This is a genomic window from Pseudomonas sp. 29 (genome assembly GCF_002754355.1).
Taxonomy (GTDB): Bacteria; Pseudomonadota; Gammaproteobacteria; order Pseudomonadales; family Pseudomonadaceae; genus Aquipseudomonas; species Aquipseudomonas neuropathica.
This window is the reverse complement of the sequence record NZ_PEEY01000001.1, coordinates 1-53501: the sequence shown is the minus strand read 5'-3', so window position 1 is coordinate 53501 and position 53501 is coordinate 1. Positions and strand designations below refer to the sequence as shown.

At 57.5% G+C, this 53501-nt stretch carries 66 protein-coding genes and 3 tRNA genes (1 of these 69 running past the window's edge); 33 read left to right on the top strand and 36 right to left on the bottom strand.

What is annotated here, in order from left to right:
- Both CLU80_RS00350 and CLU80_RS00340 read left to right on the top strand, forming a co-directional pair.
- Window positions 1–1064, top strand: the 3' portion of a protein-coding gene (locus CLU80_RS00350; RefSeq protein ID WP_099756432.1) for a PilT/PilU family type 4a pilus ATPase. The gene continues 46 nt to the left of window position 1, outside the view; 1064 of the gene's 1110 nt are visible here — the last part of the coding sequence; its start codon lies off the left edge, out of view; the stop codon is at window positions 1062–1064.
- A 134-nt stretch (window positions 1065–1198) separates the two neighbouring features.
- Complete coding sequence (locus tag CLU80_RS00340) at window positions 1199–4966, top strand: hypothetical protein (protein WP_286079684.1); 3768 nt, start codon at window positions 1199–1201, stop codon at window positions 4964–4966.
- Window positions 4967–5014: 48 nt separating this feature from the next.
- On the opposite strand, the gene CLU80_RS00335 is transcribed toward CLU80_RS00340, so the two are convergent.
- The 10 genes from CLU80_RS00335 to CLU80_RS00290 all read right to left on the bottom strand — a co-directional run bounded on the left by CLU80_RS00335 (window position 5015) and on the right by CLU80_RS00290 (window position 18100).
- Window positions 5015–6970: an acetoacetate--CoA ligase gene (locus CLU80_RS00335; protein ID WP_099756429.1), complete on the bottom strand. Its 1956-nt coding sequence runs from the start codon at window positions 6968–6970 to the stop codon at window positions 5015–5017.
- Window positions 6971–7127: 157 nt separating this feature from the next.
- Window positions 7128–7901 carry a 3-hydroxybutyrate dehydrogenase gene (gene hbdH, locus CLU80_RS00330; protein WP_007912316.1) on the bottom strand — a complete coding sequence of 258 codons (774 nt, stop codon included), beginning with the start codon at window positions 7899–7901 and terminating at the stop codon, window positions 7128–7130.
- Between the two features lie 7 nt (window positions 7902–7908).
- Window positions 7909–9300 (bottom strand): GntP family permease, encoded by a 1392-nt coding sequence (locus CLU80_RS00325; RefSeq protein ID WP_093430962.1) that lies wholly within the window; start codon window positions 9298–9300, stop codon window positions 7909–7911.
- 307 nt (window positions 9301–9607) lie between these two features.
- Window positions 9608–11014: a sigma-54 interaction domain-containing protein gene (locus CLU80_RS00320; protein WP_099756428.1), complete on the bottom strand. Its 1407-nt coding sequence runs from the start codon at window positions 11012–11014 to the stop codon at window positions 9608–9610.
- A gap of 167 nt (window positions 11015–11181) precedes the next feature.
- Entirely contained in the window at window positions 11182–12756 is a 1575-nt protein-coding gene (locus tag CLU80_RS00315) for an ABC transporter ATP-binding protein (protein WP_093430968.1), read from the bottom strand.
- 9 nt (window positions 12757–12765) lie between these two features.
- A complete protein-coding gene (locus CLU80_RS00310; RefSeq protein WP_093430971.1) occupies window positions 12766–13788 on the bottom strand; it encodes an ABC transporter permease in 1023 nt (340 codons plus the stop codon).
- On the bottom strand, window positions 13788–14849 hold the full coding sequence (locus CLU80_RS00305) for a microcin C ABC transporter permease YejB (RefSeq protein WP_034154280.1): 1062 nt from the start codon (window positions 14847–14849) through the stop codon (window positions 13788–13790). The genes CLU80_RS00310 and CLU80_RS00305 overlap by 1 nt, the downstream gene beginning before the upstream one ends.
- Window positions 14849–16717 carry an extracellular solute-binding protein gene (locus CLU80_RS00300; protein ID WP_093430974.1) on the bottom strand — a complete coding sequence of 623 codons (1869 nt, stop codon included), beginning with the start codon at window positions 16715–16717 and terminating at the stop codon, window positions 14849–14851. Before CLU80_RS00300 ends, CLU80_RS00305 begins: the two co-directional genes overlap by 1 nt.
- Window positions 16718–16850: 133 nt before the next feature.
- Window positions 16851–17132, bottom strand: a complete 282-nt coding sequence (locus CLU80_RS00295) for a peptidylprolyl isomerase (RefSeq protein WP_007912303.1) — start codon at window positions 17130–17132, stop codon at window positions 16851–16853.
- A gap of 98 nt (window positions 17133–17230) precedes the next feature.
- Window positions 17231–18100 carry a lipase family alpha/beta hydrolase gene (locus tag CLU80_RS00290; protein ID WP_099759326.1) on the bottom strand — a complete coding sequence of 290 codons (870 nt, stop codon included), beginning with the start codon at window positions 18098–18100 and terminating at the stop codon, window positions 17231–17233.
- A gap of 335 nt (window positions 18101–18435) precedes the next feature.
- Here CLU80_RS00290 and CLU80_RS00285 point away from each other — a divergent pair, with 335 nt between their 5' ends.
- Entirely contained in the window at window positions 18436–19515 is a 1080-nt protein-coding gene (locus tag CLU80_RS00285) for a hypothetical protein (RefSeq protein ID WP_099756427.1), read from the top strand.
- Window positions 19516–19569: 54 nt separating this feature from the next.
- Here CLU80_RS00285 and CLU80_RS00280 read toward each other — a convergent pair whose 3' ends face one another.
- Window positions 19570–20646, bottom strand: coding sequence for a 3-deoxy-7-phosphoheptulonate synthase (locus CLU80_RS00280; protein WP_099756426.1), 1077 nt, complete (start codon window positions 20644–20646; stop codon window positions 19570–19572).
- Window positions 20647–21379: 733 nt separating this feature from the next.
- On the opposite strand from CLU80_RS00280, the gene CLU80_RS00275 reads away from it, so the two are divergent.
- From CLU80_RS00275 to CLU80_RS00245, 7 genes are all read left to right on the top strand, one after another.
- A complete protein-coding gene (locus CLU80_RS00275) occupies window positions 21380–21823 on the top strand; it encodes a GNAT family N-acetyltransferase (RefSeq protein ID WP_099756425.1) in 444 nt (147 codons plus the stop codon).
- Window positions 21824–21950: 127 nt separating this feature from the next.
- A complete protein-coding gene (gene gacA / locus CLU80_RS00270) occupies window positions 21951–22592 on the top strand; it encodes a response regulator transcription factor GacA (RefSeq protein WP_016984198.1) in 642 nt (213 codons plus the stop codon).
- A gap of 2 nt (window positions 22593–22594) precedes the next feature.
- Window positions 22595–24418 carry an excinuclease ABC subunit UvrC gene (uvrC, locus tag CLU80_RS00265; RefSeq protein ID WP_093430986.1) on the top strand — a complete coding sequence of 608 codons (1824 nt, stop codon included), beginning with the start codon at window positions 22595–22597 and terminating at the stop codon, window positions 24416–24418.
- Between the two features lie 32 nt (window positions 24419–24450).
- Window positions 24451–25011, top strand: a complete 561-nt coding sequence (gene pgsA / locus CLU80_RS00260) for a CDP-diacylglycerol--glycerol-3-phosphate 3-phosphatidyltransferase (RefSeq protein WP_007950102.1) — start codon at window positions 24451–24453, stop codon at window positions 25009–25011.
- Window positions 25012–25071: 60 nt separating this feature from the next.
- Window positions 25072–25147 (top strand) — tRNA-Gly (locus CLU80_RS00255).
- A 47-nt stretch (window positions 25148–25194) separates the two neighbouring features.
- Window positions 25195–25268: transfer RNA gene (locus CLU80_RS00250), tRNA-Cys, on the top strand.
- A 196-nt stretch (window positions 25269–25464) separates the two neighbouring features.
- Window positions 25465–25551, top strand: a tRNA-Leu gene (locus CLU80_RS00245).
- 82 nt (window positions 25552–25633) lie between these two features.
- Here the strand turns inward: CLU80_RS00245 and CLU80_RS00240 are convergent.
- The 7 genes from CLU80_RS00240 to CLU80_RS00210 form a co-directional block, all read right to left on the bottom strand.
- Entirely contained in the window at window positions 25634–26665 is a 1032-nt protein-coding gene (locus tag CLU80_RS00240) for a tyrosine-type recombinase/integrase (RefSeq protein ID WP_099756424.1), read from the bottom strand.
- Between the two features lies 1 nt (window position 26666).
- A complete protein-coding gene (locus CLU80_RS00235; protein ID WP_056785291.1) occupies window positions 26667–26873 on the bottom strand; it encodes a DUF4224 domain-containing protein in 207 nt (68 codons plus the stop codon).
- Between the two features lie 49 nt (window positions 26874–26922).
- Window positions 26923–27357 (bottom strand): hypothetical protein, encoded by a 435-nt coding sequence (locus tag CLU80_RS00230; RefSeq protein ID WP_099756423.1) that lies wholly within the window; start codon window positions 27355–27357, stop codon window positions 26923–26925.
- Window positions 27358–27405: 48 nt separating this feature from the next.
- The gene (locus CLU80_RS00225) at window positions 27406–27723 is read right to left on the bottom strand and encodes a hypothetical protein (protein WP_099756422.1); all 318 of its coding nucleotides are present in this window, start codon (window positions 27721–27723) and stop codon (window positions 27406–27408) included.
- A complete protein-coding gene (locus CLU80_RS00220) occupies window positions 27720–28853 on the bottom strand; it encodes a DNA-methyltransferase (RefSeq protein WP_099756421.1) in 1134 nt (377 codons plus the stop codon). The genes CLU80_RS00225 and CLU80_RS00220 overlap by 4 nt, the downstream gene beginning before the upstream one ends.
- A gap of 49 nt (window positions 28854–28902) precedes the next feature.
- Entirely contained in the window at window positions 28903–29178 is a 276-nt protein-coding gene (locus tag CLU80_RS00215; RefSeq protein WP_099756420.1) for a hypothetical protein, read from the bottom strand.
- Between the two features lie 73 nt (window positions 29179–29251).
- Window positions 29252–30118: an ASCH domain-containing protein gene (locus CLU80_RS00210; protein WP_099756419.1), complete on the bottom strand. Its 867-nt coding sequence runs from the start codon at window positions 30116–30118 to the stop codon at window positions 29252–29254.
- 105 nt (window positions 30119–30223) lie between these two features.
- Here CLU80_RS00210 and CLU80_RS00205 point away from each other — a divergent pair, with 105 nt between their 5' ends.
- Window positions 30224–30502, top strand: a complete 279-nt coding sequence (locus CLU80_RS00205) for a hypothetical protein (protein WP_099756418.1) — start codon at window positions 30224–30226, stop codon at window positions 30500–30502.
- A gap of 18 nt (window positions 30503–30520) precedes the next feature.
- Here CLU80_RS00205 and CLU80_RS00200 read toward each other — a convergent pair whose 3' ends face one another.
- Together CLU80_RS00200 and CLU80_RS00195 are read right to left on the bottom strand one after the other, a co-directional pair.
- Entirely contained in the window at window positions 30521–30916 is a 396-nt protein-coding gene (locus tag CLU80_RS00200; protein WP_099756417.1) for a hypothetical protein, read from the bottom strand.
- A gap of 217 nt (window positions 30917–31133) precedes the next feature.
- Window positions 31134–32057, bottom strand: coding sequence for a DNA cytosine methyltransferase (locus CLU80_RS00195; RefSeq protein ID WP_099756416.1), 924 nt, complete (start codon window positions 32055–32057; stop codon window positions 31134–31136).
- A 48-nt stretch (window positions 32058–32105) separates the two neighbouring features.
- On the opposite strand from CLU80_RS00195, the gene CLU80_RS00190 reads away from it, so the two are divergent.
- From CLU80_RS00190 to CLU80_RS00180, 3 genes are all read left to right on the top strand, one after another.
- A complete protein-coding gene (locus CLU80_RS00190) occupies window positions 32106–32780 on the top strand; it encodes a hypothetical protein (protein WP_099756415.1) in 675 nt (224 codons plus the stop codon).
- A gap of 238 nt (window positions 32781–33018) precedes the next feature.
- The gene (locus CLU80_RS00185; protein ID WP_286079683.1) at window positions 33019–33372 is read left to right on the top strand and encodes a hypothetical protein; all 354 of its coding nucleotides are present in this window, start codon (window positions 33019–33021) and stop codon (window positions 33370–33372) included.
- Between the two features lie 80 nt (window positions 33373–33452).
- On the top strand, window positions 33453–34085 hold the full coding sequence (locus tag CLU80_RS00180; protein WP_099756413.1) for a hypothetical protein: 633 nt from the start codon (window positions 33453–33455) through the stop codon (window positions 34083–34085).
- A gap of 26 nt (window positions 34086–34111) precedes the next feature.
- On the opposite strand, the gene CLU80_RS00175 is transcribed toward CLU80_RS00180, so the two are convergent.
- The 13 genes from CLU80_RS00175 to CLU80_RS00115 all read right to left on the bottom strand — a co-directional run bounded on the left by CLU80_RS00175 (window position 34112) and on the right by CLU80_RS00115 (window position 41263).
- Complete coding sequence (locus CLU80_RS00175; RefSeq protein WP_099756412.1) at window positions 34112–34420, bottom strand: hypothetical protein; 309 nt, start codon at window positions 34418–34420, stop codon at window positions 34112–34114.
- Between the two features lie 75 nt (window positions 34421–34495).
- Window positions 34496–34960, bottom strand: coding sequence for a hypothetical protein (locus CLU80_RS00170; protein WP_095047620.1), 465 nt, complete (start codon window positions 34958–34960; stop codon window positions 34496–34498).
- Window positions 34957–35199: a hypothetical protein gene (locus tag CLU80_RS00165; protein WP_099756411.1), complete on the bottom strand. Its 243-nt coding sequence runs from the start codon at window positions 35197–35199 to the stop codon at window positions 34957–34959. Before CLU80_RS00165 ends, CLU80_RS00170 begins: the two co-directional genes overlap by 4 nt.
- 2 nt (window positions 35200–35201) lie before the next feature.
- Window positions 35202–35870: a lambda exonuclease family protein gene (locus tag CLU80_RS00160; RefSeq protein ID WP_099756410.1), complete on the bottom strand. Its 669-nt coding sequence runs from the start codon at window positions 35868–35870 to the stop codon at window positions 35202–35204.
- On the bottom strand, window positions 35867–36847 hold the full coding sequence (locus CLU80_RS00155; RefSeq protein WP_099756409.1) for a RecT family recombinase: 981 nt from the start codon (window positions 36845–36847) through the stop codon (window positions 35867–35869). The genes CLU80_RS00160 and CLU80_RS00155 overlap by 4 nt, the downstream gene beginning before the upstream one ends.
- 55 nt (window positions 36848–36902) lie before the next feature.
- Window positions 36903–38066 (bottom strand): hypothetical protein, encoded by a 1164-nt coding sequence (locus CLU80_RS00150; RefSeq protein WP_286079682.1) that lies wholly within the window; start codon window positions 38064–38066, stop codon window positions 36903–36905.
- A gap of 278 nt (window positions 38067–38344) precedes the next feature.
- Window positions 38345–38539 carry a hypothetical protein gene (locus CLU80_RS00145; RefSeq protein ID WP_099756408.1) on the bottom strand — a complete coding sequence of 65 codons (195 nt, stop codon included), beginning with the start codon at window positions 38537–38539 and terminating at the stop codon, window positions 38345–38347.
- Window positions 38536–38787 (bottom strand): hypothetical protein, encoded by a 252-nt coding sequence (locus CLU80_RS00140; RefSeq protein WP_099756407.1) that lies wholly within the window; start codon window positions 38785–38787, stop codon window positions 38536–38538. The genes CLU80_RS00145 and CLU80_RS00140 overlap by 4 nt, the downstream gene beginning before the upstream one ends.
- Window positions 38784–39020, bottom strand: coding sequence for a hypothetical protein (locus tag CLU80_RS00135; protein WP_099756406.1), 237 nt, complete (start codon window positions 39018–39020; stop codon window positions 38784–38786). Before CLU80_RS00135 ends, CLU80_RS00140 begins: the two co-directional genes overlap by 4 nt.
- Before the next feature lie 17 nt (window positions 39021–39037).
- Entirely contained in the window at window positions 39038–39223 is a 186-nt protein-coding gene (locus CLU80_RS00130; RefSeq protein WP_099756405.1) for a hypothetical protein, read from the bottom strand.
- Between the two features lie 21 nt (window positions 39224–39244).
- Entirely contained in the window at window positions 39245–39556 is a 312-nt protein-coding gene (locus CLU80_RS00125; RefSeq protein ID WP_099756404.1) for an XkdD/Y8K6 family phage-associated protein, read from the bottom strand.
- A 631-nt stretch (window positions 39557–40187) separates the two neighbouring features.
- Complete coding sequence (locus tag CLU80_RS00120) at window positions 40188–40403, bottom strand: hypothetical protein (RefSeq protein ID WP_099756403.1); 216 nt, start codon at window positions 40401–40403, stop codon at window positions 40188–40190.
- A gap of 449 nt (window positions 40404–40852) precedes the next feature.
- Window positions 40853–41263 carry a superinfection immunity protein gene (locus CLU80_RS00115; protein WP_286079681.1) on the bottom strand — a complete coding sequence of 137 codons (411 nt, stop codon included), beginning with the start codon at window positions 41261–41263 and terminating at the stop codon, window positions 40853–40855.
- Window positions 41264–41342: 79 nt separating this feature from the next.
- Between CLU80_RS00115 and CLU80_RS00110 the strand changes: the two genes are divergently transcribed.
- Window positions 41343–41654, top strand: a complete 312-nt coding sequence (locus CLU80_RS00110) for a hypothetical protein (protein WP_286079680.1) — start codon at window positions 41343–41345, stop codon at window positions 41652–41654.
- Between the two features lie 40 nt (window positions 41655–41694).
- Here the strand turns inward: CLU80_RS00110 and CLU80_RS00105 are convergent, their stop codons facing one another.
- On the bottom strand, window positions 41695–42639 hold the full coding sequence (locus tag CLU80_RS00105) for an LAPAL motif-containing putative phage structural protein (RefSeq protein WP_099756401.1): 945 nt from the start codon (window positions 42637–42639) through the stop codon (window positions 41695–41697).
- A 191-nt stretch (window positions 42640–42830) separates the two neighbouring features.
- Complete coding sequence (locus CLU80_RS00100) at window positions 42831–43562, bottom strand: XRE family transcriptional regulator (protein ID WP_099756400.1); 732 nt, start codon at window positions 43560–43562, stop codon at window positions 42831–42833.
- An 87-nt stretch (window positions 43563–43649) separates the two neighbouring features.
- Between CLU80_RS00100 and CLU80_RS00095 the strand changes: the two genes are divergently transcribed.
- The 15 genes from CLU80_RS00095 to CLU80_RS00025 all read left to right on the top strand — a co-directional run bounded on the left by CLU80_RS00095 (window position 43650) and on the right by CLU80_RS00025 (window position 51433).
- A complete protein-coding gene (locus tag CLU80_RS00095; protein WP_098963812.1) occupies window positions 43650–43865 on the top strand; it encodes a YdaS family helix-turn-helix protein in 216 nt (71 codons plus the stop codon).
- 54 nt (window positions 43866–43919) lie between these two features.
- The gene (locus CLU80_RS00090; RefSeq protein WP_099756399.1) at window positions 43920–44537 is read left to right on the top strand and encodes a DUF8585 domain-containing protein; all 618 of its coding nucleotides are present in this window, start codon (window positions 43920–43922) and stop codon (window positions 44535–44537) included.
- Between the two features lie 149 nt (window positions 44538–44686).
- Window positions 44687–45409, top strand: a complete 723-nt coding sequence (locus tag CLU80_RS00085; protein WP_353617011.1) for a Rha family transcriptional regulator — start codon at window positions 44687–44689, stop codon at window positions 45407–45409.
- 1 nt (window position 45410) lies between these two features.
- A complete protein-coding gene (locus CLU80_RS00080; RefSeq protein WP_099756397.1) occupies window positions 45411–46382 on the top strand; it encodes a phage replication protein in 972 nt (323 codons plus the stop codon).
- The gene (locus CLU80_RS00075; RefSeq protein ID WP_099756396.1) at window positions 46369–47166 is read left to right on the top strand and encodes a hypothetical protein; all 798 of its coding nucleotides are present in this window, start codon (window positions 46369–46371) and stop codon (window positions 47164–47166) included. The genes CLU80_RS00080 and CLU80_RS00075 overlap by 14 nt, the downstream gene beginning before the upstream one ends.
- Window positions 47163–47546 (top strand): hypothetical protein, encoded by a 384-nt coding sequence (locus CLU80_RS00070; protein ID WP_099756395.1) that lies wholly within the window; start codon window positions 47163–47165, stop codon window positions 47544–47546. The genes CLU80_RS00075 and CLU80_RS00070 overlap by 4 nt, the downstream gene beginning before the upstream one ends.
- A complete protein-coding gene (locus tag CLU80_RS00065; RefSeq protein ID WP_099756394.1) occupies window positions 47543–47941 on the top strand; it encodes a recombination protein NinB in 399 nt (132 codons plus the stop codon). Before CLU80_RS00070 ends, CLU80_RS00065 begins: the two co-directional genes overlap by 4 nt.
- Window positions 47941–48555, top strand: coding sequence for a recombination protein NinG (locus tag CLU80_RS00060; protein ID WP_099756393.1), 615 nt, complete (start codon window positions 47941–47943; stop codon window positions 48553–48555). Before CLU80_RS00065 ends, CLU80_RS00060 begins: the two co-directional genes overlap by 1 nt.
- The gene (locus CLU80_RS00055; protein WP_099756392.1) at window positions 48552–49229 is read left to right on the top strand and encodes a hypothetical protein; all 678 of its coding nucleotides are present in this window, start codon (window positions 48552–48554) and stop codon (window positions 49227–49229) included. Before CLU80_RS00060 ends, CLU80_RS00055 begins: the two co-directional genes overlap by 4 nt.
- Before the next feature lie 157 nt (window positions 49230–49386).
- Window positions 49387–49860, top strand: a complete 474-nt coding sequence (locus CLU80_RS00050; RefSeq protein WP_099756391.1) for a hypothetical protein — start codon at window positions 49387–49389, stop codon at window positions 49858–49860.
- Window positions 49861–50009: 149 nt separating this feature from the next.
- On the top strand, window positions 50010–50324 hold the full coding sequence (locus CLU80_RS00045; protein ID WP_286079679.1) for a phage holin, lambda family: 315 nt from the start codon (window positions 50010–50012) through the stop codon (window positions 50322–50324).
- Window positions 50321–50698 carry a hypothetical protein gene (locus CLU80_RS00040; protein ID WP_099756389.1) on the top strand — a complete coding sequence of 126 codons (378 nt, stop codon included), beginning with the start codon at window positions 50321–50323 and terminating at the stop codon, window positions 50696–50698. Before CLU80_RS00045 ends, CLU80_RS00040 begins: the two co-directional genes overlap by 4 nt.
- A complete protein-coding gene (locus CLU80_RS00035) occupies window positions 50667–50849 on the top strand; it encodes a hypothetical protein (RefSeq protein WP_191630896.1) in 183 nt (60 codons plus the stop codon). Before CLU80_RS00040 ends, CLU80_RS00035 begins: the two co-directional genes overlap by 32 nt.
- 57 nt (window positions 50850–50906) lie before the next feature.
- Window positions 50907–51182, top strand: coding sequence for a hypothetical protein (locus CLU80_RS00030; RefSeq protein ID WP_286079678.1), 276 nt, complete (start codon window positions 50907–50909; stop codon window positions 51180–51182).
- Window positions 51179–51433 (top strand): hypothetical protein, encoded by a 255-nt coding sequence (locus CLU80_RS00025; RefSeq protein ID WP_025804605.1) that lies wholly within the window; start codon window positions 51179–51181, stop codon window positions 51431–51433. The genes CLU80_RS00030 and CLU80_RS00025 overlap by 4 nt, the downstream gene beginning before the upstream one ends.
- 33 nt (window positions 51434–51466) lie before the next feature.
- On the opposite strand, the gene CLU80_RS00020 is transcribed toward CLU80_RS00025, so the two are convergent.
- The gene (locus CLU80_RS00020; protein ID WP_099756388.1) at window positions 51467–51913 is read right to left on the bottom strand and encodes a hypothetical protein; all 447 of its coding nucleotides are present in this window, start codon (window positions 51911–51913) and stop codon (window positions 51467–51469) included.
- Window positions 51914–51991: 78 nt separating this feature from the next.
- Here CLU80_RS00020 and CLU80_RS00015 point away from each other — a divergent pair, with 78 nt between their 5' ends.
- From CLU80_RS00015 to CLU80_RS00005, 3 genes are all read left to right on the top strand, one after another.
- On the top strand, window positions 51992–52615 hold the full coding sequence (locus tag CLU80_RS00015) for a putative metallopeptidase (protein ID WP_099756387.1): 624 nt from the start codon (window positions 51992–51994) through the stop codon (window positions 52613–52615).
- Between the two features lie 32 nt (window positions 52616–52647).
- A complete protein-coding gene (locus tag CLU80_RS00010; protein ID WP_099756386.1) occupies window positions 52648–53109 on the top strand; it encodes a DUF2280 domain-containing protein in 462 nt (153 codons plus the stop codon).
- On the top strand, window positions 53096–53501 hold a 406-nt coding region (locus CLU80_RS00005; RefSeq protein ID WP_286079677.1), incomplete at its 3' end, for a terminase large subunit domain-containing protein. The genes CLU80_RS00010 and CLU80_RS00005, both read left to right, overlap by 14 nt.

Genomic DNA, 53501 nt, shown 5'->3' with positions numbered 1-53501 from the left:
CGGACCTGTTCCTCTCCACGGGAGCACCGCCCAGTGCGCGTATCGACGGCGTGCTCACGGCGTTGAGCGAACGACCTTTCAAAAACGCTGAAACCGCCGCCATCGCTGCCTCCCTGATGGACGCCGAGCAACGACGGGAGTTCGACCGGGATCTGGAAATGAACCTGGCGATTTCGCGAGCGGGCATCGGGCGTTTTCGCGTCAATATCTTTAAGCAGCGCAATGATGTATCGATCGTCATTCGCAATGTCAAACTCGACATCCCGCGTTTTGCCGATCTGAAATTGCCGGCAGTACTGCTTGACACCGTCATGCTCAAGCAGGGGTTGATCCTCTTTGTCGGGGCCACCGATTCGGGCAAGTCGACCTCGCTGGCCGCGCTGATCGATCACCGCAACCGCCATAGCAGTGGGCACATCATCACCATCGAGGACCCGATCGAGTACATCCATCGCCACCAGCGCTCGATCATCAATCAACGGGAAGTCGGGGTCGATACACGCAGCTTCCACGCGGCCCTGAAAAACACCCTGCGCCAGGCACCGGACGTGGTGCTGATCGGCGAAATCCGTGACCGCGAAACCATGGAACATGCCTTGGCGTTTGCCGATACCGGGCATCTGGTGCTCTCGACGTTGCACGCGCACAACGCCAATCAGGCACTGGATCGGATTATCAATATGTTCCCGGAAGAACGGCGACCGCAGTTGTTGCATACGCTGGGAAACAACCTGAAAGCATTTATCTCGCAACGCTTAGTGCGCACCGTCGATGGGCAACGCAGGGCGGCTGTCGAGGTGCTGTTGGGCACGCCAACCATCGCAGATCTGGTTCGGCGCGGACAGTTCGAGGAGCTGAAACCGATAATGGAAAAATCCACCGAACTGGGTATGCAGACATTTGATGCGGCGCTGTACGCATTAGTCGCTGAAGGTGCAATCAGTGCGCAGGAAGCTTTAAAGAATGCTGATTCGGTGAATAATTTGAAGTTGCGGATGAAACTTTCTGAAGAGGCAAATGCTGGTAACGATACAGCGTCCGAAGAATGGGGGTTGATCGATTAATGTTTTCTTGATTGTTTGTGGGGGGGGGCGTCCGGAAATAGTTATTCATGTTTTTTAGATGGAATGGTCGTATCAAAGAAAGTAGAACGTCATCGCGCTGAAGTTGTCAGCTAATTACTTGGTGAGGTTCTAGTGTGAATGATAAGGCCCGGAATAAAACGTTCTGGTCTTCGGCTGTTGCTCTTTCCGAATGGAAGAGTAGGGATGAAGCCGATGCCGTTGAGCGTCAATTGGTTTTGACTCAACTAGAGGCGGCGTTAAGCCAATACACGGATGATCAAAAGATCAATTGGTATGGACGTGAAGTAGAGTTGCAAGCCGGATCGTCGTTGTTCGAGATCTATAATCCCGGCAGTCTTTTGCTTAATGAGTTGCTTGCTACCGGCCCGGTATTCGGTGCGATTGCCAGGGAAGGCGCAAGCGATCATGACGGACTTCTGCGCGTTACGCCCGACGGCAAGTTGGAAGTCCGTGCGGTCAGGGGGTGGGTGGATCTGGTCGCGGCGCGGCACTTTGAATACAGTGTTCCGACACAATCTGCACTGACGTTGATTTCGGATATAGCAACAGTGGTCGGTGGTTATATATGGCCTGATAACGATATAACTCTCGATCAATGGTTTCGCTTTCATGACATAAACTTGCCCGACAATAAGGCGAAGGTCAGGAATTTGATCGATTTGTTCAAGTTTGATCCGCCAGTGCCAGAGCCGGGCAACTACTGGGAGTATTTTCAAACCGAAGATCCGACATTTGTCGTATTAAGTGAGGAGCAGTTTTCAGCTATTCGTAATGCGACTGCCAAGTTGATGCCCAACAGAAAACTTCTCACGGCCCTCTACAATGTTACCGGTCGCGCCGCCGTCACACATGAGAGTGCGGCTCAACGGGTCATTGAACTCGTCAATCATCCGATTGCTCTTAATCTCGCCGATGACTACCTGAAAGAACTGGGCTGGTTCGGTGTGAACGAGGGACAGCAGGCTTCCGATGACATTCTTCGGCAATTGCTGATGACGGCGATATTGCTCGACCTTGATCCATCGATTGGTCACGGCATACAACGTAATCGTGTGGTCGGACTTGATCTGTATGCGCCGAAAAATGTTGATCGTCACCCCTCGGTCATACTTGAGGCGCTGACGGCTGTGCTGCGAACCCGACAATGGCTTGAGGCTGGTCTGGAGCCGTTGGTTGCCCACTTGCTGTTGGCACGCAACGCACCCGAGTTTCTGGTCAAGGAGATTCCTTCGTCGGTTACCTTGGGTTCGATTGGATGGATCAATTTCTGTCGCGCCGTCATGCTGGTCGAGACACTGAAAACCGGTGCGACGCGTGGCATGACCTATGCGCAGGTCATGGCGTATGGCGAACTTGAACCGGTCAGTGAGTCGCAGAAACACAAGCGTGACCTGGCCATGATTGACCCAATCGTTGATTGGGCATTGATCAACCAGATTGTGACCGCCGCTGAACTTGAGCAGGCCGAGCAAACCACTACCCGACGTGCAATTGATGCATTCGAGCGCCACTCGGAAACGTTCGCTCAAATCGCCAAGGCATTTTCGACGCCGTTACCCGACAGAGCGAAGATTGCCCGATCCGCTTTGCAAGTCGCCGCGCCTGGTTGCGACAGCCTGGACGAAAAAGCACTGTCCGAGAAAGGCGGACAGCAAGTCATGTCGATGGTCGACTTGCATCAATCAGGTGATCTGGTCACTGGCCAGTGGGATAGACGTACCGTGCGCCTGGTCACTAACGGTGTCCTCAGGCCGGCCATCAACTACAACCCGTCCGGTGTCAGCCTTTACGCGCGTTACCCGAACTTGTTGAAGCTAGGATCCTGTGACGAGGAGATGGATCGTCAGTTGGCTGTGCATTTCAATGATTTGAACAGCGCCATGTTGTCTAGCGTGAAACTGGCTTTGGCGCAGATGCCAGAGGCGGATTTGCAAGTCTTCATGAATGCCGATATTCACTTCCTGACCGTACGCGAGTCCGCCATTTATTTTAAATCGCGCGGCCTGGGCGGGCCCCTGAAAATTGATCTTGACCAGGAAACAATGCAAAGCAGAGATGCCGCCACGGGACGTTTTGGCATTGTGATGTATGCGTCTCACGAGAATGCGGACATCTGCTACGAACTGTTCACATCGCGCGCAGAGACTCGAAAAAATGACGCTTTGGCGGCTTTCATCAAGCGAGAGCGAAAACTGCGACAACGTTCAAGAATGAGTGCCAGCGCGGATCTAACGTTTCCACTGAGCATCACCGCGACGCAACTCCTGCCGCTCGATGTAAAACGCTATACCCATGCGGCTGCCGAGGACTCTTCGATCACCAGCAGCATGGCCATCATCGATAATTTTGGCATGCTCAACGCGCCGCAAGCATCGTCGACGCCAAAGTCAGGGTTCTATCAAAAATTCAACGACCCGAATATCGAACGTATCGCCACGTTTCTGGTTAAAAATCGACCTTATCTGAACAAGAGCGAACTGAGAGAACTGGTGCGCGTACCGACTCCGCTTGAACTTTCCAGGGAGGAGGGCGAGCGATTGCTGACTTATTTCATCGACCTGGTGGTGCCTTTCAAAAAATGCATCGAGGATATTGCCTCGGGTGAACATGACAAGGTCGTCGACGGAGTTTACGGATGTCTGATGGATGGCATCGGCCTGGTGGGCACGGTGGCAGGAGCCACCTCCAAAGTCTTGAGCATTTCGGCGAAGGCTATTTCAACCACATCCAGGGCGGCGCGTTTTACCCGATTGGCATTCACCTCGGCCGTTTCCCTTCTCAACCCGCTGGATGGGGTGCCCTCTGCCATTCAGGCGGGCGGAAAATTGGTGAATAAGGGCTTGTTGCGTTTTAGCAAAAACAGCCATGAACTGGTTGCCAGGGCCAACAGCCAATTGCACAAACTCAGTGGCCGTCGGCAGTCCTATGATTTGCTCGGTGCGTCGCAAAGTACCCATTTGGGGTTGGGTCACTGGCAACCTCGCGGCACGCCTGGCAACGTTGTTGCTGTTCTGGCGGCCCGCAGCGGCAACCAATGGTACGCCTTGAACCGCCGTGGCAAGTTGTGGGGTCAACCGCTGAGCGGCTTCGCCTATCAAACGCCCTTGCAGTTGCCGTATTCAACCAAGACACTTCCCGCTAGCTACACGCGCAACTTCATCGAAACAAGTCTGCCTCGCGCTCGGGCGAAGATTGACAACGCTATTGCTGTGATCAGCCGACATGAGTTCAAGCGAGACGGCGATCTGCTGATGAAGGCACTGTTCGGTAACACGTCGCAGGTAGCGACTGATCGACTGGTGAATTATCTGCGTTTGATTCGCTTTGATTTCGCTGGCTTCTCAGTGAGCAACACGCTTCTCGATGCAGTGAAGCATAACGAGACACTCGCTTCTTTTGATGTGAACAACTACAAGCGTTGGAAAAGTGCCAGCTCCAACGACGCATCGGGTATTGCGTTTATCGAGATTTATACTCAAAACCTGAACAAACACTTCGTCAATCTGGGCTTCAACCATGACGTGGTGGCCGATGACCTGATCCACGAACTGTTTCATGGCAGTGCGCAGACCGTGGATGTCGGCTACGCCACGGACACAGAGCATGCAAGCCACAGCGGGCAGCGACTGGATGTAGCGCAGCTGCTGAATCTTGCGTCCGGCAACCTCCCTGTCGCGGACTCGATCGCTGGCAATCATGCGGTATCCAAGGCCTTTGAGAATGCCGACTCGCTGGCAATTGCCACTTCGTTACTGAGTCAAATGGCTACGGACAAAACGACATTCGACCGCAACATGACGATCATTCGCAGGGCGCTCGATGCCAGTGGCGGTAGAGCGATTGGTCAGCCGGTTGTGATTACGCTGAACAAACCCCGCTGACGCCAGGCACCGTCGCCAACGCTTGCCGTAAGCGTATCAGCGCCGGGTTCAAATGCTCAGTTCCAGCCGATCCCGAAACTGCTCCAGCGCTCCGGGATTGGCTAACGCATCGGTGTTTTTCACCGGCCTGCCGTGCACCACCTCGCGCACGGCAAGTTCGACAATCTTGCCGCTGATGGTGCGCGGAATGTCCGTCACCGCAACGATCTTCGCCGGTACATGCCTTGGGGTGGTATTGGCGCGGATCTCCTGACGGATGCGTTGCTCCAATGCGTCATCCAGTGCCAGCCCTTCGCGCAACTTCACAAACAGCACAACCCGCACGTCATCCTGCCACTGCTGACCGATAGCGACGCTGTCCAGCACTTCGCTGACTTTCTCGACCTGCCGATAGATCTCCGCTGTGCCAATGCGCACGCCACCCGGGTTGAGCACTGCGTCAGAGCGACCATGGATCAGCATCCCGCCGTGAGGCCGTTGCTCGGCATAATCGCCCTGTGCCCAGACCCCGGGAAACAGGCTGAAATACGATTGCCGCAATTTTGCGCCGTCCGGGTCATTCCACAGGCCAATCGGCATGGCCGGGAAATGCCGGGTGCAGACCAGTTCACCTTTTTCACCAAGCACCGGTTGGCCGGCGTCATTCCAGACTTCGACCGCCATGCCCAGGCTCTTGCCCATGATCTCGCCGCGCCGCACCGAGGACAGCGGATTGGCGTTGACGAAGCACGAAACAATATCAGTGCCGCCCGACATCGACGCCAGGCATACATCCGCTTTCAAGTCGCGATAGACGAAGTCATAGCTTTGCGGCGATAACGCTGAGCCCGTGCACAGCAGCGTCTTCAGGCTGCCCAGATCATGACTTTCCCGGGGCTTGGCGCCGCTGCTTTCCAGGGTGGCGAGAAACTTGGGGCTGGTGCCGAACACACTGATGCGCTCGTCGTCGATCAAGTCGAGCAAACGCTGGTTGTCCGGGTGAAACGGCGAGCCGTCGTACAGCACCACGGCGCTGCCGACCGCGAGCGCCGAGACCAGCCAGTTCCACATCATCCAGCCGCAGGTGGTGTAGTAGAAAAGTCGATCGCCGGGGCCGAGATCGCAATGCAGGCCGTGTTCCTTGACATGTTGCAGCAACACGCCGCCGGTGCTGTGGACGATACATTTCGGCACGCCGGTGGTGCCGCTGGAATACAGCACATACAGCGGATGATGGAACGGCATCGGGACAAAATCCGGTTCGCCGCCGACCTGATAAAAGTCATCCCACACAGTCACTTCGGCGTGAGTCTTGTATGCCTCGACACGGGCCTGCGGCTGAGCGTAAGGCACGATGATCAACTGCTTCAGCGTTGGCAGTTGCTCAAGTATTCCGTTGATCTTGTCGGTCTGCTCGATGACTTTGCCGGCATAGCGATAACCGGCGCAGGTGAGCAGCACCTTGGGTTCGATCTGGCCGAAGCGATCGATCACCCCATGGGTGCCGAAATCCGGCGAGGAGCACGACCAGATCGCACCGAGGCTGGTGGTGGCGAGCATCGCCACCAGGGTCTGCCAGGTATTGGGCATGCAGGCGGCGACGCGATCGCCAAGACCAACACCGGCGGCCTGCAAACTGGCCTGAAATCCGGCGACATGCTCGGCGAGTTCGGCCCAGGTCAGCTGCTCGCGTTGACCGTTCTCCGCCACGCTGATCACCGCCACGGCATCGTCACGCCGCCGCAGCAGGTGTTCGGCGAAGTTCAGCGTGGCGCCTGGAAACCACTCGGCGTCGGGCATCTTTGAGCCTTCGCGCAGCACGGCATCGGGTTGCGTGTGGAAGCGGATATCGAAGAAATCGACAATCGCCTGCCAGAATTCCGCGCGCTGCTCGACGCTCCATTGGTGCAGGGCAGGGTAATCGTCGACTTTCAGTGAATGGCGTTGATTGACCGCACGACGGAAGGTGTCCATGCGCGACTGGGCGATACGGTTGGCGTCGGGTTGCCAGAGGATGTCGGACATTGTTTGCCTCTTGTTTTATTCATGCACAAGGTCGAGCGCACACATAGCACCTGTGGGAGCGAGCCTGCTCGCGAAGACGTCCGCACATTCAACGACTTCATTGGCTGACCCACCGCTTTCGCGAGCAGGCTCGCTCCCACAGAGGGGGATGGCTGTGCTATTGCGCCAACCACCCACCATCAATATTCCACGCCGCGCCGCGCACCTGGCTGCCAGCCTCGCTGCACAAAAACAGCACCAGTTCGCCCAGATGTTGCGGCGTCACGAATTCCAGCGATGGTTGCTTCTCGGCCAGCAAATCATGCTGCGCCTGCTGCGGATCGACCCCCTTGGCCGCACGGTCGTCGATCTGCTTCTGCACCAGTGGCGTGAGCACCCAGCCCGGGCAGATCGCGTTGCAGGTGACATTGCTGGTCGCGGTTTCCAGGCCGACCACTTTGGTCAAGCCGATCACGCCGTGCTTGGCGGCGACATATGCCGCTTTGCCGGTCGAGCCGACCTGGCCATGCACGGAGGCGATGTTGATGATCCGCCCCCAGCCTTTGGCGCGCATTCCCGGCAAGCTCAAACGCGTGCTGTGAAACACCGAAGACAGGTTGATGGCAATGATCGAGTCCCAGCGCTCGACCGGAAAATCCTCCACGGCGGCGACGTGCTGGATGCCGGCGTTGTTGACCAGAATGTCGACACCGCCGAATTCGCGCTCGGCGTAATTGATCATGTCGGCGATCTGCGCCGGGTCACTGACATCGGCCGGATGATGGCCGACCTTGCCGCCGAACCGGGCGACTTCGGCGATGACTTTCGACGCGTCGCCAAAACCATTGAGAATCAGATTCGCGCCAGCCTTGGCCAGGCTCAGTGCGATGCCCAGACCAATGCCGCTGGTGGAACCAGTCACCAGCGCGGTCTTGCCGGAAAGAGTCGTCATGAATACCTCACACAATGCCAGTGGCGTAGAAAGTGCCGATCACTACGAAAACCGCCAGGGTCTTGATCAGCGTAATACAGAAAATGTCTTTGTAGGCTTCGCGATGGGTCAGGCCCGTCACCGCGAGCAAGGTGATGACCGCGCCGTTGTGCGGCAGGGTGTCCATGCCGCCACTGGCCATCGCGGCGACGCGGTGCAGTACTTCCAGCGGAATATTCGCGGCGTGGGCCGCACTGATGAACTGCTCGGACATCGCCGCCAGCGCAATGCTCATGCCGCCGGAAGCGGAACCGGTGATACCGGCCAAAAGGGTCACGGTGATGGCTTCGTTAACCAGCGGATTGGGAATCTGCTTGAGCCAGTCCGCCAGCACCAAAAAGCCTGGCAGCGACGCGATCACCGCGCCGAAGCCATACTCCGAGGCGGTGTTCATCGCCGCCAGTAATGCGCCGCTCACGGCACTTTTGCTGCCTTCGGCGAGCTTGCTGCGAATCGCCTGAAAGCCAAACGCCAGCACCATCAGAATGCCGACCAGCAAAGCCGCCTGCACGGCCCAGATCGCCGTCAGTTTGGCGATCTCGGTGGTCACCGGAGCCGCCATGCCTGGCAGCGCGAGACTGTGGGTCTTGCCGTACCACTGCGGAATCCATTGGGTGAACAGCAGGTTCATGATGCCCACCGCCAGCAATGGCGACAGGGCAAGCCATGGGTTTGGCAGTTTCAGATCTTCAGCGGTTTCCGGCTCGTTGCGCAATTCAGTGCCGTAGCCTTCGCCAGCACGTTGCGCCTTGTTGCGTTGCCGCTGCAGAAACAGCATGCCGGTGCAGAACACGAAAATCGTGCCGATCACGCCCAGCCACGGCGCCGCCCATGCGGTGGTGTTGAAAAAGGTGCTGGGGATGATGTTCTGGATCTGCGGCGTGCCCGGCAGGGCGTCCATGGTGAACGAGAAAGCGCCGAGAGCAATGGTGGCCGGGATCAGCCGCTTGGGGATATTGCTCTGGCGGAACATCTCGGCAGCAAACGGATAGACCGCGAAGACCACCACGAACAGCGACACGCCGCCGTAAGTAAGCAGAGCGCAGACCAGCACGATCACCAGCATCGCTTGCTTGGTGCCGAGCAAGCGAATGGCCGCCGCGACAATCGAACGGGAGAAGCCCGACAGTTCGATCAACTTGCCGAACACGGCACCGAGCAGGAATACAGGGAAATACAGTTTGATGAAGCCGACCATTTTCTCCATGAACACCCCGGTGAACGCAGGGGCGACGGCGGAAGGGTCGGTGAGCAGAACCGCGCCGAGGGCGGCAATCGGGGCGAAGAGGATAACGCTGTAGCCACGGTAGGCGGCCAGCATTAGCAGCGCCAGGGCTGCCAAGGCAATGATCACACTCATGGTGTGTCTCTCCAGAATTGTTATTTTTGTGGGTAGAACGGGTGTGGGAGAGGTGTTAGCGAGATCTGTGCCAGATACGTAAGCAATTGAAATATATGAAGTTAATCTGAGTGATTGAGTGGCGAATGAGTTGTTTGTCTCTGTTTTGAGATGGTGTTGATCGATTTGGCGTCATCGCGAGCAGGCTCACTCCTACAGGGGGGATGTGTACACCGGTAAAACTGTAGGAGTGAGCCTGCTCGCGATGAGTGCGAAGCACTCCTTTGTGCATATCTACATATAGAGATTAACGTCTCTATATAGAGATTCAGGCGATTCCCAACGCCACCATTTTCTTGTACAACGTCGACCGCCCAAGCCCCAGTCGAGCCGCCGCTTCCGGCACGTTTCCCGCGCATTGCACAAGGGTCGACTGAATCAGTTGCCGGTCGAAACGCGCCCGCGCCTCGGTGAACGTCTCAGACACCGACGCTTCAGCCATTGGCGTCAGCGCACGCTCGACCGGCGTCAACGTGCCAATCGCCGCACGAATATCCTGCTCGGTCAGCATCAAGTCATCACTGAGCAACGCCGCTCGCTCCAGCACATTGCGCAGTTCGCGAATGTTCCCCGGCCACGCGTGCTGTCCGAGCAATGCCAGCGCATCACCGTGCAGTTCATGCTGGCTGCGCAGTTCTTCAAGAATGGCTTCGCTGAGCGCTGGCAGGTCATCAAGACGTTCACGTAGCGCCGGCACTTGAATCGGCAACACATTGAGGCGGTAGTACAAGTCGGCGCGGAACTCACCGCGTTTGATCGCCGCTTGCAGATCGGTCGAAGTCGCGGCAATCACCCGAACGTCACTCTGAATCACGTCGTTGGAACCGACCGGCTCGAACTCCTTTTCCTGCAGCACACGCAGCAGTTTGCTCTGCAAGGGCAGCGGCATGTCGCCGATCTCGTCGAGGAATAACGTGCCGCCCTGGGCGATTTGCAACTTGCCGGTGCGACCCTTGCGGTCGGCGCCGGTGAACGCGCCCGGTGCCGTGCCGAAAAATTCCGCCTCCAGCAGTGCCTCGGGAATTGCCGCGCTGTTGATGCTGACGAATGCTTTGTGCGCCCGTGGCGAGGCGCTGTGAATGGCTTGAGCCAGCAACTCTTTACCAGTGCCGGTTTCGCCGAGCAGCAACACCGGTGACTCGGCGCTGGCACTGCGCCGGGCGCGGCGTTTGACTTCAAGACTGGCGGCGCTGGTGCCGATGAAATGGGCGAAGTTGTATTTGGTCTGCCGGGCGCGCAGCAGAGAACGGGTCGAGGCCAGTTCTTCCTGCATGCTCAAGTAGCGTTTGAGCATCGGCGACAACGTGCGCAACTCGTCGAACAGGGCAAAACCGATCGCGCCGATGACCGTGCCGGCGTCATCGTGGATCGGCAGGCGCATCACCACCAAAGGCTCCTTCGGCGTGTCCTGCATGTCCAGAAGAATAGGGCGACCGGTGCGCACGACTTCCCGCAACAGGCTGCCGGGAATCACGCTTTCACAGGGTTTGCCGATCGCGCCAGCAGCCGATTCAAGACCGAAACGCCGGGCGTAGCGCTCGTTCATCCAGACGATGTTGGCATCGCGGTCGACAATCACCGTGCCTTCGCTGGACTGCTCGATGATCTCGAACAGCGAACGGATTGCCAGGGTGCGCACCCGTTGGTAGTCCTTGAGGCTTTCGGTGGTGTTCATGGAGGCTGATCCTGATTGTATGTTGCCTGTTCCGGCCCTTTCGCGAGCAAGCTCGCTCCCACAGTGAACCGGGTTGTTCACAAATGTTGTAAACGACCGTGAACCTTGTGGGAGCGAGCTTGCTCGCGAAAGCCGTGACCCGGTTTCAGGTCGAGCACAGATTATGCCTACCCCGGATGCGCCGCCGCCAACAGCTCTTTGGTGTACGGATGCTGCGGCGCATCAAACACCTCATGGCTGGCGCCACGCTCGACCACTTTGCCGTCCTTGATCACGATCATGTCGTGGGCCAGGGCGCGCACCACCGCCAGATCGTGGCTGATGAACAGATAGGTCAGACCGTGTTTTTCCTGAAGCTGGCGGAGCAGGGCGACCACTTGTTTCTGCACCGTGCGATCCAGCGCCGACGTCGGCTCATCAAGCAGGATCAGCGCCGGTTTCAGCACCAGAGCTCGGGCGATAGCGATGCGTTGGCGCTGGCCACCGGAGAATTCGTGGGGATAGCGATGGCGACTTTGCGGGTCGAGACCGACCTCTTTGAGTACACGGATGACTTGCTCATCGCATTCATCAGCCGTCGACTCGCAGTGCACTTCCAGGCCTTCGCTGATGATCTGCGCGACTGACATGCGCGGGCTGAGGCTGCCGAACGGATCCTGAAACACCACCTGCATCTGGCGGCGCCATGGGCGCATTTGCTTCTGACTGAGACCGTCGAGTGCCTCGCCCTGAAAGCGGATACTGCCTTCGGAGTCGAGCAGACGCAGGATCGCCTGACCCAGCGTCGACTTGCCCGAACCCGACTCGCCGACGATGCCCAGCGTCTTGCCACGCTGGATGCTCAGGCTGATGCCATCCACCGCGCGCAGGTACTGCTTGCGCTGGAACAGACCGCCACCGACGACAAACTCAACCTTGAGATCGTCAACTTCCAGCACGTTTTCGCGCTCATCCCGAGGCAGTGCTTCGCCTTCGGGCTCGGCGTTGAGCAGCACGCAGCTGTAAGGATGCTTCGGTTCGGTAAACAGGGTTTCGCAGGGTGCCTGCTCGACGATTTCCCCGGCCTTCATCACGCACACGCGTTGCGCAATGCTGCGCACCAGATTGAGGTCATGGCTGATCAGCAGCAGCGACATGCCCAGGCGCTGTTGCAGGGATTTGAGCAGCAGCAGGATCTTGCGCTGCACGGTCACGTCGAGCGCGGTGGTCGGTTCGTCGGCGATCAACAGCTCCGGTTCGCAGGCCAGGGCCATGGCGATCATCACCCGTTGGCGTTGTCCGCCGGAAAGTTGATGCGGGTAAGCCTTGAGGCGTTCCTTGGGTTTCTGGATGCCCACCAGTCCGAGCAGTTCGAGGATCCGCGCCTGCGCCGCTTTGCCGCCGAGGCCACGGTGTAGCAGCAGGGTTTCGCCGATCTGTTTTTCGATGGTGTGCAGCGGATTCAGCGAGGTCATCGGTTCCTGAAAAATCATGGCGATGCGGTTGCCACGCAGTTCGCGCAAGACTTTGGGATCGGCGCCGATCAGTTCCTGTCCGCGATAGCGAATGCTGCCAGTGGTTTGCGCTTCGCTTTCGGGCAGCAATTGCAGAATCGAATGGGCAGTCACCGATTTGCCTGAACCCGACTCGCCAACCAGGGCCAGACACTCACCGGGGCGAATGTCCAGGCACAGGTCGCGCACCACGCTCTGGTCATGGAAGGCAACGTTGAGGTTACGGATTTCAATCAGGTTGTCAGTCATGGCCACGCTTCAGGATCGAGGGTCGAACGCGTCACGCAACGCTTCGCCGATGAACACCAATAAAGAAAGAATCAGCGCCAGGGTGAAAAACGCCGTCAGCCCGAGCCACGGTGCTTGCAGATTCTGTTTGCCCTGACCGATCAACTCACCCAGCGAGGCGCTGCCGGCGGGCATGCCGAAACCGAGAAAATCCAGCGCGGTGAGGGTGGAAATCGCCCCGGTCAGAATGAACGGCAAGTAGCTCAATGTTGCATTCATGGCGTTGGGCAGAATGTGCCGGAAGATCACCTTGCGATCGCTCAGGCCCAGCGCTCGGGCGGCTTTGACGTACTCCAGATTACGTCCGCGCAGGAACTCGGCGCGCACCACATCCACCAGCGCCAGCCATGAGAACAGCGCCATGATCCCCAGCAGCCACCAGAAATTCGGCTCGACGAAACCGGAGAGGATGATCAACAGGTACAACACCGGCAGCCCCGACCAGACTTCCAGCAAGCGCTGCCCGAGCAAATCGACCCAGCCACCGTAGTAGCCCTGCAATGCCCCAGCGGCGATGCCGATCAGAGCGCTGACAAAGGTCAGCATCAAGGCAAACAGAATCGACACCCGAGCACCGAAAATCACCCGCGCGAGCACGTCTCGTGCCTGATCATCAGTGCCCAGCCAGTTGACCGCCGTCGGCGGGCTCGGCGCCGGTTTGTTGAGGTCGTAGTTCGGTGTGTCGTCACTGAACGGAATCGGCGGGAACAGCAGCCAGCCACCGTCCTTGCGAATCAGGTTCTGCACATAGTCGCTGCGGTAATCGGCCTGGAACGGCAGCTGTCCGCCGAACTCCTGCTCGGTGTGGCGCTTGAACACCGGGAAGTACCACTGGTCCTGATAGCTGACGACCAGAGGCTTGTCGTTGGCGATCAACTCACCGCCCAGTGTCACCACAAACAGGCCGATAAACAGCCATAACGACCACCAGCCACGACGGTTTTTCTTGAAGCGCTCGAAGCGCCGGCGGCCCAGAGGCGAGAGCTTGAACATCAGGCATTCCTCGCGGCGAAGTCGATGCGCGGGTCGACCAGCGTGTAGCACAGGTCACCCACCAGTTTTATCAGCAGGCCGAAGAGGGTAAAGATGAACAGCGAACCAAACACCACCGGATAGTCCCGCGAAACTGCTGCTTCGTAGCTCATACGCCCAAGACCATCGAGGGAGAAGATCACTTCGATCAGCAAGGAACCGGCGAAGAACACACTGATGAATGCCTGAGGAATGCCGGACACCACCAGCAGCATCGCGTTGCGGAACACATGGCCGTACAGCACGCGACGCTCGCTCAGGCCTTTGGCGCGCGCGGTCACCACATACTGGCGGGTGATTTCATTGAGAAACGAGTTCTTGGTCAGGATCGTCAGCGTGGCGAAACCGCCGATCACCAGCGCCGTGACCGGCAGCACCAGGTGCCAGAAGTAGTCAGCGATTTTGCCGAGGGTCGACAGCGATTCGAAGTTGTCCGACACCAGGCCACGCACCGGAAACCAGTTCAGCGACGTGCCGCCGGCAAACACCACGATCAGGAACATCGCAAACAGAAACGCCGGCATCGCGTAGCCGATGATGATCGCCGTGCTGCTCCAGATATCGAAATGACTGCCATGGTGCACGGCCTTGCGGATCCCCAGCGGGATCGACACCAGATAGGTGATCAGTGTCGCCCATAGCCCGAGGGAAATGGTCACCGGCATTTTTTCCAGGATCAGGTCGGTGACTGTCGCGCCACGGAAAAAGCTTTTGCCGAAATCCAGTTGTGCGTAGTTCTTCAGCATCAGCCACAAACGTTCATGGGCCGGTTTGTCGAAGCCGTACTGTTTTTCGATGTCCTTGATCAGTTGCGGATCGAGGCCGCGACTGGCGCGGGAAGTACCGCTCATGGTTTCGCTGGCGCCGCCGCCGACACTGGCGCCGCCGATCCCTTGCAGGTGAGCGATGGCCTGTTCCACCGGACCGCCGGGCGCGGCCTGGATAATCACGAAATTGACCAGCAGGATGATCACCAGCGTCGGGATGATCAGCAGCAGGCGCCGCAGTATGTAACCCCACATCAGTGCGGCCCTCCGGGTCTGCCACGGGCAATTTTTTCCGCGGTCATCTGCTGATTGGTCAGCGGTGTGCTGCTGATTTCCCACCAGCTCTCGATGGCTTCGTCATTGCTGGCTTGCACCGACGGAATGCCGAAACGGTTCCACCACACGGTCGAGGTGCCCGGTGGATAGTAGTTGGGAATCCAGTAGTAATTCCATTGCAGGACCCGGTCCAGGGCGTGCGCGTAATGCAGCATGTCGGACTGGGTGGAGGCGCGGATCAGGCCGTTGATCAACGTATCCACGGCAGGATTTTTCAACACCATGTAGTTGTTCGCGCCTGGGTCGTTGGCCGACGCGGAGGCGAAGTAATTGAGCAATTCGCCCCCCGGCGAGGTGCTGACCGGGTAGCCGGTGACGATCATGTCGTAGTCGCGGCTCATCAGGCGATTGACGTATTGCGAGGAGTCGATACGGCGGATGTTCAGATCGATGCCGATCTGTTTCAGCGTGCGCTTGTACGGCAGCAGCAAGCGATCCATGCCGTTCTGGCTGACCAGGAAGGTGAAGCTCAGTGGTTCGCCCTGGGCGTTCACCAACTGATCGCCATCCGGTTTCCAGCCCGCCTGTTCGAGCAGTTCGAGGGCCTGCAACTGTTTGTCACGGATGACACCGCTGCCATCGGTTTTCGGCGCCTCGAAGACTTTAGTGAAAACCTCTTCGGGAACCTGGCCGCGCAGCGGTTCGAGGATTTTCAGTTCCTGCGCATCGGGCAGTTCGCTTGCCGCCAGTTGCGTGTTGGAAAAGTAGCTCTGCTGGCGGATATACATACCGCGCATCATCTGCCGGTTGCTCCACTCGAAGTCCCACAGCATGGCCAGTGCCTGGCGTACGCGGCGATCGGCGAACATGGGTTTCTGCAGATTGAACACAAAGCCTTGGGCCGACTGGGGAGCCTCGGTGGCCAGATGCGCCTTTTGCAAACGCCCATCGCTTAGTGCCGGGCTGTCGTAGCCGATTGAATAGCCGGTGGCCGAGAACTCGCGGTTGTAGTCATAGGCGCCACCGCGCAGCACTTGGCGGGCGACGTCGGTATCACCGAAGTACTCGATGCTGAAATGATCGAAATTGTACAAGCCACGACTGACCGGCAGATCCTTGCCCCACCAGTCGGCGTTGCGTTCAAACGTGATACTGCGCCCCGAATCGACCTTGCCGACTCGATACGGGCCGCTGCCCAAGGGGGCTTCATAACCGCCGCCGCCGGCGAAATCGCGACTCTTCCACCAATGCTCGGGGAATACCGGCAGGGTCGCGATGTCCAGTGGCAGAGTGCGGTTTTCATTACTCTTGAAATCGAAGCGCACGGTTAGCGGCGCTTCGACTTCGACGCCTTTGACGTCGGCAAACTGGGTGCGATAACGCAGGCTGCCCTGGGTCATCAATAAATCGTAGGTGTAACGCACGTCTTCGGCGGTGATCGCTTTGCCGTCGGCGAAGCGTGCCTTGGGATTGATGTAGAAGCGCAGCGACAGACCATCGTCCGAGCGTTCCATCTTTTGCGCGACCAGACCGTAGACCGTGTAAGGCTCGTCGAGCGAACGCTGGGCCAGCGGCGAATAGAGCAAGCCATCGATCTGAGTGACGCCGATGCCTTTGTCTATATAAGGAAGGACATGGTCGAAGTGGCCGATCTCGATGGCCGAGCGACGCATTGTCCCGCCCTTTGGCGCTTGCAGGTTGGTGTAGTCGAAATGACTGAAACCGGCAGGATACTTGGCAGGCTCGCCATAAACGGTCAACGCGTGTTGCGGTGCAGCGTTTGCGCCGGTGGCGCCCGTTAACAGGGCGAGGGCGGTGAGCATCAATGTGGGGAAAACCAGTCGCATTGTCAGCCTTGGAACCGGGAAATCGATAAGCGCAAGTTGTACGCGAGAGGCGCGTCAGTCGCCAGCCGTATATGTAACTGAAACACAACGGCCCACCAGAAGGCGGGCCGTTGGCAAGCAATCAGGCGACGGATCAGTCCTGACGGCTGGTGACTTCCAGCAGGTGGTAACCGAACTGGGTTTTTACCGGACCTTGCACGACGTTGATTGGCGCGCTGAAGACCACGGTGTCGAATTCCTTGACCATCTGGCCAGGACCGAACGAACCCAGATCACCGCCCTGACGGCTCGATGGGCAGGTGGAGTTGGCCTTGGCAACTTCGGCGAAATCAGCGCCACCTTCGATCTGGGCCTTGAGTTCGTTGCACTTGTCTTCGCTGGAAACCAGGATGTGGCGGGCAGTGGCTTTAGCCATGGGGAAACTCTCCAATCTATTTCAGTAAAAGTGTGGAGCCTACCGGATTCAGTGGGCGAATTCTCGGCAAAGTTCCGTTCGATTGTCCGTGGCCTTGATCAGAGATTCGCGGCTTGCAAACGTTCAGCATGTTCGACGTACAGCTCAATCGGGTCGGGCAGTGCGGTTGCCGTGCTGGCCGTGCGGCGCAGGCTGCCCAGATGGTCCAGCGGGTAGTCGGAGCGGATCACTTGCCCCAAGTGAGAACTGAAGCGGCCAACGAAGCCGTCATTCTGCTGCGTTTCGGTCATGAAGTACTGCGATAACGCGTGGCAAATGCTTTGGGTTGGATCGAGTGTCGACGGGCTGTTGGCCGGCAGGACGCCGCTCCATGAGTAATAGCGTACGCCGTTGACCTGTTCCGGGCCTTGTCCGCCCCAAGTGCTGGGCAATCCCTGCGGAAACTTGTCGTTGAACTCGCCTACGCCTTCGGTCGTCAGTGCATTGAGCGCCGCCAGTGCGTTCTGCGGCAAGGTGACACTGCCACTGAGCAACGATAGAAAATCGGCAAATAGCGTCGCTACATTTTGCGCGACGACCTCCGGCAGTCGCCCGGGTATCAGGGCCTTACGCAGAAAGTCGGCCAGTTCCGAACCGTGATTCGGGCCGCTGACAGAGGTTACGGAAGCGACGGCGTGTGGCGCGAGCGCCGCAGCGTATCGAGCAGCCAGTGCTCCCTGACTGTGTCCTATGAGGTTGACTTTGTCTGCACCTGTGCCTCGCAAGACACGATCAATCTGTGCAAGTAATTGTTCACCCCTGGTTTCGTTTTTATGGGTGGCAGAAAGGTGCGGAACAAACACTCGGCTGCCGGCCGTTTTCAGAGCGTCCTTTACGTCATGGAACAGCTCGAAGTGACCGATGCGCTCGAATCCGAACAGGCCATGTACCAACAGGACGGGATAGCGAGTTGAAGCATTCCGTTGCATGTTCTTACCTTTTTCGCAGAAGTTCATCGGGGAATCCGGAGGCCACTCTAAAACACTCATCCCGTTGAAGAAGTAAGAAGGGGCTTCTCTTGGCCGTTGAATCTGGACTAGTGGCTGTACGAATTTTCAGATACTTATGAAATCCGAATCGGAAGTTGAGGACATCTTTCGCTCGGTTGATGGCGTTTTTGCGTAGTTTGCCTACCCGGTGGGAGGCCTTTGCCGGATGTTCGCGGCGGCTGAGGCTGACATCGAAAGTGTGCGCAATAGCGTTCAATGTTGGCTGTCGACGCCGCCCATGAAAGCGGCGTTCTTTCCAAGGAATGGAGCCACTAATGCACACGCACGAAGTCGAGTTTTGCTACCGGATGCGCCACCCCGCCAGCCCCAGTGTTTCGAACGAACTGCTGCCAGCGGCAACCGTTGATAGTCTGAAGGGGGCGGTGCTTGATCCATCGCTGGGCAAGGTCGTTGTCCGTATTGCTCCTTATGCAAACATGAGCTGCGGCGATCAGTTGCTCTTGAGTTGGGACGGTCTGGACATAGAGGGCTTTGCTTATCAGCATGAAATGGTTCGCTATATCAGCGAAGCCCAGGTCGGCAAAGACATCGTTTTCGTGATCAAAGGCCTGCACATTGCTGCACTGGATGGCGGTTCGCTGGCGGTCTACTGGAAACTGCTCAGTGCGCGCTCGGTTGAGCCGGCGGTGTCTGCCCGTGTGCATTTGTCCGTGGGGGATGTCCGGCCACAGTTGCTTGCGCCGATTGTCGAGGGGGCGATCGGAGGGGCGCTGGATCCGGCGCGGGTGCCGGACGGCACGCTTATCGTGCTGCAGCCTTATGCCCGAATGGCGGCGGGGGATCGAGTCACGTTGCTGTGGGGCGCTGACGCATTGTCCGCAACGTTCAGCGACAGCTTGAAGGTCGAAACCTTTGCTGTCGCAGACGTACTGTCATTCTGGGTTGAAGGGGCGCACATCGCTGCTCATCTCGGCGGCGAGGTGGTGGTGCGCTATCAGGTCGAGCAGGCGGGCGGAGTCATTCGCGAGTCCGAGGCGGCAAGAATTCTCGTTACCCCGTTCCTGCGGGGAGAGCTTGAGGCTCCCGATGTACTTGAAGCTGAAGACGGCGTGCTGTTGAAAGAGGACTCCGTCGATGGCGTCACCATCGTGATCGGTAATGCCCGGACGCAGGAAGGCGAGTTGGTCTATCTCAAGTGCGACGGGGAACTGTTCAATCATCGGGATGACCGTGAAATCACTCGGGAGACGGCGGGGAAGCCGCTGATCTTCATTGTGCCGCACCGATTCTGGCGTGAGCACCATGGCACGACCGTGCGGGTGGCCTACACGGTTGAACGTCTGGACGATGTCAGTCAGACGTCTGCGGCCACACAGGTGCGAGTGGAGGGGTAACGCGGCGTGACCAGCCCTGCGGTTTGCAATAAATCCGCGGGGCTGGCCGGATAATCAGCCTTTTGTCTGTGTACTGAGGCGTTGAGAGGCGTCCAGCAGCAAACGCTCCGTTGCGCTGAAACCGAGGCAGCCATCGGTAATCGAAACCCCGTAACGCAGGGATTCGCTCAGCGGCTGGCAGCCCTCGAACAGGTGAGACTCGATCATCATGCCGATCAGAGAACGGTCACCTTGCAGGCGTTGCTCAAGCACTTCGTTGAAGACGCCAGGCTGGCGTAGCGGGTCCTTGCCACTGTTGGCGTGGCTGCAATCGACCATGATCCGGCTCGGAATCTTCAGGCGATCCAGGTCGGCATGGATTTTGGCCACACTCTCGCGATCATGGTTCGGCCCTTTATGGCCGCCGCGCAGAACGAGGTGGGTGTCGGGGTTGCCTGGCGTTTGAATGATGGCTGGATGGCCCTGACTATCGACGCCGAAATGCCGGTGCGGATGGGCTGCCGAACGCATGGCGTCAACTGCAATGGCGGCACCGCCGTCGGTGCCGTTCTTGAAGCCGACGGGCATGCCCAATCCGCTGGCCATCTCCCGATGGATCTGCGATTCAGTGGTACGCGCGCCAATGGCCACCCAGCTCAACAGATCATCGAAGTAACCGGCAGCCATGGGTTGCAGCAGCTCGGTGGCCACCGGCAGGCCGAGGCGGATCATTTCCAGCATCAGCTCACGCGAAAGCGTAAGGCCGCCAGCCATGTCATCACTGCCATCCAGATGCGGGTCGTAGGCCAGACCTTTCCAGCCGACCGTGGTGCGCGGTTTTTCGACATAGGCTCGCATCACCAACAGCATTTCGCCGCTGACTTCTTCAGCCAGTCGAGCGAGCTTGCCAGCGTATTCGAGTGCGGATTGCGGATCATGGATAGAGCAGGGCCCGACGATGACCAGCAGGCGCTGATCCTGGCCGTTGAGAATGGCGCGAACCGCCTGACGGTGGGCGGTGACTTGCTGACTCAAGGCATTGCTCAGGGGCAATTGCTGTTTGAGTTGCAACGAGCTGGGCAGACGCAGAGTCAATGCTTCGTTGGCAGGATTCAGAGTGGACAGCGGCAGAGCAGAAACGGACGAGTTCATATTCGGTCTTCCTGGGCTGGCGGCGGGTTCTCCCGCTCGCTCGGCCCTACTGGGGTGTTCGACAATTGGCCGTATTGGCTACGTGTGTGTGCTTGCCACCTGTAGGTGACCGATCGGAGGCGGCAGGCTGTCCCGAGCGGAAGCTGGTAAATCGCCAGGCGTTAAAGCTGTCGTAACGGTAATAAGTGGCGTAGTTCATTTCGTGAATCCTCAAAGTGTCTGGTGTGTTGCTTAAAAGGTTGGGGCTGAAAAAACAAAACCCCCGGTCGGGAGGCCGACCGGGGGTTGAGAATTCTCTGGTAGGCGACCCGTTGTTATGGGCGCCGTTTGGGTATCAGGCGCGCCAGTGGCTAAACCAATACCCAAAATAAAAGCTGACCGGAGCGCAAACGTCATTCACCCGGGCAGCCGCAACCGAGCGCAAGGCGCTGGCGGTACGAAGCTGTGAGAGGGCGTTGAACATGGTCTGTCTCCAATGAATGGGCCGAGCTTACTAGAGGGCGATACGCCTCAGCAATCAGAAATTGCTATCGCGTAATCAACAAAACATCTATTGCTAGCGTCGCGCTGGAGTTGTGACATTCTGCACTTCGCTTGATGACCAAGGATGAACCGTGTCGACACAAAACATTGCTGCTGCTCAGTCTCTGCTCATTGCCGATGATCTGTTGGTCAAGGCCGAGCGCGTCGTGGGTGCGTGGCTGGGGCGAATTGTTCCTGTTGTGCAAGCCTGATGACATTCCACTTACGATTGGCGGTTCCAGAAGATCTGGCGTTTGCCCGTGATCTTACCTGTCAGAACATGCTGCGCTACTACATTCGCCATGACCTGCCATGGCAGGACGAAGCGTTCGACGTGGCATGGTTGGGGCGGCAAAACTGGCTGATAGTGAAGGGTGATGTGCCAGTGGGCTTTCTCAGTCTCAGTCGGGATATGCGCGCGCTGTACATTCGTGAACTGCAGGTTGCTGAAACGCATCAGGGGCAGGGCGCTGGTTCTTGGGCGATCGATCAGGTTATCGACATGGTCCGCAAAGAAAGACGCCCGGCTCTACGCCTGACCGTATTTGAAAATAATCCGGCGAGAAACTTGTATGAGAGAAAAGGACTACAGGTTCAGGGCGCGGACGAGTGTTTTCTGCGAATGCAGCTTGATATCAGTACACATGTGCTCTGAAACCCACGGCCGGCAAGCCTTCAATGATGAATTGAAACTTTTTAAATGACGCTTTCCGCTAGGTCTGCGTGGCACTTTTTGCTAAGGTGTCCGGCATCCCAATATGACCATATCGCGAGGTGTCTGCTTGATTAGGGTGCTAGTGGTCGATGACCATGATCTCGTTCGTACAGGCATTACACGTATGCTGGCCGATATCGATGGCTTGCAGGTGGTTGGCCAGGCCGAATCCGGGGAAGAGTCCCTGATCAAGGCCCGAGAGTTGAAGCCCGATGTGGTGCTGATGGACGTCAAGATGCCTGGCATCGGCGGCCTGGAAGCCACGCGCAAACTGTTGCGCAGTCATCCGGATATCAAGGTGGTCGCGGTCACGGTGTGTGAGGAGGATCCTTTCCCGACACGCTTGTTGCAGGCCGGTGCTGCGGGTTATCTGACCAAGGGCGCGGGTTTGCCGGAAATGGTCCAGGCGATTCGCCTGGTATTTGCCGGCCAACGCTATATCAGTCCGCAGATTGCCCAGCAATTGGCGATCAAATCCTTCCAGCCCTCCAACGACTCTCCCTTCGATGCCTTGTCCGAGCGCGAAATTCAGATCGCCTTGATGATTGTCGGCTGTCAGAAGGTTCAGATCATTTCCGACAAATTGTGCCTGTCGCCGAAAACCGTGAACACCTACCGCTATCGTATTTTCGAGAAGCTTTCGATCAGCAGCGATGTCGAGTTGACCCTGTTGGCGGTTCGTCACGGCATGGTTGATGCCAGCCTCTGACCATGACTGAAACATTCGATTCCGGCGCGTTTCTGTCGACAGTCAGCGGGCGCCCAGGCGTCTATCGCATGTTCGACAGCGATGCACGCCTGTTGTACGTGGGCAAGGCCAAGAACCTGAAAAAACGCCTGGCCAGCTACTTTCGCAAAACCGGCCTGGCGCCGAAGACTGCCGCGTTGGTGGGGCGCATTGCGCAGGTCGAAACGACCATCACCGCCAACGAAACCGAAGCGCTGCTGCTTGAGCAGACGCTGATCAAGGAGTGGCGGCCGCCGTACAATATCCTGCTGCGCGACGACAAATCCTATCCCTATGTGTTTCTGTCCGACGGCCAGTTTCCGCGCCTGAGCATTCATCGCGGAGCCAAAAAGGCCAAGGGCAAGTACTTCGGTCCCTATCCGAGTGCCGGCGCCATACGTGAAAGCCTGAGTCTGCTGCAAAAGACCTTCTTCGTTCGGCAGTGTGAGGACAGCTACTACAAGAACCGTACCCGTCCATGTCTGCAGTATCAGATCAAGCGCTGCAAGGCGCCTTGCGTGGGGCTGGTCGAGCCTGACGTGTATGCCGAAGACGTGCGCCACTCGGTCATGTTTCTTGAGGGGCGCAGTCACGCGCTGACCAACGAGCTGTCCACGGCGATGGAGGAGGCGGCGATCAACCTGGAGTTCGAACGAGCCGCCGAGTTGCGTGACCAGATCGCGCTGCTGCGCAGGGTTCAGGATCAACAAAGCATGGAAGGCGGCACAGGGGACATCGATGTCATCGCGGCATTCGTCAACCCGGGTGGCGCCTGCGTGCACCTGATCAGTGTGCGTGGCGGGCGCGTGTTGGGGAGCAAGAATTTCTTTCCGCAAGTCGGCATCGAGGAGGACGTGTCGGAAGTCATGGCCGCGTTTCTTGGCCAGTATTTCATCAGCAGCCCTGAGCGCGATTTGCCGAGCGAACTGATCGTCAACGTGGTGCATGAAGATTTTCCAACGTTGATCGAAGCGATCCATGAGTTGCGTGGTCGCGAGCTTGCCATCAGTCACCGGGTGCGCGGTACGCGGGCACGCTGGCAGCAACTGGCCGTCACCAACGCCGAGCAGGCGTTGGGCGCACGCCTGGCCAACCGCCAACACACCGCCGCGCGCTTTGAAGCCTTGGCCGAAGTGTTGAATCTCGATGAACCGCCGCAGCGCCTGGAATGCTACGACATCAGCCATTCCAGCGGTGAGGCGACGGTTGCTTCCTGTGTGGTCTTTGGCCCGGAAGGCGCGATCAAGTCGGACTACCGGCGCTATAACATCGAAGGGGTCACGGCGGGTGACGACTATGCCGCCATGCATCAGGCCTTGACGCGACGCTTCAGCAAACTCAAGGAAGGCGAGGGCAAGTTGCCAGACATCTTGCTGGTGGACGGTGGCAAGGGCCAGCTGTCGATGGCTCGCGATGTTCTCAACGAGTTGGCCGTACCAGATCTGATTCTGCTCGGTGTTGCCAAAGGCGCTACTCGCAAGGCGGGCTTCGAAACGTTGTATCTGAATGATGCGGCGCATGAGTTCACCTTGCGTGGCGACTCGCCGGCGCTGCACTTGATTCAACAGATTCGCGATGAGGCGCACCGCTTCGCGATTACCGGACACCGCGCACGCCGAGGCAAAACCCGCCGTACGTCAACGCTGGAAGGCGTTGCCGGCGTTGGGCCGACCCGACGTCGCGACTTGTTGAAACATTTTGGTGGATTGCAGGAGCTGACTCGTGCAAGCATCGAAGAGATCGCCAAAGCCCCGGGGATCAGTAAAAAGCTCGCAGAGTCGATTTATGCGAACCTGCATAGCGAGTAGAATGCCCCTTCACCTCGTAGCCAGTTGTGCCGATGAATATCCCTAATCTGATTACCGTTCTACGCGTCCTGCTCATTCCGATCTTCATTTTGCTGTTCTATCTGCCTTATCAGTGGAGTTACATGGCCTCCGCCTCGGTGTTTGCCTTTGCGGCAGCGACGGATTGGCTGGACGGTTATCTGGCTCGCCGTCTGGAGCAAAGCACTCCGTTCGGGGCGTTTCTCGATCCGGTAGCCGACAAACTCATGGTTGCGGTGGCACTGGTGCTGCTGGTTCAAGAACACGGCAATCTCTGGCTCACTCTTCCGGCTGCTGTCATCATCGGTCGCGAGATTGTGGTGTCGGCATTGCGTGAATGGATGGCCGAGCTCGGTGCTCGTGCCCACGTAGCCGTTTCAAATCTGGGCAAGTGGAAAACTGCGGCGCAGATGCTTGCGCTGGTCATTTTATTGGCCAACCCGAAGGACTTCAGTTTCTGGGTTATCTTGGGTTATGCCTTGCTGATGGTCTCTGCCGGCCTGACCTTGTGGTCGATGGTGCAGTACCTGCGCGCCGCCTGGCCGCACCTGAAGACTGATGTTGAAAAGAAATAAAACTTTTTTGAATCAAGGGGTTGACGGAGCTTCTTAATTCTATAGAATGCGCATCACCAAGCGGGAATAGCTCAGTTGGTAGAGCACGACCTTGCCAAGGTCGGGGTCGCGAGTTCGAGTCTCGTTTCCCGCTCCAAGTTTGTACAGTGTTTGTTGTTGTGCTACTGACAGCAGATACTTTGAGGCCGAGTAGCAAAATGGTTATGCAGTGGATTGCAAATCCACCTACGCCGGTTCGATTCCGACCTCGGCCTCCACTATAAATAAGCTCCGTAGATCCATGATTTACGGAGCTTTTTTATTTGCAAAGTACCGCAAGATTTAGTCTTGAAAAACGGTCATTGCAAACTTGCTTCACCGGGAAGTGATGTATATATTTCCCGCACTGTTGTTCAAGGCTGGATCCTGTCAGGATCGCGACTGGGCAGCAGAAGACAGCAGCACCGCGCTACCGCCCGAATGGCGAAACTGGTAGACGCATGGGACTTAAAATCCCCCGCTCGTAAGGGCGTGCCGGTTCGATTCCGGCTTCGGGCACCATCTTAAATCAAGGGTTTGCGGGCGAAAGCCGATGCAAGCCCTTGTTTGTTTCCGGTCCGCAATTTCGGACTTGGTCCGCAATTCACTTGGTAGGCATTACCTTTTTGCCTTTTCGATTGCGGATGTATTGCTCGGTCATAACCACCGTCGTATGCCCAAGTTGATCTCTGGCTTGCAAGATATCACCACTGGATTCTGCCTTATCGGTACCCGCCTTGGCGCGCAAGTCGCGCATCTGAAACTCAGCTTTCGGCACGCCGGCCGCCTCCCTGGCCAAGTCGAATCTCCTGCGCAACATCGCCACCGTCATCGGTGTGCCGTCCTCTGTAACGATCAGCCGCGTCGAGCGGACCTTGTGTTCTGACTTCCGGGACATGATTCGATCAATCAAAACCTTCAGCTCCCCAGTTATCTCGATCCGACGCTTCGCCTTTGTTTTGCTCTGCAGAACCCAAATCTGCCCGTCGCGCACGTCGCGCTCGTCCATCAGCCGGGTATCGGTCACCCGTTGCCCGGTCAGATAGGCGAGATCCATTGCGTCTTGCAGGCCCACATCTGCCTTGTCGTGCACGCGCTTGAACAGCGCATCTTCGACATAGGTGTCCCGGCCGGTTTCTTTGTTTCCCTTGATGCCCGCGCAAGGGTTGGCCAGCGATGTGTAGCCTTTATCCCGGGCGTAATTCCATATTGCGCTGAGCAGCGCCTTCTCGCGATTTGCCCTCACCGGCGCAGATTTGCGCCAAGTGAGGTACTGGCGCACGTGCAATGGCTCGATCGTTTCCAGCGGTGCCGGTGGATCGTCAAAGAAAGCGATCAGGTTTTTCAGCTCGCGCTTGTTGTCAGCCTGGGTAGCTGTTCCTTTGGTTGGGACGATGTCGACCATGTATTTTTCGGCAACGTAACGGAACGTGATGACCTTGGCGACCAGGTCAGTTGCGGTGCGATCACGCTCAAGCTTCGCGTACTCCATGATCGCCAAGCCGTAGTCGCTGCCCAGCGGAATTTCTTTGCGGTCCTTGCCGCCGGTGTCGTAGTAATAGAACACCCGGCCGCTGGCTTTCTTGCGTTCCCGCAGCCTGGCGATCGAGCCGGGTTTGCTTGGTCGTCTTCCCATGTCAGCTGGCCTTACGTGATTTCCATACGGGCTTTTCAGATTCAAATGCGCCGACGGCGGTGACCGCCATCGCGGTGACGCTCGGCCAGCCGTTCACTTTAATCGTATGGCGGACGCCGTTCTTTTTCAGGTTGAGGATCTGTCCTGCCTTGGTCCGCGCGCCGGTGAGCTCGCAAACCTCCTCGTGAGATAGAAACTGGATGGTCATGTGATGCTCCATGCCGCGCGTGGCGGCAGAAGGTGGTGGTGGGGTGGCGTTATTCGTCTTCGTCAGGATCGAAGTCGTCTTCGCCGTCATGGCTGACGCTGATCGGCAGTTTCCCGAGGCGCTCAAGGGCGAGCACGAGACCGATCCGCAATCCCTTGGCCATGTCTTTTGTCAGAGCGATCTCGACAGGGTCGTCAATGCCGAGCTGAAGCGTCACGCCTTCCCTTGCGTTGTCGCTGATGACCTCCAGCTGTACGGCCTGTCGCTTGTGCCAAGCCAGTAACGACTCGATCATTTCGCCGACGTCCTGCGGGGCGTTCACCGATCCCTCCAGCGCGCCGGTGACCAGCTTCTTCAGTTCCGCCTTCTCTTCTTCGGCGCGTTCGAGCTGATCATCTGCAGCGAAGGGGCCGCCAACCATTGACCAGCTGCTGGCGAACACTTGGGCCTGGTCCATGATGGCTTTGATATTTTTCTCAGACATACGAATACCTCGCCCGCCGTACACCGGCAGGCTGTTGAGTGGTTGGGGTTATTGCTGGATCAGTTCGGCGGGGACCTTCACTGCGGCGCCGCACCTGGCAAACACCACGGAGCGGAACACTGCGATGGTCCGGGTTTCGCCGGTCTGGCGGTTGAACGGGTCGTTGGTCATGTCGGCCAGCCACCGGTGCCGGTGGCCAACATCGACCCAGACGCCGTACTTCGTGATCAGCTGCTCGGCGTCAGGTAAGGCGAAGAGATCCATCTGACCGGTGCCGGGCTGCTGATCACCCTCGATCGCGTTGATTGCCCAGTCCAGTGCCGGGCCGGCCAGATCCTCGGTGCGGACGCTGACCAGGCGGTTCATCCCGACACCGCCTTCGCGTCGTGAAACACGTCCATCTGCGCTGCGCCGTCGAGCCATGCCGCGTCAATCCGGCGCCGAGCCATTGCGGCGTATTCGGGATTAAGCTCGCAGATGATCGAACGGCGACCTTCCTGCATCGACACCAGCGAAGTGGTACCTGCGCCACCGAACGGGTCCAGCACCACACCGCCGCGCGGGGCGCCGGCGAGAACACAAGGGCGGATCAGGTCGGGCGGGAAGGTGGCGAAGTGGGCGTCCTTGAAACTATGGGTCGCCACAGTCCACACGCTGCGCTTGTTCCTCGTTGCCGTGTCCCAAGTGCTTTCCTTTCGGTCTGGTCGGTGCGTGCCTTTGTTCTGCCCCGGGATCACCTGCTCTCGCTTCGAATCCTCTCGCTTGAAACTATCGCGCCGTGCACGCTCCGCGCCTTCCTTGTGAAAAGCTCCGTGGCCACCGTCGCCGGTTGAGGTATCCCAGCCGGTCGGCACCGTTGCCCGCGGCTTCGTCACTGCGTCGAACCCGTGACCGAAACCGACGCCGGTTGGCGTGGCGCCATAAATCGCCGGCTCGCGTATCGCCTCCATGTCGCAGTGGTACCGACGAGACTTGCTGAGCAGGAAGATGTATTCGTGGGCTTTAGTGCACCGATCGCGCGTCGACTCCGGCATCGGGTTCGGTTTGTGCCAGATGATGTCTTGACGCAGATACCAGCCGTCGTCCTGCAGCGCGAAGGCCAGTCGCCACGGCATGCCCATCATATCCTTGTGCTTGAACCCTTCCGGGATCTGACTCGACCGCCGGGCATTTGCTGTGCGTACAGCAACGTGAGGCGCGTCCGTGTTGTGACCGCCAAAGCCAACTGGCCCGTTCGGTTTGCTGGCGTAGCTGTCACCCATGTTCACCCACGCCGTGCCATCGTCGCGGAGTACTCGGCGAACTTCGCGGAACACCTCGACAAGGCGAGCGATGAAGTCGGCCGGGGTTTGCTCTAAACCGATCTGCCCGTTGACGCCGTAATCCCGCAACCCGAAGTAGGGCGGGCTGGTAATGCATGTTTGAACTGACTGGTCTGGCAGAGTCCGCATCATGTCAATGCAGTCGCCGACCAGAATGCGGTGTTGTTCGGTCATCGCCACGGCCCCTTGTAGATGAGGTAGGCCATGTAGAGCGGGGCGAAGATCATAGTAGGTGCGCTCCTGCTTCGAGTAGGCCGTCGCGGTCTTGGCGCAGTGCTTCGTTCTCGGCGATCAGTGCCAGCACTGCGGCAGGGTTGGCGGCGGCGATGAATTTCAGCGCGGCGTAATAGTCGTGCTCTTGAACGTCATGGCCTGCATCAGCATCCAGCAGATGCCTGGTGTAGCCGTCATCCTTGAAATAAAGGGAATCGTTTTCAACAATCCACGGGCCAGTCGGCGCGGACTCTGCTAAATATTTCAGCTTTGAATGGTCGCTCATCCGATCACCGCCTTTATGGTCAGTACCAATGGAAGCCAGAAGAAGAGGGTGCAGCCGAGTGCGCACTTGGTGATCATGGCGTCACCCGCTTGAACTCGACGACCCAGACCCACGGGTTGGCGTCCCAGTCGCCGCCGGTGGAGTTCCACAACTCCTTCCAGGCCGCCGGGTACCAGTCTCGGTAATTCGGTGAAACGTCATCGCTTGCCAGCTCCGGCGGACACTGCAGGCCTTCCGCCCGGATATCTGCGCGACTGATGTCCTGCAAGCGCTCGACGCGGACGGCTGTGATCTCCAGCAGGATGCGGCATGCAGCACGCGGCATGTGAATGCTGGGCTTATACTTCAAGCCGAAGTCTTTCCTTGCCTCGTCGCTGTGTGACCCAGGGGGGCAGTCGGCAGCGTAGGCGTATCGCTGGAGCGGGCCGTCCGGGTCTGGGCGATGCTCGACACTGGTGCCGCGCAGATCGATGAAAGTCTCGCGCACCCACAGCCGATCACCTTGCCGCCCGTACGGGCAACCCCCGTACATTGCCAGTTCAGCCGCGCATTCCTCCTCAGTCGCACCGAATGCAGCGAACCCCCAGCGCGGATGGTCTTGAACCACGGCGATCCACTTATTCTCGGGGTAATCGGATTTGCTGAGGCTCGGGATCTGATTCCCTTTGATCGGTCGCCGAGTGACTGTCTTTTGACCCGACAAGATCGCGCGGACCATCGCACCGTTGAAAAGGATTGGGCGCTCTTTGTGGAATGGCTCCGGCGCCGGGCGCGGCTTGGCCATTTTCGCCTGACACCGTTTGCAGCTTACAAAGTCGCGGTTGTGGGTGCCGTCCCACTGCTTTTCGGTTTCTTCGTTCAGTCCGCATGCGGAGAGCGCCCAGCGCTCGTTATCGTGAGTGCACCCTGATTCGACGATCAGGTGGTTTTTTCTGGGCATGACTTCGTCCTTGCCGCTATAGCGGCTGACTTTGAAGGGGGAGGGAGTAGAGGTTTTTGATGCTACGGCTACTATCGATATGAATCGGTTATAGCGGTGGCCCAGATGCTCAACGAGTCAGATAAAGTAGGACACACGTTCAAGCGGGCGTTTTTCCGGGTTGATGGCGTGACGATGTATTTTTTTTGGGCTATTTGGCTCGGGCTAACTATCTGGGCGTTTTTTGATCCGGCTCCTTTAAGAATGGCCGCTTGGGCTCTTTTTATGATCGGCCTGGTGAGTCCCTTTCTCTACATCCTGCTTGGTGTAATGCGCTCACCTGGCTTGTTGACGGCGCTCATCATCATTTTCTTCAATGTTAGATTCCTCTCGCTCTTCTTCTGATTTTGAAGGGGGAGAGAGTTACTTCGACTTTTGGCGGATGGCGCGAACGGCGGCGTCATATTCGAGCGGATCGCCGTTCGGGTATTTCTCGATGATTGCCCGCAGGCGATCGCGCTCGGCATCGGATGGCTTGGCGGTCAGCTCATCAATCCGCTGATCCGCTGCGTTCAGGCGCTGCTGCAGGGCGTCACGCTCGGCAGTGAGTCGCGCAACCTCACTCTCAGCTGTCGCCAGTTTGGTGTCGCGCTGGTATTCGTCAAAACGCCGCTGCGCTTCATCGTCGCCGCTCAAGCACCCGCACCGATGAGGGTGTGCCGTGTAATCGATATGGCACAGGCGGTCAGGATATGGCTTTGGCTCGGCGTCGACCGCTAATTTCGGCAGCGGCTCGGCCGGTTTGTTTTCTGTGGGCATGGGGCGTCCTATGCCGGGGCATGCCCGGGCGGTGGAGGGGGAGGAGGAGGTTTGAAGCCACATATATTGGTAGGGCGAATTCTCTCCTACCTTTTGTGGAGACTTCCCTCTAATGAAAGGCTTTCTTGCTAATTTGATGTACCAAGTACTTGTTGAGCTTCTCAGCCAGATGCTGATGCATATTGCTGATTGGTTGTCGGCTTTGCCGTGGCCTTGACTACGCCGCAGCTTTCAGCGCCTCGATGATCCGTTGCCCGGCGAGCGGCGGAACGGCATTGCCCGCCATATGCATGGTCAGTCGGTGGTTATCGGGCCGTAGTGTGTCGGCAGGAAAGGACATGGCAGCAAGCGCCTCGTTTGCTGAGAGCATCCGCATCTCATCCCCGCGAACGAGCGCCCATCGATCCAGCGTAGTGATGGTGCCGATCGGCCGGTTGATGTCTCGACCGGTCAGCCCTGAGCCTTTGCCGTAGTAGGGCATGATGAATTGATCGCCGAAGCGCTCTCGCCCGTTGCGTACACGGTCGAGGGTTGCCTGTGCGCGTCCGGGCTTCTCGATTGGAGACCAACGGCCGGAGTCGAACTGGAGGAAGCTGGCGGCGGGAACGTGCTGGCGCCGGTGCAACTCGAGCATCAGCGGCGATTTGCTTCGGGTACAGACCAGGAACAGGCGCACGCGGTGCTGTGGAACGCCGAGATCGGCGCAGTCGACTACGTGCGGCGCGATCATGTAGCCCAATGCTGCCATGGCCTGCGACCAGGCTGGATACAGCGCCCAGTCTGTGAACTCTTCGACGTTTTCGACCAGCACCACTTCCGGCTTGTGGTACTCGGCGGCGGACACAACCGCCCATGCTGTAGAGCGGGATGCGTCGTGCTGTGCATTGCCTGACTTCTTGCCGCGCGCCTTCGAGTGTCCCTGGCAGCAGGGGGACGCGAGCATGATGTCGTGAGCGGGGACCTTCGACCAATCCGCCTGGTGCAAGTCCTGACAGATGTGAATCGCTTCTGGATGGTTGGCGCTGTGCCATTCCACGGCGACCGGCCAGTGGTTGGCCGCCCAGATTACTTCAATGCCTGCATTGCGGGCACCGGTGGACCATCCGCCGAGACCGGCGAACAAATCGATTGCTGTGGGCATATGGATATCTCACGGGTATAGTTCGGCGAAAAGATGGAAGGGTTTTCCATGAAAATGGACAGAGTTGTTTTTTGTGGTTGCTTTGGTCTGTTTGCTGCCGGTGGAATTTTCTTTCAAATATTCGATAAAACAATGAATGCTGAAATTCTCACCTTAATTCTGAGTTTTTTTTCAGCTGTTGGAACAGTGGGCGCTGTTGCTGTCGCGATGTTGCTGTCCCAAAGAACAGAAAATCGGATTAACAAATCTGAACTCGTGATTGCAGAATTGGAAGCCGCGCGCGTCTCACCACTGCTCGAATCTTTACTGAGAGAACTTGACTCAGCTCAGGCCTCATTCATGTTCAACGACGGTAATGAAGTGAGTCAGGACTTGTTAGAGAAGTTGTTATTTCTTGGTCGGCTTGCTAGCAGCATCGCACATGAGAGTCTCGTTCGAATGGCCTGCCTAGAGGAGAACTGCGCTCACCGCATTGCGAGAGGCCTAAGCTGCATACAAAATAATGTAGCTTTGGTCGACAGAATAAAGGCTGTCGGATGGGTTAATGTTCCACATATGCAGAAAATTTTCTGGTTTGGGCAACTGAATTCTTCTATCAATGACGCGAGAGACTTATTGATGGTTGCCAGTCGCATTTGTCATCGCACGTCTAACAAGGGTGCTCCATTGCCAACCGGTGAAGAAAAATATGGAAATCATCTAGAGCTTGACCATCTAGAGTGACACCTTTAATTCCGATTCCTGGAACCTAAAAGGTCACTGCTCCGTGATTCGTTGAAGTGGGGTATTTGTGTTCGGCCCGGCATGGGGGCCAACATTAAAAGGAGCAGCTATGTGTTGTGGGGAGATTTTGAACTGGGTTGAGGGGCACCCTGGACTCTCGTCATGGGTTCAGGCCTTCGGCTCTATTGCTGCGCTCGGCATTGCAATTTGGGTGGCTTCCTCACAGCGCCGAGCTCAAATGAAAGCAGATATAGAAAAGTCGAAACTCATGCTCAGCCTTGTGAAAACTTTGGCTGATCGCTCGCGCCGCGCTGTTGAATTTGGTAGCAAAGAAAGAATCAACCTTCTAGCAAGTCTCAACTTGATCAGAGGGCTGAGTCATAGTCTTGATAAAATTGACTTACCGCTACTGCCTTCGATTGAAGTAATCGATCCTATATGCACTCTGCGCGACTCACTCAGAGCCTTGGAAGCTGGTATGAGTGAGGCGGATAAGCAGCAGTATCTCCCAACATGGCTGACGTTGACCGAGGCCACGTTGTGGGTTGCACTGGTAGTTTCTTCTGCAAAGCAGATCGAGCAACTCAAATGATCGGGCGCCGCCCTCCGTGACCGGTGGTGGCAATTTGGTTTGGGTTGGGGTATTACGGGTGATCTGCAAGGGAGCAATGAATGATGGATATCAAAAAAAACAACAAAAGTCAGTTTGGGTTTTTAATTAACGTAGGGCTTGCAGTTATTTTTCTATTGCTGTTTTCACTTCTCTATTTTTACTCAACTATTTTTGATGGCGATGTATCAAGGAGGGCAGAAAGCTGGTCTGCATTTGGTTCTTTTTTTGGTGGTGTGTTTGGTCCTGTTATATCACTGGTTACGCTCTTCGCACTGTTGCGCACGATCCAGCTACAGAAAGAGTTGCTTGTCACACAGTCAACTGAGTTTGAGGCGCTTTCGTCTCTGCAATCTGAGCAGTTAAGCGAAACGAAGCTATCCGATTACAAAACTCATCAGTTGCAACTTCTTCATCAACAAACCGCCATGCTTGAGCAAATGCAGGATCGATATAATCGAGAAGCTGAGCGAGTTTTTTTGCATACAACCGAGTTTAACGGAACGAAAGCTGCCGCACTCCAAAATATGGATAAAGCGATAGCTGATAGTGAATATAAGATCAGCATGTTGATAAAGCTTTCCATAAAGGTTTCGTTGACTACTTACCAAACAATTGAGCAGATTAGAATTGATGTGTCAGAAGGCCTAAAATCTATCGATCCGTTATTCGTGGAAAGTGATATCGGCAATTAGCAGACTAAATCGGAAGTGGTTCATTGCTATTTTTCTGCTCCGGTCGCTGCGAACGCTTCAAGCTGCCGAGACCATTTATCGCTGATCACAATTTTCGGTCGCGACATACTCACGAAGCGCTCCGACTCAGCGGCAGGCGCTGCAGCTAGATTGATGATGAACGTCGACACCGTCTCCTGCCATTCCTCAAAGCCGTGACGCTCACCTAGGATGAGCAGAGCATCATCCAACGCTTTCGACACAATCAGCGATCGCTTCTCGGCGCCGATCCGATCGAGCAGCGCCTTCTCTTTGGCTCGCTTGTCCTTCTGCAATTGCGCATTGCTCTTGGCCATGGCCTACCTCTTCAATTCCGCTGGCCGGCAAGTCCAGCCAGGTCTGTCGTTTGCGTTGTTGGGTGCGAAAATGTCTCACGCTGCGACCTTCACCTGATGCCAGGCGCCGGCGGCGTAGAACAGCTTCGCGGCTTGGGCTTCGTCCATTGATATCTCATCCGGAATAGCGATCCAGCCTGACGCGACCAGATGGGTCGGGTTCGCGCTGTTGCGCAGCTCCAGGTAGTAATGCTCGATGGCGTCGGTAAGGCGCTCGACCTTGTAGATGCCCTCGGGCGATATCTCGACCGACTTGATGTACTCAGCGCCGCGCTCGTCGCGACACATGGCGCCGATGTAAATCGTCCAACGGTAGGAGAATTCGAAGATTGCGTTGGCGATCGCCAGACTGCGGATCTGCCGGCAGCTCTTCCAGTTCGCCATGATCTGGCTGCCGCTGGGGTCAATGTTCACCACCGCGACGTGGTTGGTGCGCAGCAGCGCCCGGCAACTGCGTTCGGCCCGGGCGAAACCGTTGTTGGGTTTGCGTTTCGACTTCATATCAAGTCCGCCATTTTTCGCAGAGCCTTGCGGTCGGCTGCCGATATCGGCTTCGGGCGCCGCTTGAGGACCGTTTCAGGGTCTACCCAGTCGCGCCGCGCTGGCCTTGGCTCCATGCGCGCTGGCGGCAACTCTTTGAAGCTGCCGCCGGGCCGCGTCCAGAAGTCAGCCATCGCAGCCGCGATTCGATCCGACTCAGTCTGCTTTTCACGAACTGCGTTTAGGTTGAGGCTGATCATGCTCAGGCTCCTAATCGATGGGCTTGTGCCCGCGCTTTATCCGCTACTTCGTCAACCATCCGGCCAAGCTCCAAATTGAACTGAACCAGCTCTTGATGAAGCATCGCGATGTATTCGTCATCGCGCTTGATGGTTTCGATGTACAGCCGGCAGTCTTCATCTTGGCGCGGATCGAACGACAGGAAATCCCACCATTCCCGGCCCGTGACGAACATGCAGCCTTGAACCTGCGGCTTGTGTTCGTCGGGCATTCCTTCGAGCCAGGTACGGACGTGGACGGCTTCATTGAATGGACACTTCGACTCAATGCCACCGTCCTCGCCAATCAAGCCGTCCGGCGAACAGCCCAACCAGTCGTATTTTGGATGAACCAAGAATCCCGACTTGATGACGGTATTGCCGGTCAGAATTTCGTAAAAGTCGTGACTCGACTGCTCGACCTCGGTTCCCCACGCCATCGACTTGCTGCTGACCGAATGCTTTGACCGGTTGGCCAGTCGCTCGAAGGCCAGCTCGCGCATGTAAGTGGTGCGGGCAGCAAGCGGCTTACGCTTTCCGTGCTTGTCACGATCAGCCCAAGCAATCACATCCTTGAACCTGCTTGCCGTTAGGCGTCCGCTGCGGTCTTGATGCCACTGCTCTGTGCGCTGAAGGTCTACTGAGGCGTTCATTGATCGCCGTCCTGCAGATCGCTGTCAGCATTGACGTTTGAGCTTTCGTTGAGGGTTGTAAACTCTGCCTCGATAGTCTGCGCAATCGACTTCAGCTCACCGTGACGTGTCACGCCAATAGCGCCGCGCTGCTGCGGCTTAAGCGCCTTCCAGGCCTTTTCGTAGCCATCAATTCCTTGTTCTTGTGCGATCTTTTTGAGCTGCTCGAACAGGTCAGTTGTTGCGTCCGTTGTGTCGCCCTGAGGAACCGACGCGGCCCCCACATCTGCTGGCTTTTCGTTGGTAGATCGGGGTGTAACATCCGTTTCCGGAAGCGCGTAGCCGTCGTCCAGCTCGTCACGTGTGTACACGCCCAGAATCACGTCGGGGCAATACAGACGAGCCCATTTTTTGAGGGCCAGGTACGCGATCTGCTGCTTCGGATCGTCCGCCCATAGCGTAGAGTTTCGGGTTCTTGCCTGAGTCATCAAGGTGGTCAGTTCGCGGGGAGCGTCTTCACCCTCGAAAGTAGCCCAGACGCGGACACCAAGCCCTTTCTCGTCGTTGATGTTCCAGTTTGGAACGCGGTACTTTTTCGGATGCCCGTGATCATCCGTTTGCTTTTTGCTTTCGATTTCACGGAAGTTGCCAATGATCTTGTCCCAGTCGCCAAACCACTCGTAATGGATTCGATCAAGGGTCGGCGCTCGCGTGGTGATCACCGCGTTGACCAGTTGTGCTTCATAGCTCAGCTGGCCGCCGTTGACGATGAATGTCTTCTGCGCTACTTGGAAGGGGTTCATACCCCATTGCATGGACTGCATGATCACTGCCATGCAGTCGGCTGTGTTGCCGTGAAAATGCTTTGGCAGGGTGGTTTTGCCGCCTGCCATGATTCCCGCGAGCTCAGTCATCGACTGCATGCTGTCGCGGTTGAGGATCAACCCTGTCGGGCTGGTGTCCATTGGTACGGTAGCAATCTGAGTTTGAGCGTTCATTCCTAACTCCATAGCCGACGACTTTGGCCGGCCTCCGGGGTGATTTCAAGGTTCGTTAGAACGACAGGGCGCGTAGCCAGGCCGATGCCTCGTCATTGGTGACGCAGAAGGCTATGGCCACGACCTCGACCACTTCGATGGCGCTCGGCATGGTCGAATCTGCGATTTCTCCAGCCACTGGAGCTGGATCAACTTCCGCCACAACCGCTGACGGTGCGGCGGCAACGACGGGTGCCGCGATAGCTTCAGCAACCGTAGCGGGTGCGGCAGCAAGGGCGCGCAAGCGAGACAGTTCTTCTTGGTCGCGCTGATATTGCGCATCGCGCTCACGCTGCTGGCGCTGCTGCTCTTCTTGCTGCTCACGTTGCTGGCGTTGCTGCGCTTCCATATCGCGGCGCTGTTGATCCAGCTCGTCCTGCTGTTGTTTTAGGCGCCGGCGATCTTCCTCGGCACGCTGCTTGCGCAGTTCCTCGGCTTCGGCGTCAGCGATGCGTTGTTTCTCGCGGAGTTCTTCGAGTTCTTTCTGTTGAGCCGCCAACTTGGCGGCAGCTTCCTCGCGGTCAACAGCCCCCCTGTGCAGCGTTTCAAGCTGTTCAATAGCGTTGTCGCGCGCAATCGTGCCTTCCGCTTCGAACTCGGCATATTCCTCAGGCAGGATCACCGACTCTTTGACGTTCTGCAGCACGTTGGCAACATCGGCAGCGCTACGGCTTGCGTATGCAGCAGCAACCGAGCTGAATCGGGTGATTTTTGCTCGGATGCCTTCGACGCGCTCAGCTTCGATGCGCTCGCGTTCGGCTTTAGCGTCTGCAATGCGCTTTTCTTCGGCCTTGATGGCTTCGTCGACAGGAGCCTCAATCGCCAGCACTCGATCCTTCAGCGCTTCGCCAAATTCCTTTACCTGGTTGACGCGGGCTTGGGCTTCTTTGACCTTCTGCTGGTAAGGAACGAGTGCAGTTTTGGTGGTGTTTGCCAAGGCGTAGCGCACGTCGCGGATGTCGACTCGCACTTCCTTGGCGCTTGCCAGCCCCTCACTGGTCGAGCAGTCCACGACGAGCTTCGCGTAACTGGTTTCCAGCCGGACAATCTGCTCCTCATGCGGCCGATACTCCGCGATGTCGGTGACGGCAACTGCAGGAGCAACAGCGCTCTTTGTACTGCCGGTTTCATGCAGCTCGAGGTCGGCCGATACGGGGGCTTGTTTGGCGTTTGTGGACATGACGATTCCTTGCCGCGCCGAGCGCAGCTTGTGGTGGTGATGTTTATTGAGTGACGCGTTCGGCGAGGGCGCTGAGCAGCATCAAGAGGGTGTAAACGCCAATGGCGGAGAACGAGCCGCGCCGAATCAGCAGCCGGCGCGCTTGCTGAAGACTGGTCACCGGAAAACCCGGTAGGTGGTTGAGTGCGGCACTTCACACACACCAGACGAGTCGCGCGCTGTGGTGTAAGCGGCCATCCCGGCAACGAGGACAGTGGCGAGAATCCAGTAGACAAGCTTCATGGCCGAACCCTCACGGCGATGCGACCGCCTTTCATGGTCGGTGCCAAGCGCAGCGGCAGACTGGAAACCAGTTCATCGCGTCTGCGGCCGATCACCTCGTTGAAGGGCAGGCCGAAGCCGAGGATCGCGATGCGGCGCTCGATATCGTCGAGCTGCTCATCGACGAGCGTTTTTACCGGTGGCGTTGTCATGCGGCTCTCCCTTTTCGGAATTCGTATGCATGGTTCAGTCGTTCGGTGTAATCAGCGTCCTCTGCCGCACTGATGATGTTGAGCGTGCGGAAGATCAAGAGGGCGGTGTTTGAAGAAGATCGAACGGCGAGGGCGCTGCATTCGGGGTCGGACATTCTTTGGATGTAGCCTTCGAGCATCCCCACGGCCAGGTCGTGATTGCCCGTACCGGGGAGGCCGGCGTTCTCCGGAATCTGCTGAGCGCTCATTTCAGCCCCCAGAATTCGCCGTAGGCGACAACTGCTGCCGCGACTCGCTTGGCCCGCGCCTTGCGGTCGACCAACTCCTGAGCTGCCATCAGCTCCTGGTGTTGAGTGCGCTGAAGCGCGGCAGCCTCGTAGTCGTGGAAGTCTTCACCCTGCGGCGCTTTCGGGCGCCCCCAGTCGTCGTAGCGCCTGTCCCACTCTCGGGCCTGCGCACTGTCTGCATAGCTGGTTGCCATGGTTGCCTCCAGCGGCGTTATCGGTGGGCCTGCTTGATCTCGGCAGCGCGCGCAGTACTGCTCAGGCGAGCCCAGCGGTCATGCTGGTGGTTGTGATCATCCAGCACCGCCTGATTGTCGCTGCAACAAGGCTCGCAGTAGCCTTCATGCAGAGTGTCTGTAGGTTCGCCACACTGTGGGCAGTCGAACTGTTCATCGCTCATGGCGACCTCCAGTGTTTGGGGTTAGGCGTTGGCTCTGGCGATGATCGCCTCAGCGTTAGCCAAGGCTGCGTGGTACTTGTCGAGGTTCGCGGCGCCGAGTCTTGCGAGGCCGACCAGATTATTCAGGCTCTCCAGCAGCTCTGGCGCGGCGGCGATCAAGTTGGCGTCATGCGGAGACAAGCACACAGACGCGCAGTCAATGGCCGAGGTGTCTTTCTGGAAGATGGGCATCGGCAAACCGGCGCCAGAGCGGATTTCGAAACGCTGAGCGGCGAAGTTGCTGCCGGAGAGGTGCTTTGCAACCCACGGCCCGGGCGTATGTTTGGTTTCCATGAATGACTCCAGTGACTGGTTGATCCAACAAAGCTCGGATGCGCTCATCCGCTCCGCTGGTTGCCGTTGGGCGCGGAGGGGAGTGCATTCGGGTTGTGTCGGGGAGGGTGGCCCGGTCTCGCTGCTGGCGACAGACCGGGTTTGCAGCGTCAAGTTGTCTTCGTGCGCTGGGGTGGCCTACCGCATTCGGCCGATGCGCGGTGACATCGACGGCCTACTTTCCGCTGCCTGTATGGGTGATGGGCGCCGACCTTCAGGCTTGCCGCGCCGCGCAGGTGAATCGGTCACTGTTACATGATGGTCATCCTCCTATTGCTCGCTCACTGGGCAGGCAGTGGCCACCTATCGAATGGGTTGCCGGTCTTTCCCGGCTGTCACGGCGCTTGTGCCAGATCAAGGTAGCTCGCCAATACCAGGTTGGCGCTAACCCTGCGCAATGCGGGTTGAGCTATTCGCCGAGTGATGCAGGTGGGCGGTTATAGGCCGCAGTTTCGTCCGCATCGGGGTGTGATCTGCATGACGTTTGCCTGACATTGCTCTCGCGCAGCCAGACGGTACTCAGATCACACCCCGATGCGCTCTCATAGAGAGGATCGGGCAGTTAACGACAGGCTGTCGTGGCGCTGGTTGTTCAGTAGTGCAAAGTGCCCCGGCCAAAAGGCTTGAAGCAGCATGCGCAGACGGCGATACCTGTCTCCTGCCGGATCTCAATGCTGCGTGCGGTGTTGCGGTACATCACTGCAGCGGATGAAAGGCCGGCTCGCTCAGCTTCGTCCGCCACCAGAAGCCATCCCGCGATTGCTGGGTTTGGCGTCGCTGGCGTGGCCAACTCGATTTCGATTTGCATCGTCTTGCCCTCCGTTGATTTCCAATGCCGCCTCATCGAAGCGGCATCAGTAAATCTGTGGCGCCGTGACCCGCTACTGGCGTCGGTCACCGGCTCATTCAAATTGTTCCTCCAGCCGCGGGCCTTTCGGCTTGTTCTCCCGCTGGATAACTGCTTTCGACGTTTTACGCTGCACGCCCGGGTCAGTTGCCAACCCTCTGAACCGTTGAGGCCGGTTCATCGCTGCCTTCGAATCTGGGCCGGTGGTGATCCGGCAAGGTGAAGCGGTCTATCTAAAGAGCGGCGGGTCTGTTGAGGCCCTTCGCAGTGGCTGTGTGTCGCTGCGATGAATCAAATATCGGTAAACCCATATTTAGTGTCAATGGGTATTCCCATAAAACTTCGCTTTCCCGTATTTCTGGTCGAAAAAAAGCCCGCTCTTGGCGGGCTTCAGAAGACGCTCATGCTTTTTAAGCGGGCTGCTGTTCCAAGTCAGAACCGCAGTACCGGCACTTCTTGGCGGCAGCCTTGATGGTTTCAGCGCAGAAAGGGCATTCCTTGTTTGCGGCAGCAGCTGCGAGATCCTCCGCATACGTGGTGGTCTCGATAGGGTAAGAAGGCGATGAGGCGGGTTTATTGAGGGCCCAGATGAAAGCCACGACCCATCCGATAAATGTCCAGCCCGCAAGGAGGTTTAGCGCAAAGATTGGTGTGGTTTTTGGGTGTTCGCCGACAGCACAGATTGTCGGGTAGAAGTACAACGCGATGGCGCTCGGAAAGAACACGATACTCGCGATCATGGCGAAACTGTTGGTACCGCTCCCAATTAGGAAACTGACCAGGCAAACGAGCCCGAGCAAAATCAAGCCGACGATTTTCATTGGATCCCTCCCTCAATTGAGACGGAATTTTACCATTCGTGGCGGTGCGCCACCATCAGCCGGCTCGGTAGGGGAAAGATTGCTGGTCATCTGCTATAGCTTTATTCGAGATGTGCATCTGGGGGAGCGGGCCGTGAATACGAGTGAGTTTGGAATGAAGGCTTGGGGAGTCGCGACCGTCGTGCTGGCAATCGCAGCGCTCGGAATCGTTCTTCTGGGAAGTGCCTATCTAGGTCTGAATGGGGAATTTGCGGAGGGGACGCCGCGCTGGATTGCCGGGCTGTACTCAGCGATCAAACAGAACGGAAACGTCGTGGCAGGAATATTGGGTTTCAGCGGCCTGGCTTGGTCGAACTTTTACAAGGCTTCGACGAGCATCAAGGAAGCGTGATGCAGAATGAAAAGCCCAGCGCTGGGCCGGGCTTTAACTTTTAGTCAGCTTCTCGCTGGAAGTTCATTGGCAATTGAGCCATTGCCTTTCGATGCTCGAGGACTTTTATGACTGTGTAATCTGTTTTGAATTGCTCACCGGACAAGGACTGAACCCTGCGCAGACGAACCTTCAAAATGTCACCTTTTGTGAAGCTCGTAGCGCTAGCTGCCACTTGAGAAATAAATGCTTCGTCAAGCATGTCGGCATAGAAAACGCTTGCGCCGTCATTGAAGCGCCACTTATTCCCCTCCTGAAACGAAATGCTCACAATCTGAAGATTCACATCGAACTCATCATCAGAAAGCGATTCAGACTCCGGTTCGGGCGTCTTGAAATATGGCCTCTCAGCCTTTGAAATCTCAATAAATCTGTCGGTTTGCTTCAAATTGGTAACTGCGAATGTGTCAATCCCATCAGCCTCAAGTGGCTTGAGCACTCCTTCCAAGGCCTGGCGGACACGAAACTGCCGGTATAGTGCTAAGACTTTCTCCTCGGTCTCAAGTGCTCCGTCATCCATCACTACTCGCACCCTGCCGTTATCCAGCAGTACCACCTGATTGATTCTGCGACCCCGAATTTTCTTGATCAACCAGAGCAAGCCAGCACCACCAGCGATCGCATTACCGGCGTTGTCTTGGATGAGGCCAATCCATTCCAGAAGCTCTTTAGCGTTAGCAACCGATTCGTTGGAGAAGAGGTTGTGGGCATGCTGAAGCAGCGATTGAATAACCTCAAGCTCAATGCCAAAACATCCGGTCTTGAAAGTGGCTTTCACCTGCACAGCCACCTGAGCCCGACCATCGTTGATGACGGAGTTTGCTTCCTCCAGAAGGGTGCCTAGGGCAAGGAGCGCAGGTGCAAGCTCGCGCACGTCCATTTCGCTGTTAGCGAGGGCCGGGCCATCGTAGAGAACGTTGAAGGATGCTTTACTCATGTCGTCCATTGTTGCTTCCGTGCGTGATTCTGTCTATTTATGCATACGGTTGCCTGTCTGAAACCGACCAAGCAATAGGTCAAGTAAGCTCAGTGTTCCGTCACGACAATTTCTTCAATATGTTCAGCGGTCAGTTTGCGAATCGTTTATCAGGTCATGGGAGTCGCGCGTGCCAATTTATGGCAAATGCGAAATCACGGCTACCGCGAATACATCGCCCACCAGAACACATGACCTAGGATCGATATCTGCTGCTCCTGGATCTGCTGGAACGTGTAGTCCTCATCCGGGTGCTCATCGCGGTTGAAGCTGCGCAGGCGAATCCCGATCGGGATGCGGTAGACCTGCTTCACGCGGAGCTGGCCATTGTGGTTGATGGCGTACATCTCGCCGTCGACAATATCGCTCAGAGAGTTCTTGCCGACGTTAACGCCGACTGTCGCGCCATCGCGCAGCACGGGCACCATGCTGTTGCCGCCAACCTTCACGCACTTCGCATTGCTGAACTGAACGCCATTGTGGCGCAGGTCCTTCTTGTTGAAGCGCAGGCGCGAGTTGGCGCTTTCCTCAATCGCAAACCTGCCGGATCCGGCCGCCAGCTCGACTTCATGAAGGAAGGGGACGTAGACCTCATCGTCATCGAGCGGTGTTTCGTCGTCCCAAGTTTCGATGGTTCCCAGTTTTACGCTGGGCTGGATCCGCTCAGGATGCTGTTCAGTCCCGCCCTTTAGCATGTCACCGACACCTTCAGCCAGCCACATTGGGGACACGCCACATACAGAGGCGATCTGAGCTGCGAAGGCTGTTGCCTTCGATTTCCCTCTCTCTAAATCCGAGATAGAGGTTTGCGTGAGTCCGGCGCGTTCAGCAAGCTCAGTCTGGTTGAGCTTGGCGTGGCGGCGAGCTGTTTTGAGTCGGTCTTTAAATTCCATCCGCCAAGTATTACGGGCGCTCCCATACCCTTGCAAATCGGTATTCCCATAACCTACTATATGGGTATTCCCGTATGGAGGGGCATCATGAACGCAATTTATAAGGGCCTCGTTGACTACTTCGGCACCCAGGAGGCCACCGCCGAAAAGCTCAAGGTTGATCAAAGCACCGTTTCCGGCTGGGTTCGGGGGAAGCACGGCATGTCTCCGGTTATTGCCAAGCGAGCGGAGGCGTTGACCGAAGGGGCTTTCAAAAAAGAAAAGCTTTGTCCGTCGTTTCCTTGGGCCGAGATGGCCGCCTAAGCGACATCCCTGTCCGCCAATCCGTTGAAGCCAGATTAGAAGAGAGCAGTCCCCATGGAAACGTCCAGTCCAAGACACACCGCGCAAACCCGCGACCAGGTTCTGGTGGCGCACGCAGCAAATCAGATCGCCCGTACCAGCCTGAGCCAGGATGACTTTGCCCAGTCCTTGAGCCGGGAGATCTACGTGCGCGTCCCAGAGGCGAAGATCAAGGACGCCAAGGTTCCAGACTTCGATGAGTTGGCGCGCCTGAACGACGTTGGCGAATTCGTGAAAGCGACCGGCCGCTGGCTGAAGCGTGTGCAGCGCTGGCTCTCCGGGGATCAGGAAATGCCGTCGTGGCTCGAGGAGTCCTGGGTGAATGCTCTGGAATCTGAGTTCCGAGACAACTGTATCAACGAGCTCGCCGGCCGCCATGGCTTGATCGGCGCCCGCCAGATGCAGAGCGACCAATGCGCCAACAAAAGCTTCGGTGCGCTGATCCGCGCACTGGGCGATGTGATCGACACCGGCAGCGAAGTATTTGACGACCAGGTGATGTGCAAAGAGGACCTTCCACACCTACCGGCGTTCGCCGAACAGTGCCGCCAAGTTGAAGCGCGGGCAGGGGAGCTTGGCCGGAAAGCTGAGGCACTGATCGAAAAACACCGACCGAATTTGAAGCTTGCCTGAATCCCGGGCACAAAAAAGCCGGGATTGCGCCCCGGCTAATTCATTACAACTTGATGGGGCCGATTATGCATAGCCAACTTACCTCAAGCAATACCCCCAACAGTGTCGCGACACGTTTTTCGAATTCTGAAAACGTGTTGCGTACCACGATGTCGTCTCGCGAGATCGCTAACGTCACCGGCAAGCGGCACGCCAACGTGAAACGCGACATCGCTGCGATGCTGAAAGAACTGAAATTAGATGTACTCAGTTTTGAGCACATCTATCTGGACGGTCAAAACCGGGAGCAGGTCGAATACATGCTCGACCGCGAACACACCGACTGCCTGCTCACCGGCTACAGCGCCCCGATGCGCATGAAGGTGATTCGCCGTTGGCGGGAGTTGGAGCAGCAGCAGGGCGCTCGCGAGCAGGTTCTGCTCAATGGCACCAAGGTCGTTGGCGAGATCGCCATCATGGAGTGCTTTACGCGCCTGCTGAAGCCGGCTCCATCCTGCCAGATGGCCATGCTCACGAAGATCGCCCATAACAACGGTCTTGATCCGAAGTTTCTCCCAGGCTACGCCGTCGACGCTGCGCCAGATGCTACCGGCGGATCCTCGATGCCCACCAAGTCAGCCACGGCCTTGCTGAAAGACAACGGCATTCGCGTGTCTCCCGCTGCGTTCAACCGCGCACTGGAAACCAAGGGCTTTCTGAAGCAGCTCCAGCGCAAGAACTCCAAACAGGAAATGGTTCCGTTCTGGTCGGTGACCGAGAAGGGCATGACCTACGGCAAGAACCTGACCAACCCCCAATCCCCGCGCGAAACACAGCCTCACTGGTACGTGGATCGCTTCCCTGAATTGGCCAAACTGGTCGGGAAGGCCTGATATGCAATTCACCGTCACGATCAATCAGGTGAAGGCGTTGGAGTGGGGGCTGAATTCTCAGCAAGCCCTGCTGTTCGCCTTTGTCTACGGCTGCCCGAGCTGGACCAAGCCAATCAAGACTGAAGACGGGATCTTCTTCGCGCTGAGCAAGGCCAAGATCATCGAGGAGCTGCCGCTGCTCACTGATAGGCCAGACACTGCCTACCGCATGCTGAAGGCTCTGGAAGTAGCCGGTTTGATTGAGCTTTCCAGCACTTCGAATATCACGCTGTTCCGCCTGACTGAGAAGGCGATTGAGTGGAACCAGAAACTGGATGGGTCGGAAAAATATCCGACCCCACCAAAGAACGAAGGTCGGAAAAAAATCCGATCTACCTCGGAAAAAAATCCGAGCAAGGTCGGAGAAAAATCCGAGCAGGGGTCGGAAAAATCTCCGACAAATCAGGATACCAATCATCAGGGTACCAATCAGGATACCAGTCAAGACTTGCAAGGCAGCCCGGACAAGCCGGCCCGCAATCTGGTTCTGGTGGTTGATCGCGCCGATGCGCCACGGGTTGAGATTCCCGCTGACATGCCGGGCCCCAAAGACCAGTCCTGCAAAACCTTCAAGGTCTGGGCGAATTACGCCATGGCCTACCGCAAGCGCTACAGCACCTGGCCCGTGTGGAACGCCAAGGTCGGTGGCCAGCTTGGGCAACTTGTCGACCGCCTCGGCGCCGATGTCGCCCACCACGTCGCTGCCCATTTCCTGAAAACCGCTGATGCCGCCGTCCTGCGCAAGTGCCACAGTCTCAACGAGCTGCTGGCCAACGCCGAGAGCTACCACACGCAGTGGGTGACCGGGCAGCGCATCAACGGCACGACAGCACGCCAGATGGAACGGACCGAGGCGAACGTCTCCGCCGCCGAGCAGGCCGCGCAAATGGTCTTAGCCAAGCGCCAAGCGGGAGAGCGCAATGAATACCTTTGAAATGAATGACCAGCAGGTTGCGGGGCTCGCTGCTGCGATCTGCGCCACCGCCGAGGCCATGGGTCAGGAAATGAACCCAGGCACCGCGGCGATCATGGCCGAAGACCTCTGTGCTTACCCGGTACCGGTTGTCAAAGCCGCGCTTAAGGCCTGCCGCTTTGAAGTGAGAGGCAAGTTGGCAATGGCTGACATTCTCCAGCGCGTTCAGGTTGCTGATGGTCGCCCGGGCAAGGACGAAGCATGGGCGATAGCCATGACCACGAATGACGAGTTTGAAACCGTGGTGCTGACCGACGAGATTCAGCTCGCGCTGGCAGCCGCAAAACCTGTCCTCGATGCCGGCGACAAGGTAGGTGCGCGCATGGCTTTCAACAGCGCTTACGAGCGCCTGGTGGGGCAGGCTCGGGAGGACAAAAAAAACGTCAATTGGCACGTGTCGGTCGGTTTCGACGCCAACCGCCGTACCCAGGCGATCACCAAGGCGGTGCAGATGCAACGGATCCCACATGAGCGCGGGCAGCTGTACCTGGCTGACTTGAGTGTTGCGCCTTTGACCGAAGACGGCCGGGCCGTCGTTGCGCTGCTCACAGGTGAGGTTGCGCGGCCTTCCCCAAAACTGCGCGAGAAGCTAACCGCGGTGAAGGACTCGATGCTCGCCATGCGCCAAGCATCGGCCGATGAAAAAACAGAACTGCGAATTCTGGCAGCCAATGAGCTGGCGGATCGCCGGGCGCTGCTCATTAAGCAGGCCGAACAATTGGAAGCAAGGAGCGCTGCTCAATGACCATCGACAAACAAAAACTCCAGAAGCTGCTGTGGGCCGAAGCTGCGTCCTACCGTGCCGACTGCGCAGACTGGAAGCGCAACACCGAGGCGCTGCAGGAATTCCTCGGGGAGAAGACCGTGGAGGAGGTGGCTCTGGAGTTGCTGGCTGAAAACGAAAACTTAAAGACCGTATGTGCCGCCTTTGATCGAGTCAACCACAAGGCCAAGGCCGAGAACGATTCGCTGCGCAAAGACGCCGATCGCTACCGGTGGCTTCAGCACGGACACAGCGGCTACATCGAAGTTGTCGAATGGATCGGCCCGCACGCTACCGGTATGACCGGTGATGACCTGGACGCGCTTGTGGACGGCGCCATGGCTAAGGCGGCGCAGTCATGAATGAGTTCGCAATCCGCAGTCAGCGCGATATCAGTCGCCTCATGGGCATCCTGCACGCTACCGACTTCACCAAACCCAAGATCGTAGTCATCAAGGACGAAAAACGCCCGGACATCTGCAATCGCAAGATGTGGGCAATGCTCAAGGACGTATCCGAGCAGGTCATCTGGCACGGCAAGAAGCTGACCAGTGAGGACTGGAAGTGCCTTTTCAGTGCCTCGCTGGAGAAGCAGCGCGCGGAGCCCGGCCTCGACGGTGGCTTCGTGGTTATGGCCGTGTCGACCCGCAAGCAGTCGCAGAAGTGGTTCAGCGATCTGTTCGAGCTGATGCATGCCTTCGGCGCCGAGCATGACGTTCGTTGGACGGAGCAGGACAAGTGGGGAGGGCGCTACTGATGCGCGTAGCCCTCAAGGAATCGAAGGCGCCCAAGCCGAAGAAGTGCAAGAACCCAGCTTGCGGGGACTCATTCGTCCCGCAGCGCCTCGGGCAGGCGGTGTGCGGATACAAGTGCGGTCTGGCCATCAAGGACGTCAATCAGGCGAAGGCCGGCAAGGCGTTGGCCCAGATTGGTCGCCGCGAGATTAGGGTCCGCAAGGAGAAGCTGAAGAGCAGGGCGGATCATCTGCGCGAAGCCCAGGCCGCGGTGAATGAGTACGTCCGGCTGCGTGACGCGCACCTGCCTTGCATCAGCTGCGACTCGATGCCGAACGACAACGACCTCATCACCGGCAGCCGCTGGGACGCCGGTCACTACCGATCCGTCGGCGCCTGTCCCGAACTCCGTTTCGAGCCGCTGAACATCCACCGCCAGTGCGTGAAGTGCAACCGCAACCTGTCCGGCAACGCAGTCGAGTACCGCATCCGGTTGTTACAGCGCATCGGCGCCGAAACTGTGACTTGGCTTGAAGGGCCTCATGAGCCCCGCAAGTACACCGTCGAAGAAATCAAAACCATCAAGGCTGAATACCGGGCCAAGACCCGAGAACTGAAAAAGGGGCAGGCAGCATGAAACTGATCAACGCAAGGCAGGTGTGGACCGAAGCGCAACACGAATCGAATGCGTCGATCAGCGCTGTGGCAATTGAGCGTGGTGAATCGGCACCGGTGAAGAAGGGCGCGCGGATGCGCCGGCATGAGGCGGTGTTCGCCGCGCTGGGCGATGACAAGGAAGAGCGCATCGAGATCGTTCGCCAACGGATCAGCATCAGCGAGACGCGGCGTACACCGGTAGGTCGGTCCACCGCCCGCGCCGCGCACTTGGCCACGATCGGGAAGGTGCTGCGCGCCATCGACACGTTGCCATTCCAGGTGCAGCAGTTCGGGCACTACCTGTATCACCCAGCAATGACTATGCGGCATCTGCTGAACGCGGTGCTGCTGGTCACGGCGAAAGCGGCGCTGCCGGATCTGACCTCGGCCAAACGCGTGAAGGCGCAGTACCTGGTTACGCTGGCCCTGCAATCGTACAAGGGGGAAGTGCAAGGATCGGCCGAGTGGGGGCCGGCGCGTGTGGCTGCCGAGATGCATGCGTTCTTCGGTGTGTCGATCGAGCCAAAGCACTGGAACAGGGACTGGATCACCCTGTGGGATTCCCTGAAAGAAGTGATCAAAGAAGTGGATATTCAGGCGCAACAGCCGGTGTGGCAGGTGATCCACGTAGAAAATGATCAAGACGCGGCATAAAGTTGTTGACGTGGTGGGGTTTCGAGCGTACTTTTCCCATAGTGCACAAGTAACGCGAAACGCACACCAGATACTAAGCCCGGCTAAGCGCCGGGTTTTTGTTTTGAGATGCTTCCAATTATGGCAATGTGACACCTCCAACCAGCGGAGGTTTTAAATGTCCCGTTTTTTGCAGTTGCGCGATCTGAAAAAAGCACAAGACGACTCGATTCGTGAGTACTGGCACGATCTACAGGGTATGGCCGGGGTTATTTGGAGGGGGTTTTCGGACTACCTACAACTACCGCATGAGGTTTATCTGGACGAAAACAGGGAGGAAACCCCTTACGTCCGGATCGCCAAAAAAGTGGGCGGTGAATATAAGTACGTAATGCTTCACGAGCTGCCTGGACAAGATCTATTTCTTGAATTTTCCATAGGGCTAACGCTCGACAGGGATGTGAACACGTATCCGAAGCAAACAATCTTCACTTCTTTGAGAATGAAGAAAGAAGGCGGCGGATATCTGGTCGTCTCTCCGGAAAATAACCTCACGATAAAAATCTCAGATGCTGGCGGAGGTTTCGATTTCTCGGAACTATATGCGGCGTTGTTTGAGCTTCTTCAGGCACACTTCAGCATAAAAATATGAGGTAGCCCCCGGCTACTCGTATACAAAGCCTCAGCATTCGCTGGGGCTTTTTCGTTTTCGGCTCCCCACACCCATTGCCCCGAGCTGGGAGTGCAGCGGACGCCGGATTTATCAATCTCCCCACGGGGGAGGCAACCCGGATGCCAAACATGCCTGACAAGCCAGACACATGGGCCAAGCTCTGGCTGGCGTTGAGCAATCCGCTCTGGCAGGGCGTGATCATGTCCATCACCGTATCGTTGCTTCGAGTCATGTACGACGCGAAGGAAACCAGTAAGCGCCGCATCGTTTTCGAGGCGCTGATCTGCGGATCGCTGAGCTTGGTCGCGTCGAGCATTATTGAGTGGATGGCCTGGCCGACCAATCTATCGATCGCTGCCGGTGGCACGATCGGCTTTCTTGGCGTGACAGCCATCCGCGAGCTGGTGACCCGATTCCTCGGTCGCAAGGCAGATGCCGCATGAAGGCCTTCGCTGCTGCAATCATCATTGCCCTGGTCGGCCTGCTCCTAGTTGGGATTCAGCAGTCGCGCGTCGTCGCCCTTCGCGGGGAAGTGGCATTCGAAGCCGGCGAGAAGAAGAAGGCGGTCGACGCCAACCTCGAAAGCCAGGCGACGATCACCACGCTGCGCGCCGAAGCCCAGCGCAACGCCGATTACCAGAAAGACCTGAACAAGCGGTTGCAGGCCAGTCAGGCAAAAGCCAAAAAGGCGGAGAAGAACTTTGAAGAACTCAAGCGCAACAGCAAGCCTGTTCGTGATTGGGCTGCTCAGCCTCTGCCTGACGGCCTGCGCGGTAAAGCCGCCAGTGGTAACAAAGACCCAAGCCGTAAGAATTGAAGCGCCTGAGCTGGTGCCTTGTGAGCGGGTAGCTGATGAAGACCTCGCCGACAACGGCCAGCTTTGGGAGCTGAAGAACCAAGCCATCAACCTGCTCGACACTTGCGCAGATCAGGTGGACGCGCAGATCAAGCGCAGTCAGAGCAAGTAGGTCGCGACACGTTTCGCGAGAGTGCAAATCGTGTCGCGACACCAAAAGGAGAGAGCTATGAGTAACGGATATACCAGCCCAACCTGCCGCGGTGACATGAAACTCGGAACAGGCTGCGGGCGCTGTGTGCGATGCGCAGTTTTCAAGCCTGCCGAGATTCACCATCTTGCGGACCATCGCCCGCACCTGGTGGTGGCGGCGAGTAATGGCGCTCATGTCATCCCGCGCGCGCTGGTCCAGTCAGTGATCGACGGTGAGCAGCCTTCCACCATCCTCACCGAGCCGGTAGTGCAGCGCATCATTGAAGAATGGCTGCAGAAGGTAAGCGCATGACCGCCAAGCTCATCGACTTCAAACGCGAGGGATGGCGCGATGCTGCCAAGACGCTGCGCAAGATCGCAGATGACCTCGATGCCGGTGTTCATCCGGAATGCACTGTAGGTGCTCTGACCCTCATGGGGCCGAAAGGCGAAGTGACGGTGTTCGGGCTCGGCCCCAAGTGCGACGATCTGCAGTGCTTGGGTGCCATGCGCTTGGGTGAGCAGAAGCTGATTGATGTTCTGCTCGATGGCGGGGAAGGGTAGGTAAGCCGCAGGATTAGTGCGGCTTTGGCTTAGTTACTTGTATGCGAAGGTAATCTTAGCGCTGACTAGAGCCTGTCCATTGATTGTTACCTTGCAGAATTTCACGGGGGTGGACTTTTCTCCGTCGGCCTCATCTGGCTCGCATTCAAGAAGGCCCGTTTTGTCGCCGAATGGCAGTTGTTCGCCCTTTGTGGCTTTGCTGAGGTCTATTCGGAACGGTTGACGGTAATTCACCCCTGCGAGAACTTGTGGCTCGCCATCGCTCAGAAAGCCGGAGCGCGGAGTTGCGCACAGAGTACCCACAATCCGTTTGCCATCAATAATGTTGGCATCCGTGTAGCAAACAATTTTTCCAGCCTCGGTGACGAGATTAGACGGACCCAAGTTGGTCCAGGTCTCTTCTGGAATAGCGACGCATCCGAAAAGAGTTGTGGCAGCAAGCAGGCAGGCTGCAGCGGGGCGAACATGAGCAAAAAACATGCGGATAAGTGTCCTTACGAATAAAAAGGCGCACACAAATACAGGCAATTAGCCACTATTTCAAGCTCAGGGTGATCCATGGATAGGCCATACCCTCCCTTGTCGCTTATCGAATTATCAGAGCAATCGGACTTTGGTATTCGCCTGACCCCGGCTCCCGAGGTGTGGGAGTGGCTGCAGTCCCAGATCCTTGCTGACACCGGCAGCATTCACAATGAAGAACACGCCCATCTGATCGACGCGGACATTCGTGTGATGTGGGCGTCTGCTGCCTTCACGAAGAAGGGGCGTACGGTGGTGGGACAGGCTGAGCAGGTAGCGTTCCGCGCCGGTGGCTGGCAGAAGGCCCGGATGGAACAGCAAATGATGGATTGGTTCGGTGACGTGCCGGCCTACATCATCACGCTCGCCGCTGACTACTGCGCTCAGTGCTCCGACGCTGACTTCTGCGCCCTGGTTGAACACGAGCTGTATCACATCGCCCAAGCGACCGATAAATACGGTCAGCCAGCCTTCACCCAAGAAGGTCTACCCAAGCTTGAGATGCGCGGACACGATGTTGAAGAGTTCGTCGGTGTGGTTCGCCGCTACGGTGCAAGCCCGGCGGTTCAAGAGTTGGTGGACGCTGCAAACAATCCTGCCGAGGTGGGGAAATTGAACATATCGAGGGCCTGCGGAACCTGTCTGCTCAAGTCGGCCTGATCCTTGACAGGACCTTGACGGAATAAACCCATATGGCAGCCCTGAAAGATGAGGTGAAGCGCTTCATTGTGCAGGCGTTGGCCTGCTTTGATACGCCGACTCAGGTAGTGCAGGCGGTCAAGGAAACATTTGGCGTTGAGGTATCTCGCCAGCAGTGCGAGCAGTACGACCCAACGAAGCATGCCGGCCGTGACCTTGGCGTGAAGTGGAAAGCGGTGTTTGAAGATACCCGCAAGCGCTTCCGCGAGGAGACAGCCGAAATCCCGATCGCGAACCGAGCGTTCCGCCTTCGTGCGATGAACCGGTTTGTGGAGAAGGCCGAAACGATGAAGAACATCGGCCTGGCCATGCAGATCCTCGAGCAGGCCGCCAAGGAAGTCGGCGACGTCTACGTCAATCGCAACCGGAAGGACGAGCCAGACGATGAGCCGGCAATCCCGACGCGCATCCAGGTCGACGTAGTGGATGCGAGGAAGCCGAATGCCGAGCCTTAATGTTCCGCAGTCGCAATTCCTTCTGTTGCCCCACAAGTTCCGCGCCTTTGTTGCTGGATTCGGCTCCGGAAAGACCTGGGTCGGATGCTCAGCACTGAGCAAGCATTTCATGGAGTGGCCTGGCGTCAACGCTGGTTACTTCGCTCCGACTTACCCGCAGATTCGAGACATCTTCTATCCCACTATGGAGGAGGTGGCCTACGACTGGGGGCTGAAGACCAAAATCAACCAGGCGAACCATGAGGTTCACATCTACAGCGGCCGGCAGTATCGCGGCACTGTGATTTGCCGGTCGATGGAGAAGCCACAGACCATCGTCGGTTTCAAGATCGGCCACGCTCTGGTGGATGAGCTGGACGTGCTGACGTCGATCAAGGCGCAGCAGGCCTGGC

What these genes read in the sequence shown, in the direction of transcription:
- CLU80_RS00335 (WP_099756429.1), bottom strand. Translation starts at nt 6,970, where the DNA reads ATGTCCGACATCCTCTGGCAACCCGACGCCAACCGTATCGCCCAGTCG.
- hbdH (WP_007912316.1), bottom strand. Translation starts at nt 7,901, where the DNA reads ATGACGACTCTTTCCGGCAAGACCGCGCTGGTGACTGGTTCCACCAGC.
- CLU80_RS00325 (WP_093430962.1), bottom strand. Translation starts at nt 9,300, where the DNA reads ATGAGTGTGATCATTGCCTTGGCAGCCCTGGCGCTGCTAATGCTGGCC.
- CLU80_RS00320 (WP_099756428.1), bottom strand. Translation starts at nt 11,014, where the DNA reads ATGAACACCACCGAAAGCCTCAAGGACTACCAACGGGTGCGCACCCTG.
- CLU80_RS00315 (WP_093430968.1), bottom strand. Translation starts at nt 12,756, where the DNA reads ATGACTGACAACCTGATTGAAATCCGTAACCTCAACGTTGCCTTCCAT.
- CLU80_RS00310 (WP_093430971.1), bottom strand. Translation starts at nt 13,788, where the DNA reads ATGTTCAAGCTCTCGCCTCTGGGCCGCCGGCGCTTCGAGCGCTTCAAG.
- CLU80_RS00305 (WP_034154280.1), bottom strand. Translation starts at nt 14,849, where the DNA reads ATGTGGGGTTACATACTGCGGCGCCTGCTGCTGATCATCCCGACGCTG.
- CLU80_RS00300 (WP_093430974.1), bottom strand. Translation starts at nt 16,717, where the DNA reads ATGCGACTGGTTTTCCCCACATTGATGCTCACCGCCCTCGCCCTGTTA.
- CLU80_RS00295 (WP_007912303.1), bottom strand. Translation starts at nt 17,132, where the DNA reads ATGGCTAAAGCCACTGCCCGCCACATCCTGGTTTCCAGCGAAGACAAG.
- CLU80_RS00290 (WP_099759326.1), bottom strand. Translation starts at nt 18,100, where the DNA reads ATGCAACGGAATGCTTCAACTCGCTATCCCGTCCTGTTGGTACATGGC.
- CLU80_RS00285 (WP_099756427.1), top strand. Translation starts at nt 18,436, where the DNA reads ATGCACACGCACGAAGTCGAGTTTTGCTACCGGATGCGCCACCCCGCC.
- CLU80_RS00280 (WP_099756426.1), bottom strand. Translation starts at nt 20,646, where the DNA reads ATGAACTCGTCCGTTTCTGCTCTGCCGCTGTCCACTCTGAATCCTGCC.
- CLU80_RS00275 (WP_099756425.1), top strand. Translation starts at nt 21,380, where the DNA reads ATGACATTCCACTTACGATTGGCGGTTCCAGAAGATCTGGCGTTTGCC.
- uvrC (WP_093430986.1), top strand. Translation starts at nt 22,595, where the DNA reads ATGACTGAAACATTCGATTCCGGCGCGTTTCTGTCGACAGTCAGCGGG.
- pgsA (WP_007950102.1), top strand. Translation starts at nt 24,451, where the DNA reads ATGAATATCCCTAATCTGATTACCGTTCTACGCGTCCTGCTCATTCCG.
- CLU80_RS00240 (WP_099756424.1), bottom strand. Translation starts at nt 26,665, where the DNA reads ATGGGAAGACGACCAAGCAAACCCGGCTCGATCGCCAGGCTGCGGGAA.
- CLU80_RS00235 (WP_056785291.1), bottom strand. Translation starts at nt 26,873, where the DNA reads ATGACCATCCAGTTTCTATCTCACGAGGAGGTTTGCGAGCTCACCGGC.
- CLU80_RS00230 (WP_099756423.1), bottom strand. Translation starts at nt 27,357, where the DNA reads ATGTCTGAGAAAAATATCAAAGCCATCATGGACCAGGCCCAAGTGTTC.
- CLU80_RS00225 (WP_099756422.1), bottom strand. Translation starts at nt 27,723, where the DNA reads ATGAACCGCCTGGTCAGCGTCCGCACCGAGGATCTGGCCGGCCCGGCA.
- CLU80_RS00220 (WP_099756421.1), bottom strand. Translation starts at nt 28,853, where the DNA reads ATGACCGAACAACACCGCATTCTGGTCGGCGACTGCATTGACATGATG.
- CLU80_RS00215 (WP_099756420.1), bottom strand. Translation starts at nt 29,178, where the DNA reads ATGAGCGACCATTCAAAGCTGAAATATTTAGCAGAGTCCGCGCCGACT.
- CLU80_RS00210 (WP_099756419.1), bottom strand. Translation starts at nt 30,118, where the DNA reads ATGCCCAGAAAAAACCACCTGATCGTCGAATCAGGGTGCACTCACGAT.
- CLU80_RS00205 (WP_099756418.1), top strand. Translation starts at nt 30,224, where the DNA reads ATGCTCAACGAGTCAGATAAAGTAGGACACACGTTCAAGCGGGCGTTT.
- CLU80_RS00200 (WP_099756417.1), bottom strand. Translation starts at nt 30,916, where the DNA reads ATGCCCACAGAAAACAAACCGGCCGAGCCGCTGCCGAAATTAGCGGTC.
- CLU80_RS00195 (WP_099756416.1), bottom strand. Translation starts at nt 32,057, where the DNA reads ATGCCCACAGCAATCGATTTGTTCGCCGGTCTCGGCGGATGGTCCACC.
- CLU80_RS00190 (WP_099756415.1), top strand. Translation starts at nt 32,106, where the DNA reads ATGAAAATGGACAGAGTTGTTTTTTGTGGTTGCTTTGGTCTGTTTGCT.
- CLU80_RS00185 (WP_286079683.1), top strand. Translation starts at nt 33,019, where the DNA reads ATGAAAGCAGATATAGAAAAGTCGAAACTCATGCTCAGCCTTGTGAAA.
- CLU80_RS00180 (WP_099756413.1), top strand. Translation starts at nt 33,453, where the DNA reads ATGATGGATATCAAAAAAAACAACAAAAGTCAGTTTGGGTTTTTAATT.
- CLU80_RS00175 (WP_099756412.1), bottom strand. Translation starts at nt 34,420, where the DNA reads ATGGCCAAGAGCAATGCGCAATTGCAGAAGGACAAGCGAGCCAAAGAG.
- CLU80_RS00170 (WP_095047620.1), bottom strand. Translation starts at nt 34,960, where the DNA reads ATGAAGTCGAAACGCAAACCCAACAACGGTTTCGCCCGGGCCGAACGC.
- CLU80_RS00165 (WP_099756411.1), bottom strand. Translation starts at nt 35,199, where the DNA reads ATGATCAGCCTCAACCTAAACGCAGTTCGTGAAAAGCAGACTGAGTCG.
- CLU80_RS00160 (WP_099756410.1), bottom strand. Translation starts at nt 35,870, where the DNA reads ATGAACGCCTCAGTAGACCTTCAGCGCACAGAGCAGTGGCATCAAGAC.
- CLU80_RS00155 (WP_099756409.1), bottom strand. Translation starts at nt 36,847, where the DNA reads ATGAACGCTCAAACTCAGATTGCTACCGTACCAATGGACACCAGCCCG.
- CLU80_RS00150 (WP_286079682.1), bottom strand. Translation starts at nt 38,066, where the DNA reads ATGTCCACAAACGCCAAACAAGCCCCCGTATCGGCCGACCTCGAGCTG.
- CLU80_RS00145 (WP_099756408.1), bottom strand. Translation starts at nt 38,539, where the DNA reads ATGACAACGCCACCGGTAAAAACGCTCGTCGATGAGCAGCTCGACGAT.
- CLU80_RS00140 (WP_099756407.1), bottom strand. Translation starts at nt 38,787, where the DNA reads ATGAGCGCTCAGCAGATTCCGGAGAACGCCGGCCTCCCCGGTACGGGC.
- CLU80_RS00135 (WP_099756406.1), bottom strand. Translation starts at nt 39,020, where the DNA reads ATGGCAACCAGCTATGCAGACAGTGCGCAGGCCCGAGAGTGGGACAGG.
- CLU80_RS00130 (WP_099756405.1), bottom strand. Translation starts at nt 39,223, where the DNA reads ATGAGCGATGAACAGTTCGACTGCCCACAGTGTGGCGAACCTACAGAC.
- CLU80_RS00125 (WP_099756404.1), bottom strand. Translation starts at nt 39,556, where the DNA reads ATGGAAACCAAACATACGCCCGGGCCGTGGGTTGCAAAGCACCTCTCC.
- CLU80_RS00120 (WP_099756403.1), bottom strand. Translation starts at nt 40,403, where the DNA reads ATGCAAATCGAAATCGAGTTGGCCACGCCAGCGACGCCAAACCCAGCA.
- CLU80_RS00115 (WP_286079681.1), bottom strand. Translation starts at nt 41,263, where the DNA reads ATGAAAATCGTCGGCTTGATTTTGCTCGGGCTCGTTTGCCTGGTCAGT.
- CLU80_RS00105 (WP_099756401.1), bottom strand. Translation starts at nt 42,639, where the DNA reads ATGGACGACATGAGTAAAGCATCCTTCAACGTTCTCTACGATGGCCCG.
- CLU80_RS00100 (WP_099756400.1), bottom strand. Translation starts at nt 43,562, where the DNA reads ATGGAATTTAAAGACCGACTCAAAACAGCTCGCCGCCACGCCAAGCTC.
- CLU80_RS00095 (WP_098963812.1), top strand. Translation starts at nt 43,650, where the DNA reads ATGAACGCAATTTATAAGGGCCTCGTTGACTACTTCGGCACCCAGGAG.
- CLU80_RS00090 (WP_099756399.1), top strand. Translation starts at nt 43,920, where the DNA reads ATGGAAACGTCCAGTCCAAGACACACCGCGCAAACCCGCGACCAGGTT.
- CLU80_RS00085 (WP_353617011.1), top strand. Translation starts at nt 44,687, where the DNA reads ATGTCGTCTCGCGAGATCGCTAACGTCACCGGCAAGCGGCACGCCAAC.
- CLU80_RS00080 (WP_099756397.1), top strand. Translation starts at nt 45,411, where the DNA reads ATGCAATTCACCGTCACGATCAATCAGGTGAAGGCGTTGGAGTGGGGG.
- CLU80_RS00075 (WP_099756396.1), top strand. Translation starts at nt 46,369, where the DNA reads ATGAATACCTTTGAAATGAATGACCAGCAGGTTGCGGGGCTCGCTGCT.
- CLU80_RS00070 (WP_099756395.1), top strand. Translation starts at nt 47,163, where the DNA reads ATGACCATCGACAAACAAAAACTCCAGAAGCTGCTGTGGGCCGAAGCT.
- CLU80_RS00065 (WP_099756394.1), top strand. Translation starts at nt 47,543, where the DNA reads ATGAATGAGTTCGCAATCCGCAGTCAGCGCGATATCAGTCGCCTCATG.
- CLU80_RS00060 (WP_099756393.1), top strand. Translation starts at nt 47,941, where the DNA reads ATGCGCGTAGCCCTCAAGGAATCGAAGGCGCCCAAGCCGAAGAAGTGC.
- CLU80_RS00055 (WP_099756392.1), top strand. Translation starts at nt 48,552, where the DNA reads ATGAAACTGATCAACGCAAGGCAGGTGTGGACCGAAGCGCAACACGAA.
- CLU80_RS00050 (WP_099756391.1), top strand. Translation starts at nt 49,387, where the DNA reads ATGTCCCGTTTTTTGCAGTTGCGCGATCTGAAAAAAGCACAAGACGAC.
- CLU80_RS00045 (WP_286079679.1), top strand. Translation starts at nt 50,010, where the DNA reads ATGCCTGACAAGCCAGACACATGGGCCAAGCTCTGGCTGGCGTTGAGC.
- CLU80_RS00040 (WP_099756389.1), top strand. Translation starts at nt 50,321, where the DNA reads ATGAAGGCCTTCGCTGCTGCAATCATCATTGCCCTGGTCGGCCTGCTC.
- CLU80_RS00030 (WP_286079678.1), top strand. Translation starts at nt 50,907, where the DNA reads ATGAGTAACGGATATACCAGCCCAACCTGCCGCGGTGACATGAAACTC.
- CLU80_RS00025 (WP_025804605.1), top strand. Translation starts at nt 51,179, where the DNA reads ATGACCGCCAAGCTCATCGACTTCAAACGCGAGGGATGGCGCGATGCT.
- CLU80_RS00020 (WP_099756388.1), bottom strand. Translation starts at nt 51,913, where the DNA reads ATGTTTTTTGCTCATGTTCGCCCCGCTGCAGCCTGCCTGCTTGCTGCC.
- CLU80_RS00015 (WP_099756387.1), top strand. Translation starts at nt 51,992, where the DNA reads ATGGATAGGCCATACCCTCCCTTGTCGCTTATCGAATTATCAGAGCAA.
- CLU80_RS00010 (WP_099756386.1), top strand. Translation starts at nt 52,648, where the DNA reads ATGGCAGCCCTGAAAGATGAGGTGAAGCGCTTCATTGTGCAGGCGTTG.